Origin of the sequence: Micromonospora lacuserhaii (assembly GCF_036902735.1) — a bacterium.
Lineage (GTDB): Bacteria > Actinomycetota > Actinomycetes > Mycobacteriales > Micromonosporaceae > Micromonospora.
The window spans coordinates 1-55,718 of the sequence record NZ_JBAKHO010000005.1; the positions used below are offsets into that span (position 1 = coordinate 1).

At 73.1% G+C, this 55,718-nt stretch carries 57 protein-coding genes, 2 tRNA genes and 1 pseudogene (1 of these 60 running past the window's edge); 36 read left to right on the forward strand and 24 right to left on the reverse strand.

The window, feature by feature from the left end:
- The first annotated feature begins 162 nt into the window (after nt 1-162).
- From V6U81_RS04725 to V6U81_RS04740, 4 genes are all read left to right on the forward strand, one after another.
- Nucleotides 163-1,335: a hypothetical protein gene (locus tag V6U81_RS04725; protein ID WP_334484820.1), complete on the forward strand. Its 1,173-nt coding sequence runs from the start codon at nt 163-165 to the stop codon at nt 1,333-1,335.
- A gap of 45 nt (nt 1,336-1,380) precedes the next feature.
- Nucleotides 1,381-2,241: a PHP domain-containing protein gene (locus V6U81_RS04730; RefSeq protein WP_334484822.1), complete on the forward strand. Its 861-nt coding sequence runs from the start codon at nt 1,381-1,383 to the stop codon at nt 2,239-2,241.
- A 40-nt stretch (nt 2,242-2,281) separates the two neighbouring features.
- Nucleotides 2,282-2,896, forward strand: coding sequence for a MarC family protein (locus V6U81_RS04735; RefSeq protein WP_334484824.1), 615 nt, complete (start codon nt 2,282-2,284; stop codon nt 2,894-2,896).
- Between the two features lie 122 nt (nt 2,897-3,018).
- Nucleotides 3,019-3,852 carry a RecB family exonuclease gene (locus tag V6U81_RS04740; protein WP_334485179.1) on the forward strand — a complete coding sequence of 278 codons (834 nt, stop codon included), beginning with the start codon at nt 3,019-3,021 and terminating at the stop codon, nt 3,850-3,852.
- A gap of 15 nt (nt 3,853-3,867) precedes the next feature.
- Here the strand turns inward: V6U81_RS04740 and V6U81_RS04745 are convergent, their stop codons facing one another.
- Together V6U81_RS04745 and V6U81_RS04750 are read right to left on the reverse strand one after the other, a co-directional pair.
- Nucleotides 3,868-4,725, reverse strand: coding sequence for an oxygenase MpaB family protein (locus V6U81_RS04745; RefSeq protein ID WP_334484826.1), 858 nt, complete (start codon nt 4,723-4,725; stop codon nt 3,868-3,870).
- Between the two features lie 72 nt (nt 4,726-4,797).
- Nucleotides 4,798-5,226: a Fur family transcriptional regulator gene (locus tag V6U81_RS04750; protein WP_334484828.1), complete on the reverse strand. Its 429-nt coding sequence runs from the start codon at nt 5,224-5,226 to the stop codon at nt 4,798-4,800.
- Nucleotides 5,227-5,415: 189 nt separating this feature from the next.
- Here V6U81_RS04750 and V6U81_RS04755 point away from each other — a divergent pair, with 189 nt between their 5' ends.
- The gene (locus tag V6U81_RS04755) at nt 5,416-5,898 is read left to right on the forward strand and encodes a DUF2231 domain-containing protein (protein WP_334485180.1); all 483 of its coding nucleotides are present in this window, start codon (nt 5,416-5,418) and stop codon (nt 5,896-5,898) included.
- Between the two features lie 25 nt (nt 5,899-5,923).
- Here the strand turns inward: V6U81_RS04755 and V6U81_RS04760 are convergent, their stop codons facing one another.
- A complete protein-coding gene (locus tag V6U81_RS04760; protein WP_334484830.1) occupies nt 5,924-6,427 on the reverse strand; it encodes a hypothetical protein in 504 nt (167 codons plus the stop codon).
- A gap of 129 nt (nt 6,428-6,556) precedes the next feature.
- Here V6U81_RS04760 and V6U81_RS04765 point away from each other — a divergent pair, with 129 nt between their 5' ends.
- The gene (locus tag V6U81_RS04765; RefSeq protein ID WP_334484832.1) at nt 6,557-6,739 is read left to right on the forward strand and encodes a hypothetical protein; all 183 of its coding nucleotides are present in this window, start codon (nt 6,557-6,559) and stop codon (nt 6,737-6,739) included.
- Nucleotides 6,740-6,773: 34 nt separating this feature from the next.
- Here the strand turns inward: V6U81_RS04765 and V6U81_RS04770 are convergent, their stop codons facing one another.
- The 3 genes from V6U81_RS04770 to V6U81_RS04780 form a co-directional block, all read right to left on the reverse strand.
- The gene (locus tag V6U81_RS04770; protein ID WP_334484834.1) at nt 6,774-7,355 is read right to left on the reverse strand and encodes a flagellar biosynthesis protein FlgA; all 582 of its coding nucleotides are present in this window, start codon (nt 7,353-7,355) and stop codon (nt 6,774-6,776) included.
- Nucleotides 7,356-7,604: 249 nt separating this feature from the next.
- Complete coding sequence (locus V6U81_RS04775; protein ID WP_334484836.1) at nt 7,605-8,015, reverse strand: FmdB family zinc ribbon protein; 411 nt, start codon at nt 8,013-8,015, stop codon at nt 7,605-7,607.
- A gap of 7 nt (nt 8,016-8,022) precedes the next feature.
- Complete coding sequence (locus V6U81_RS04780; protein ID WP_334484838.1) at nt 8,023-8,688, reverse strand: 5-formyltetrahydrofolate cyclo-ligase; 666 nt, start codon at nt 8,686-8,688, stop codon at nt 8,023-8,025.
- Between the two features lie 84 nt (nt 8,689-8,772).
- On the opposite strand from V6U81_RS04780, the gene V6U81_RS04785 reads away from it, so the two are divergent.
- The 6 genes from V6U81_RS04785 (at nt 8,773) to V6U81_RS04810 (ending at nt 15,099) form a co-directional block, all read left to right on the forward strand.
- On the forward strand, nt 8,773-10,956 hold the full coding sequence (locus V6U81_RS04785) for a GGDEF domain-containing protein (protein WP_334484840.1): 2,184 nt from the start codon (nt 8,773-8,775) through the stop codon (nt 10,954-10,956).
- Between the two features lie 9 nt (nt 10,957-10,965).
- Nucleotides 10,966-11,919 carry a UTP--glucose-1-phosphate uridylyltransferase gene (locus tag V6U81_RS04790; protein ID WP_334484842.1) on the forward strand — a complete coding sequence of 318 codons (954 nt, stop codon included), beginning with the start codon at nt 10,966-10,968 and terminating at the stop codon, nt 11,917-11,919.
- Nucleotides 11,916-13,211, forward strand: coding sequence for a molybdopterin molybdotransferase MoeA (locus tag V6U81_RS04795; RefSeq protein ID WP_334484844.1), 1,296 nt, complete (start codon nt 11,916-11,918; stop codon nt 13,209-13,211). Before V6U81_RS04790 ends, V6U81_RS04795 begins: the two co-directional genes overlap by 4 nt.
- Nucleotides 13,208-13,852, forward strand: coding sequence for a GNAT family N-acetyltransferase (locus V6U81_RS04800; protein WP_334484846.1), 645 nt, complete (start codon nt 13,208-13,210; stop codon nt 13,850-13,852). The genes V6U81_RS04795 and V6U81_RS04800 overlap by 4 nt, the downstream gene beginning before the upstream one ends.
- 177 nt (nt 13,853-14,029) lie before the next feature.
- A complete protein-coding gene (sepX, locus tag V6U81_RS04805) occupies nt 14,030-14,827 on the forward strand; it encodes a divisome protein SepX/GlpR (RefSeq protein ID WP_334484848.1) in 798 nt (265 codons plus the stop codon).
- Nucleotides 14,828-15,025: 198 nt separating this feature from the next.
- Nucleotides 15,026-15,099: transfer RNA gene (locus tag V6U81_RS04810), tRNA-Ala, on the forward strand.
- 73 nt (nt 15,100-15,172) lie between these two features.
- Here V6U81_RS04810 and V6U81_RS04815 read toward each other — a convergent pair.
- Together V6U81_RS04815 and V6U81_RS04820 are read right to left on the reverse strand one after the other, a co-directional pair.
- A pseudogene (locus V6U81_RS04815) lies at nt 15,173-16,382 on the reverse strand (tyrosine-type recombinase/integrase).
- The gene (locus V6U81_RS04820) at nt 16,382-16,771 is read right to left on the reverse strand and encodes a hypothetical protein (RefSeq protein WP_334485207.1); all 390 of its coding nucleotides are present in this window, start codon (nt 16,769-16,771) and stop codon (nt 16,382-16,384) included. The pseudogene V6U81_RS04815 and the gene V6U81_RS04820 overlap by 1 nt, the downstream one beginning before the upstream one ends.
- 162 nt (nt 16,772-16,933) lie before the next feature.
- On the opposite strand from V6U81_RS04820, the gene V6U81_RS04825 reads away from it, so the two are divergent.
- From V6U81_RS04825 to V6U81_RS04840, 4 genes are all read left to right on the forward strand, one after another.
- A complete protein-coding gene (locus V6U81_RS04825; protein ID WP_334484850.1) occupies nt 16,934-18,043 on the forward strand; it encodes an FUSC family protein in 1,110 nt (369 codons plus the stop codon).
- Nucleotides 18,044-18,502: 459 nt separating this feature from the next.
- Nucleotides 18,503-19,207 (forward strand): VOC family protein, encoded by a 705-nt coding sequence (locus V6U81_RS04830; RefSeq protein WP_420883971.1) that lies wholly within the window; start codon nt 18,503-18,505, stop codon nt 19,205-19,207.
- A gap of 160 nt (nt 19,208-19,367) precedes the next feature.
- The gene (locus V6U81_RS04835; RefSeq protein ID WP_334484854.1) at nt 19,368-19,811 is read left to right on the forward strand and encodes a hypothetical protein; all 444 of its coding nucleotides are present in this window, start codon (nt 19,368-19,370) and stop codon (nt 19,809-19,811) included.
- A 213-nt stretch (nt 19,812-20,024) separates the two neighbouring features.
- Nucleotides 20,025-20,801, forward strand: coding sequence for a helix-turn-helix transcriptional regulator (locus tag V6U81_RS04840; RefSeq protein ID WP_334484856.1), 777 nt, complete (start codon nt 20,025-20,027; stop codon nt 20,799-20,801).
- Between the two features lie 27 nt (nt 20,802-20,828).
- Here V6U81_RS04840 and V6U81_RS04845 read toward each other — a convergent pair whose 3' ends face one another.
- The 4 genes from V6U81_RS04845 to V6U81_RS04860 form a co-directional block, all read right to left on the reverse strand.
- Nucleotides 20,829-21,239, reverse strand: coding sequence for a VOC family protein (locus V6U81_RS04845; RefSeq protein WP_334484858.1), 411 nt, complete (start codon nt 21,237-21,239; stop codon nt 20,829-20,831).
- Between the two features lie 13 nt (nt 21,240-21,252).
- Nucleotides 21,253-22,026, reverse strand: a complete 774-nt coding sequence (locus V6U81_RS04850; protein WP_334484860.1) for an arsenate reductase/protein-tyrosine-phosphatase family protein — start codon at nt 22,024-22,026, stop codon at nt 21,253-21,255.
- 116 nt (nt 22,027-22,142) lie between these two features.
- The gene (locus tag V6U81_RS04855; RefSeq protein ID WP_334484862.1) at nt 22,143-23,081 is read right to left on the reverse strand and encodes a hypothetical protein; all 939 of its coding nucleotides are present in this window, start codon (nt 23,079-23,081) and stop codon (nt 22,143-22,145) included.
- A 276-nt stretch (nt 23,082-23,357) separates the two neighbouring features.
- Nucleotides 23,358-23,969 (reverse strand): dihydrofolate reductase family protein, encoded by a 612-nt coding sequence (locus V6U81_RS04860; protein WP_334484864.1) that lies wholly within the window; start codon nt 23,967-23,969, stop codon nt 23,358-23,360.
- Nucleotides 23,970-24,184: 215 nt separating this feature from the next.
- Here V6U81_RS04860 and V6U81_RS04865 point away from each other — a divergent pair, with 215 nt between their 5' ends.
- Nucleotides 24,185-24,985 (forward strand): inositol monophosphatase family protein, encoded by an 801-nt coding sequence (locus tag V6U81_RS04865; RefSeq protein ID WP_334484866.1) that lies wholly within the window; start codon nt 24,185-24,187, stop codon nt 24,983-24,985.
- A gap of 1 nt (nt 24,986) precedes the next feature.
- Here the strand turns inward: V6U81_RS04865 and V6U81_RS04870 are convergent, their stop codons facing one another.
- Nucleotides 24,987-25,916, reverse strand: a complete 930-nt coding sequence (locus tag V6U81_RS04870; RefSeq protein WP_334484868.1) for a serine hydrolase domain-containing protein — start codon at nt 25,914-25,916, stop codon at nt 24,987-24,989.
- Between the two features lie 167 nt (nt 25,917-26,083).
- Between V6U81_RS04870 and V6U81_RS04875 the strand changes: the two genes are divergently transcribed.
- A complete protein-coding gene (locus V6U81_RS04875) occupies nt 26,084-26,749 on the forward strand; it encodes a hypothetical protein (protein WP_334484870.1) in 666 nt (221 codons plus the stop codon).
- Nucleotides 26,750-26,804: 55 nt separating this feature from the next.
- On the opposite strand, the gene V6U81_RS04880 is transcribed toward V6U81_RS04875, so the two are convergent.
- From V6U81_RS04880 to V6U81_RS04900, 5 genes are all read right to left on the reverse strand, one after another.
- The gene (locus V6U81_RS04880; protein WP_334484872.1) at nt 26,805-27,776 is read right to left on the reverse strand and encodes a DUF4352 domain-containing protein; all 972 of its coding nucleotides are present in this window, start codon (nt 27,774-27,776) and stop codon (nt 26,805-26,807) included.
- Nucleotides 27,777-27,838: 62 nt separating this feature from the next.
- On the reverse strand, nt 27,839-28,495 hold the full coding sequence (locus tag V6U81_RS04885) for a 4'-phosphopantetheinyl transferase family protein (protein WP_334484874.1): 657 nt from the start codon (nt 28,493-28,495) through the stop codon (nt 27,839-27,841).
- A 618-nt stretch (nt 28,496-29,113) separates the two neighbouring features.
- A complete protein-coding gene (locus tag V6U81_RS04890; protein WP_334484876.1) occupies nt 29,114-29,896 on the reverse strand; it encodes a peptidase in 783 nt (260 codons plus the stop codon).
- On the reverse strand, nt 29,896-31,173 hold the full coding sequence (locus tag V6U81_RS04895) for a VWA domain-containing protein (protein ID WP_334484878.1): 1,278 nt from the start codon (nt 31,171-31,173) through the stop codon (nt 29,896-29,898). The genes V6U81_RS04890 and V6U81_RS04895 overlap by 1 nt, the downstream gene beginning before the upstream one ends.
- Before the next feature lie 620 nt (nt 31,174-31,793).
- A complete protein-coding gene (locus V6U81_RS04900; protein ID WP_420883972.1) occupies nt 31,794-33,470 on the reverse strand; it encodes a dolichyl-phosphate-mannose--protein mannosyltransferase in 1,677 nt (558 codons plus the stop codon).
- A gap of 93 nt (nt 33,471-33,563) precedes the next feature.
- Here V6U81_RS04900 and rsmI point away from each other — a divergent pair, with 93 nt between their 5' ends.
- Complete coding sequence (gene rsmI, locus V6U81_RS04905; RefSeq protein ID WP_420883976.1) at nt 33,564-34,403, forward strand: 16S rRNA (cytidine(1402)-2'-O)-methyltransferase; 840 nt, start codon at nt 33,564-33,566, stop codon at nt 34,401-34,403.
- A gap of 9 nt (nt 34,404-34,412) precedes the next feature.
- On the opposite strand, the gene V6U81_RS04910 is transcribed toward rsmI, so the two are convergent.
- Nucleotides 34,413-34,553, reverse strand: a complete 141-nt coding sequence (locus V6U81_RS04910) for a hypothetical protein (RefSeq protein WP_334484884.1) — start codon at nt 34,551-34,553, stop codon at nt 34,413-34,415.
- Nucleotides 34,554-34,733: 180 nt separating this feature from the next.
- Between V6U81_RS04910 and metG the strand changes: the two genes are divergently transcribed.
- The gene (gene metG / locus V6U81_RS04915; protein WP_334484886.1) at nt 34,734-36,536 is read left to right on the forward strand and encodes a methionine--tRNA ligase; all 1,803 of its coding nucleotides are present in this window, start codon (nt 34,734-34,736) and stop codon (nt 36,534-36,536) included.
- 84 nt (nt 36,537-36,620) lie between these two features.
- Here metG and V6U81_RS04920 read toward each other — a convergent pair whose 3' ends face one another.
- Together V6U81_RS04920 and V6U81_RS04925 are read right to left on the reverse strand one after the other, a co-directional pair.
- Complete coding sequence (locus V6U81_RS04920) at nt 36,621-37,472, reverse strand: alpha/beta fold hydrolase (RefSeq protein WP_334484888.1); 852 nt, start codon at nt 37,470-37,472, stop codon at nt 36,621-36,623.
- A 72-nt stretch (nt 37,473-37,544) separates the two neighbouring features.
- On the reverse strand, nt 37,545-38,786 hold the full coding sequence (locus tag V6U81_RS04925; RefSeq protein ID WP_334484890.1) for a hypothetical protein: 1,242 nt from the start codon (nt 38,784-38,786) through the stop codon (nt 37,545-37,547).
- 82 nt (nt 38,787-38,868) lie between these two features.
- Here V6U81_RS04925 and V6U81_RS04930 point away from each other — a divergent pair, with 82 nt between their 5' ends.
- The 7 genes from V6U81_RS04930 (at nt 38,869) to V6U81_RS04960 (ending at nt 44,881) form a co-directional block, all read left to right on the forward strand.
- Nucleotides 38,869-39,768, forward strand: coding sequence for a TatD family hydrolase (locus V6U81_RS04930; RefSeq protein WP_334484892.1), 900 nt, complete (start codon nt 38,869-38,871; stop codon nt 39,766-39,768).
- 32 nt (nt 39,769-39,800) lie between these two features.
- Complete coding sequence (gene rsmA, locus V6U81_RS04935) at nt 39,801-40,670, forward strand: 16S rRNA (adenine(1518)-N(6)/adenine(1519)-N(6))-dimethyltransferase RsmA (RefSeq protein WP_334484894.1); 870 nt, start codon at nt 39,801-39,803, stop codon at nt 40,668-40,670.
- A 9-nt stretch (nt 40,671-40,679) separates the two neighbouring features.
- Nucleotides 40,680-40,820 carry a hypothetical protein gene (locus V6U81_RS04940; protein WP_334484896.1) on the forward strand — a complete coding sequence of 47 codons (141 nt, stop codon included), beginning with the start codon at nt 40,680-40,682 and terminating at the stop codon, nt 40,818-40,820.
- A complete protein-coding gene (locus V6U81_RS04945) occupies nt 40,817-41,773 on the forward strand; it encodes a 4-(cytidine 5'-diphospho)-2-C-methyl-D-erythritol kinase (protein WP_334484898.1) in 957 nt (318 codons plus the stop codon). The genes V6U81_RS04940 and V6U81_RS04945 overlap by 4 nt, the downstream gene beginning before the upstream one ends.
- Nucleotides 41,774-41,882: 109 nt before the next feature.
- Nucleotides 41,883-43,688, forward strand: a complete 1,806-nt coding sequence (locus tag V6U81_RS04950) for an ABC-F family ATP-binding cassette domain-containing protein (protein WP_334484900.1) — start codon at nt 41,883-41,885, stop codon at nt 43,686-43,688.
- A 112-nt stretch (nt 43,689-43,800) separates the two neighbouring features.
- On the forward strand, nt 43,801-44,256 hold the full coding sequence (locus V6U81_RS04955) for a DUF4383 domain-containing protein (RefSeq protein ID WP_334484902.1): 456 nt from the start codon (nt 43,801-43,803) through the stop codon (nt 44,254-44,256).
- Between the two features lie 148 nt (nt 44,257-44,404).
- Complete coding sequence (locus tag V6U81_RS04960) at nt 44,405-44,881, forward strand: DUF4383 domain-containing protein (RefSeq protein ID WP_334484904.1); 477 nt, start codon at nt 44,405-44,407, stop codon at nt 44,879-44,881.
- 17 nt (nt 44,882-44,898) lie between these two features.
- On the opposite strand, the gene V6U81_RS04965 is transcribed toward V6U81_RS04960, so the two are convergent.
- Nucleotides 44,899-45,591: a TetR family transcriptional regulator gene (locus V6U81_RS04965; RefSeq protein ID WP_334484906.1), complete on the reverse strand. Its 693-nt coding sequence runs from the start codon at nt 45,589-45,591 to the stop codon at nt 44,899-44,901.
- A gap of 165 nt (nt 45,592-45,756) precedes the next feature.
- Here V6U81_RS04965 and V6U81_RS04970 point away from each other — a divergent pair, with 165 nt between their 5' ends.
- The 9 genes from V6U81_RS04970 to cysN all read left to right on the forward strand — a co-directional run bounded on the left by V6U81_RS04970 (nt 45,757) and on the right by cysN (nt 54,317).
- Nucleotides 45,757-46,488, forward strand: coding sequence for a helix-turn-helix domain-containing protein (locus V6U81_RS04970; protein ID WP_334484908.1), 732 nt, complete (start codon nt 45,757-45,759; stop codon nt 46,486-46,488).
- Between the two features lie 154 nt (nt 46,489-46,642).
- Nucleotides 46,643-46,713: transfer RNA gene (locus V6U81_RS04975), tRNA-Gln, on the forward strand.
- Nucleotides 46,714-46,786: 73 nt separating this feature from the next.
- Complete coding sequence (glmU, locus tag V6U81_RS04980; protein WP_334484910.1) at nt 46,787-48,322, forward strand: bifunctional UDP-N-acetylglucosamine diphosphorylase/glucosamine-1-phosphate N-acetyltransferase GlmU; 1,536 nt, start codon at nt 46,787-46,789, stop codon at nt 48,320-48,322.
- Nucleotides 48,323-48,374: 52 nt separating this feature from the next.
- A complete protein-coding gene (locus tag V6U81_RS04985) occupies nt 48,375-49,355 on the forward strand; it encodes a ribose-phosphate diphosphokinase (RefSeq protein WP_334484912.1) in 981 nt (326 codons plus the stop codon).
- 288 nt (nt 49,356-49,643) lie between these two features.
- Nucleotides 49,644-50,348, forward strand: coding sequence for a 50S ribosomal protein L25/general stress protein Ctc (locus V6U81_RS04990; RefSeq protein WP_334484914.1), 705 nt, complete (start codon nt 49,644-49,646; stop codon nt 50,346-50,348).
- Nucleotides 50,349-50,434: 86 nt separating this feature from the next.
- Complete coding sequence (pth, locus tag V6U81_RS04995) at nt 50,435-51,025, forward strand: aminoacyl-tRNA hydrolase (RefSeq protein ID WP_334484916.1); 591 nt, start codon at nt 50,435-50,437, stop codon at nt 51,023-51,025.
- A 151-nt stretch (nt 51,026-51,176) separates the two neighbouring features.
- Nucleotides 51,177-51,995, forward strand: a complete 819-nt coding sequence (locus V6U81_RS05000; RefSeq protein ID WP_334485182.1) for a 3'(2'),5'-bisphosphate nucleotidase CysQ — start codon at nt 51,177-51,179, stop codon at nt 51,993-51,995.
- Between the two features lie 79 nt (nt 51,996-52,074).
- Entirely contained in the window at nt 52,075-52,989 is a 915-nt protein-coding gene (gene cysD, locus V6U81_RS05005) for a sulfate adenylyltransferase subunit CysD (protein ID WP_334484918.1), read from the forward strand.
- Nucleotides 52,989-54,317: a sulfate adenylyltransferase subunit CysN gene (cysN, locus tag V6U81_RS05010; RefSeq protein ID WP_334484920.1), complete on the forward strand. Its 1,329-nt coding sequence runs from the start codon at nt 52,989-52,991 to the stop codon at nt 54,315-54,317. Before cysD ends, cysN begins: the two co-directional genes overlap by 1 nt.
- A gap of 175 nt (nt 54,318-54,492) precedes the next feature.
- Here cysN and galK read toward each other — a convergent pair whose 3' ends face one another.
- Both galK and galE read right to left on the reverse strand, forming a co-directional pair.
- Nucleotides 54,493-55,650, reverse strand: a complete 1,158-nt coding sequence (galK, locus tag V6U81_RS05015) for a galactokinase (protein ID WP_334484922.1) — start codon at nt 55,648-55,650, stop codon at nt 54,493-54,495.
- Nucleotides 55,647-55,718, reverse strand: the final stretch of a protein-coding gene (gene galE / locus V6U81_RS05020) for a UDP-glucose 4-epimerase GalE (protein ID WP_334485184.1). Its footprint extends 858 nt past the window's final position; 72 of the gene's 930 nt are visible here — the last part of the coding sequence; the start codon falls outside the window, past its right edge; it ends in the stop codon at nt 55,647-55,649. The genes galK and galE overlap by 4 nt, the downstream gene beginning before the upstream one ends.

The window sequence follows — 55,718 nt, forward strand, 5'->3', positions numbered from 1 at the left end:
CTACGAACCGACTTCCCCGGCCGCGCCCGCCCGCCGCCCCGCCGCGCCCGCGACCCGCCCCCGACCGGCCGTCCCGGCCCCGACCACGGCCGTCCCGGCGGAGACCCGATGAACTCCACCACGCCGGACAACCGGACCGAGGGTCCCGAGCGTTCACTTGCTGTGACGCAGGACGACCTGGAGCGGGCGCTGCGGGAGACGCTCTCCCGCCGGGTCGCCGTACCCCCGCCCCCGGCGTTCGACCCGGCCGGCCAGGCCATCCGGCGGGCCCGGCGGGCGCGGCGCCGCACCACGGTCGCCGGCCTGGCCCTGGCCGGGGTCGCCACGGCGGTGATCACCGCCGGCACCGCCCAACTCGGCGGCCAGGCCGGCCGCCCCGACACCCCGACCGTGGTGCTGGGCGACCCGCGCGACACCGACACCTCCGGGTGGCCGATCGCCCCCGTCCCGCCGGCCCGGCCGGCCGGCGGCACGGTGGACCTGATCAACGGCACGGCCCTGGTCAGCGAGGGGAAGAGCTACGAGCTGGGCGTCGGCCCGGCGGAACGGGCGCAGCGGCTGCCCGACCACGACGGCTGGCTGGTGGTGAGCGCGACGACCACGGCGGGCCGTACCCTCTGGTTCGTGCCGACCGGCGGCGCGCCACGGGCGCTCCTGGCCGGTGCGGAGGAGATCGCCGTCGCCCCGGACGGCCGGCAGGTGGCCTGGCGCGACGGTGGCCGGCTCCTCGCCGCCGGCATCGTCGCCGGCCAGCTCATCGCCACGGTCCAGGCGAACGACCCGGCCGGCGTGGTGCCGACCCGGTTCGTCGGCGACCGGGTGCTGGTCCGTCCCGCCGCCGGGGGCTACGCGCTGTGGCGGCCGGGCCAGAGCAACACCCCGGGTACCAACCATCCCGACGTCCTCGACGTCTACGGGGAGCGCCCCGACGGTCGGCTCGTCGGCCTGATCCGCTCCGCCGGCCGGTCCTGCCCGGCGCTGCTCTCCGCCGACCTCACCCCGGTCGCTGTCCGCTGTGGCCCGGCGCTGGCCGGCGACGGGCGGGGCGGCGTCTCCGCCGACGGGCGCTGGCTGCTCGCCAACGGCCGGATCGCGTCGGTGGACGGCGCCCTCCTGGTCGACCTGGCCGGGGTGACACCGGTCGCCTGGCCGGCGGGGCCGGTGATCAGCGGTGCGGTGGCGTGGACCGGCGCGGAGAGCGCCGCGTACGTCGACCGCTCGGGCGCGCTGGCCCAGCTCCGCCCCGATCTGGTGCTGGCCGGGGAGCGCGCCAGCACGACGCTGGTCGGTGGCGGGTCGGACGCCCGCCCGGTGCTCGTCACCGGCGACTCCTGACCGGACGCTCCGGCGCGCCACCGGCCGGCCCGGTAGCGTCGGGCGATGACCACGCGGATCGACCTGCACGCCCACTCCACGGCCAGCGACGGCACGCTCAGCCCGGCCGACCTGGCGCGCGCCGCCGCCGAGGCCGGGCTGGACGTCGTGGCGATCACCGACCACGACACCACCGCCGGCTGGGACGCCGCCGTGGCGGCGCTGCCACCCGGCCTGTCGCTGGTCCGGGGCGCCGAACTCTCCTGCCGTTGGCACGGGGTGGAGCCGGCGGTGCCGCTGCACCTGCTCGCGTACCTCTTCGACCCGGCGCACCCGGACCTCGTCGCCGAGCTGGAGCGGGTACGGGCCGCCCGGGAGGTGCGCGGGGAGCGGATCGTCCGGCTGCTGCAGGCCGACGGGATCGACATCAGCTGGACGGAGATCATCACCGCCGCCGGCGGTGGGACGGTCGGCCGCCCGCACATCGCCGCGGCGCTGATCCGGGCCGGCCTGGTGGGCAGCACCACCGAGGCGTTCGCGCCGGACTGGCTGGGCGAGCGGTACCGGCTGCCCAAGGAGGACATCGACGTCTTCCGGGCCGTCGCGCTGGTCCGCGCGGCCGGCGGCGTACCGGTCTTCGCCCATCCACGGGCGACCCGGCGGGGACGGATCGTGCCGGACGAGCTGATCGTCGAGCTCGCCGCCGCCGGGCTGGCCGGGCTGGAGGCCGACCACGAGGACCACTCGCCGGCCGAAGCGGCCCACGTCCGCGCGCTCGCCGCCGAGCTGGGCCTGCTGGTCACCGGGTCGTCGGACTTCCACGGCACCCACAAGACCGTCCGGCTGGGCGCCCACACCACCGCGCCCGAGGCGTACGAGCGGATTGTCGCGGCGGCCTCCGGGGTGACCGAGGTCGCTTCCGGCTGATCCGCGTTTCCGCTTTCAGCGGCGCGACTACGGTTAGCCGGTGGATCTCAAGCTCTTTGGTGAGGTCTTCGTGACCCTGCTGGTGATCGTCGACCCGCCGGGCATGATGCCCATCTTCCTCGCCCTGACCGGACCCCTGGCCGCCCGGGATCGCAACCGGGCCGCCTGGCAGGCGGTCGCGTTGGCGCTCGGGGTGATCGTGATCTTCGCGGTGGCCGGCCAGACGCTCCTCGACTACCTGCACGTGGACCTGCCCGCGCTCCAGGCCGCCGGCGGCCTGCTGCTGGTGCTGGTCGCGCTGGAACTGCTGACCGGCAAGGCCGACGACCCGAGCCAGCAGGTCACCTCCAACATCGCCCTGGTGCCGCTGGGCACCCCGCTGCTGGCCGGTCCCGGCGCCATCGTGGCCACCATGCTCTTCGTCCAGCAGGCGGACGGGTTCAACGACTTCACGGCCATCGCCGCGGCGATCGTGGCGGTGATGGTGGCCGTCTGGATCGTGCTGCGCTTCTCCGGCGGCATCGTGAAGATCCTCCGCCCGGGCGGGATCGAGGTGCTCACCCGGATCGCCGGCCTGCTGCTGGCCGCGATCGCGGTCCAGCTCATCGCCGACGCGGTGGCCGCCTTCGTCACCCAGTACGTGAACATGGCCTGACGCCCGCCGGTGCGCGGGTGGCGGGGATGTCGGACCGGGATGGCAGGATCGGGTCCGTGCGACGACCCGCGGGTGCGCCCCGACCCCGTTCCGGCCAACCCGAGCAGCTCGGCTTCGACGGGATGCCGGAGCGGCTCTTCGTCTGCACCCCGAGCAAGCTCGGCGCCTACGAGGACTGCCCGCGCCGCTACCGCTACTCCTACGTCGACCGTCCCGCCCCGCTTAAGGGGCCGCCGTGGGCGCACAACTCGCTCGGCGCCAGCGTGCACACCGCGCTGAAGAACTGGTATGCGCTCCCCGCCGACCGGCGTCGACCGGAAGCGCTCGCCGGGCTGCTCAAGGGCACCTGGGTGCGCGAGGGCTACCGCGACGACGAGCAGGAGCGTGCGGCGTACCGGCGGGCGCTGGGCTGGCTGGAGGCCTACGTCGCGACACTGGACCCGGACGCCGACCCGCTGGGCGTGGAGCGGGTGGTCGCGGTCAAGACGGCGGTGCTGGCCTTCAACGGCCGCACCGACCGGATCGACTCCCGCCCCGGTCCGGCCGGCCCCGAGCTGGTCATCGTCGACTACAAGACCGGCCGCACCGGGCTGGACAGCGACGACGCGCGCGGCTCGCAGGCGCTGGCGCTCTACGCGTACGCCGCGGAGCGGACGTTCCGCCGGCCGTGCCGCCGGGTGGAGCTGCACCACCTGCCCACCGGGACGATCGCCGCGCACGACCACACCGAGCAGTCGCTGGCCCGTCAGCTCTCCCGGGCCGAGGAGACCGCCCGGGACATCATGGCCGCCGAGCGGGCCGTCGCCGACGGCGCCGACCCGGACGAGACGTTCCCCGCGGTGGCGGGGACCCGCTGCGGCTGGTGCGACTACCGGCGCAGCTGCCCGACCGGCGCGCAGATCCAGGGGCGGGACCCGTGGGCGGCGATGGAGCGGCCGGCCACGCCGGCGGAGTGAGCCGGGCGCCGCGGCTCAGGCAGCGGTGGAGGTGAGCCGGGCGGCGCGTTCCTTCGCGGCCTGCTGCAACGGCCCCTCCCGCCACTGGCGGGGCAGCGCGGCCAGGGCCAGCCGCAGCGCGCGGACGCTGAGGTCCGCCGAGAGCGCGGTGGTCGGCAGGCCCAGGCCGCCGTAGAGCCGCAGGGCCCAGGGCGGCAGGAGCCCGAGCGCGGTGCCGGCGATGCCGAGATACGCCCAGCGGGGCGGCCCGAGGGACAGGCCCAGCCGGGCCGGCCGGCTGAGCTTCCACGGGATCGGCGGGGCGGTCAGGAACAGCGCGGTCTCGGCCGCCTCCTTCGTCATCCGCAGCTCCGGGCGGACTGCCCGGTAGTAGTCGGCGACCTCGGCGGCGCTGCCCGGCACCTCGGCCGGGTCGAGACCGACCAGGGCGGCGGCCCGCCGCTGCTCGGCGTAGTAGCCGTCGACCTCGGCGTCGGTCAGCGACAACCCGGCCCGGCGGGCGGTGCTGACGAACGACTCCACCTCGGTGACGTGCACCCAGCGCAGCAGCTCCGGTTCGTCGATGCGGAACTGCTCGCCGGTGGACGGGTCGGTGGCGCGCATCCGGGAGTGCAGGCCGCGCAGCCGGCGGCCCGCCGCCTCGGCCTCCGCGGTGGTGCCGTAGACGACCGTGCCGACGTAGGTGGCGGTGCGGACCAGCCGACCCCAGGCGTCGGACTTGTAGTTGCTGTTCTGTGCCACGCCGGCCATCGCCCGGGGGTGCAGCGCCTGGAGGTAGAGGGAGCGCAGGCCGGCGACGATCAGGACCGGCTCGTCGTGCACCTTCCAGGTGACCGAGCCGGGACCGAAGAGGCCGAGATCGTCGGAGTCCACCGACCAAGAGTGCCACGCCGGCCGGGGGACCGGCCCACGGACGACGGCTCGGACCTCGGCGGTGCGGCGGGCTCAGACCTCGGCGGTGCGGCGGGCCTGGCAGGTGGGGCAGAGGCCCCAGAAGGTCACTTCCGCCTCGTCGACCTCGAAGCCGTGGGCGATGTTCGGGTCCAGGCAGGGGGCGCCGCCGACCGCGCAGTCGATGTCGGCGATCTCGCCGCAGCCCCGGCACACCACGTGGTGGTGGTTGTCGCCGGCGCGTGCCTCGTACCTCGCGGGACTGCCGGCCGGCTCGATCCGGCGGGCCAGGTCGGCCCGGGAGAGCGCGCCGAGGACGTCGTACACGGCCTGGGTGGAGACCGAGTCGAGGCGTTCCCGGACCCGCCGGGTGATCTCGTCGACCTCCAGGTGGCCCCCGCCGGCCAGGACGTCCAGCACGGCGAGGCGCGGCCGGGTCACCCGAAGGCCCCGCGACCGGAGCAGTTCCTCGCCACTGGACATGAGGCAATGACAGCACGGGGTCGGCGGCCCGACAACCGGCCCCGACGGCAGGTGGCCCCGGACACAGCTCCGACGACCTCGGTGAACCGTGCCCCTCGGCACCGCGTGTACCCGATCGACGGCGTGCTGCGACAACTGGATCGTCGTACGCTGCTTGCCGCGGAACCGCATCCACTGTCGGAGGTGTCGGTGTTCAAGGAAATCAACGGCCTGCCGGGCCACGTCCTGGTGGTCCACGCCGTCGTGGTGTTCGTTCCGCTGCTGGCGCTGCTGGCCGCCGCGTACGGGCTGATGCCGCGCTGGCGGCCCCGGCTCGACTGGGCGGTGGCGGTCCTCGCGGTGGTGACCCCGATCCTGGCCTGGGTGGCCACCGAGTCCGGCGAGGCGTTCCAGGAGGCCCTGGAGGCCAAGGGCTACCCGCCCGAGCTGCTCGCCAAGATCCACGAGCATTCCGAGTACGGCGAGAACCTGCTCTGGTTCACCGTCGGGCTCGCGGTGGCGGCGCTCGTGCTGCTGGCGCTGACCAGCGGTCGGTTCCGCACCCCGCAGCTGCCCGCCTGGGTCACCTGGGCGCTCACCGCGCTGGTCGTGGTGCTGGCGGTCCTCGCGCTGGTCTACGCGTACCTCACCGGCGACAGCGGCGCCGAGTCGGTCTGGGGCAACACCCTCTGAGTCCGGCCTCTCGTATCCGCCCCGCTCAGAAGATCGCCCGGGAGCAGAGCAGGCAGAGCAGGACCAGCAGCACCACCCCGGCGACGGCGCCGACGCTCCAGGTGAGCCGTTGGGCCCGTTGCTCCGCGACGTCCATCGCCTCCATGTCCTGGGGCGGTAGGGCGCGGGGCGCGGTCGGGTGCAGGTGCACCGGGGGTCGCCAGCCGGGTGGCGGCGGGGTGGTCGGCGGCGGTCCGGCGTAGCCGCCGCCCGCCGGTGGCGCTGCGCTCGGCGCCGTCGGGGCGGGTGGGGGAGCCGGTGCCACCCCGCTCGGCGCCGCCCACGGCGACGGCGACGTCGGCGCGGCCGGCGGTCCGCCTCCGGCCGGGTCGCCGGTCGTCGGTACGCCGGGCCGGCTGTGGCCGGTCGTCGGTACGTCGGGCCGAACGTCGCCGGTCGTCGGTGCGGTGCTCGGGGCGCTCGGTGGCACGGTCTCGGGCGGCCGCCGCCAGTAGTCGTCCTCCGGGGGGTTACCGCTGGGCGTCGTCACGCCGTCCGACGCTACCAACGCCCGGGGCGCCGGACCGGTCGACGCGGCGGCCCCGGGGTGGGAGTGGTACGGCCGCAGGCCGGAGCGGTGCCGGCGTGACGACCGCCGGTTGGGATAGTCTTGCCGATCGTGAGCACCGAGAACCCGGGCCCGCAGGGCGTACGCGGCGACGACGACCGCGCCGTCGACCTCAGCGAAGACTTCGTGGTACTGCCCGAGCAGACGGTCGACGACACCGATCACGGCTGGGGCGAGCGCGCCGGCGGCAACGACGACTGGCTGCTCGCCGAGCGTCCCCCGCACTGGGGCTGACCACACCCCCGGCGCCGGTCCGCGCCAGCGTGGCTCAGCCGCGGACCACGACGGCGAAGCGGCTCCCCTCCGGCTGGCCGATCGTGCGACGTGCCTGGTCGGGCTGGAGGGCCAGATAGAGGGCCGACGTCCCGTCGGTGGCGTCCCCACTCACCACGTCGAGCACCAGCGCCCCGGGTGCCAGCAGGATGGCATCGGTGGTCGCCTGCCCGCCCGGTACGACCAGCAGGTCGACCCGGGCGCCCGGCCGGAGTACCGCGAGCGCCGCCGGCTCGGCCAACCGCACCGGTACGCCCACCGCCCCGCCCGGCAGCGCCAGCGCCCCCGGCCGGCCGGCACCCGCCGGCACGCTCCCGCGCGCGCCGGCAGCCTGGCCGGACGACACGTCCGGCCCCGCCGGCCCACCGCCAGCCGACGGGCCGCGCGCACCCGCCGGTCGGTCCTGCGCGGCTCCGGGGGTTGGGCCGGCGCAACCGGTCGGATGGTCCAGGACGATCACCGCGAGCCCGAGCAGTGCCGCCACCAGCCCCGCCCGTAGCAGCGTCCCGCCGCCCGGCCGGCGCGGCCACCGCACCGGCCGCAGGGCGCGACCGCCGTCCGGGTCACCTGCCGCCATGACACCACCTCCGCCGTGCGGTCCGTCGTCCGAGGCGCGGTCCGCGCCGGGCGCCGTTGGACGGGCACCCGGTTCAGCAGGCTAGGTGGGCGGCGGAACGGTGCGGAGGACGTCGTACCCAGCCTGTGGATAACCTTCGGGCCTGTGGACAACGCCCGTCGGCCGCGCCGATCGGCTATGTCCGACGGCGGCCGGGTGCGCCGAACGCCCCTGCGGCCCGGGGGCGGCAGGGGCGTCGGAAGTGCGGGATCAGGAGGCCGAGGAGCTGCCCGACGAGCTGGCGGCCGGGGCCTTGGCCGAGCCGCCGCCGTTGGTCGACGTGCCGGACGAACCGGACGACGTGCTCGACGACGAGTCGCCGCCGGAGGACGAGCCCTCCGACTTGGCGGCCGGCTTGGCGGCTGCCGCGCCCTTGCTCTCGCTACCCGAGGAGCGGGAGTCGGTCCGGTAGAAGCCGGAGCCCTTGAACACGACACCAACCGAGTTGAAGACCTTGCGCAGCCGCCCCTCGCACGCGGGGCACTCGGTCAGCGGCTCGTCAGAGAAGGACTGCACCGCCTCGAGCTGGTGGCCGCACGCGGTGCAGGCGTACTGGTAGGTGGGCACGTTCTCCTCCGGATCTGGCACGGCCTGTTGGCACTCGACGTATTCGAGTGCCAATGGTGCGTCATCGCACCCGGGTTCGTCCAGCGGACGTGGGGGGATCGACAGCCGGCGCGTCCCCGAGGGTACGCAGGCCGCTCGCGGGGGCGAACACCGCGCGTACCGGACGATCGTGCGGCTCGGCGGGCAGCGTCCCGACCAGCTCGCCGTCGTGCAGCAGCGCCACGGTCAGGGTCGCCGCGGGCACCCGGGCCAGCGCGCGGTCGTACGAGCCGCCGCCCCGGCCCAGCCGTGCCCCGCGCCGGTCCACCGCCAGCGCCGGCACCACCACCAGGTCCGCCCCGGCCACCGCTGCCGGCCCGAGCCGAGGCCCGTCCGGCTCGCGCAGCCCCCGGCCGGCGGCCACCAGTGAGCCGGGACCGGCGTACCGGGCCCAGTCCAGGTCCAGGTCGTCGGCGAGGACCGGCAGGAGCAGCTCCGCCCCGGCGGGCAGCGCGGCGAGGAGCACGTCGGGCAGCTCCGGGCCGCCCGGTTCGGACCCGACCGGCACGTACGCCGTCATCCGGCGTGGGCGCAGCCGGCGTACCAGCTCGGCCAGCCCGGCCTGGACGGACGCCGCGGCGGCGGCCCGCTGCGGGCCGGTCAGTGCCCGGCGGCGGGCGAGCAGCGCGACCCGCGCCTCGCGCTTCGCCTCATGGGTCACTTCCGCGTCATCAGAAAAATCCGGCACGCAACACTCCTGACGCAACGCTTCTATACCGGTCGCTCTGTGTCAGCATCGCAGCAAAGGGCCTGGAAGCTCTGGGGGGCAGCGTTGACGCTACGCGGGCGGTTGACGGCAGCCTTCCTCGCGGTGGTGCTCGGCCCGGTGCTGCTCGGCGCGGTCTTCGCCGGGACCACCCTGGCGGCGGTCGATCGCAGCCGCTCCACCGAGCGCCTCGGGCTCGCCGCCTCCGCCGTGCGCACCTCCGTCGACGCGCTCTGCCAGCAGCTGCGAGCCGCCGCCGACGCCGTCGCGCTGCGCACCGACGCCGCCGCCCGGATCGTGGCGGCCGGCCAGGTGGTCGGCCGCGGCCTCGCCGCCGCCGTGCTGGTCACCGACGTGAACGGCACCCCGACGTACGTCACCCCGGGGGCACCCCCGACGCCCTGGCTGGACTGCGCGGACAGCGGCGTGGCCGAGGGACCGGTGCGGGCGATCAGCGCCCGGGTCGAGCTGCGCGACCCGGCCGGCGCGGCGCTCGGCACGGTGGCCGCCGCGCAGGTCGTCGACCCGGCCTTCGTGGCCCGGCTGGCCGCCGCCACCGGCGTCGCGGTCACCCTGCTCGACGCCGGTGCCCCGCCGGGCCGGGTCACCCACACCACCGAGTCCCACCAGGTACGCGAGGCGGTGCTCGCCGCCGCCGGCACGGCCGACGGAGACCGGGTCACCGAGACCCGCGACGGCCGGTACGTCCGGCGGCTCGACCCGACGTCCGGGCAGCCGCTGCCGCTGGTCCTCTCCGTCTCCGGCGAGCGGCCACCCGGCCTGCCCGCCGTGCTGCTCGGCGCGGTGCTGCTGGCCGCCGTGCTGGCCGTGCTGACCGCCTGGCGGTTGGCCCGGGTCACCACCCGACCGCTGGTCGAGCTGGCCGCCGCCGTGGACCGGGTGGCCCGGGGCGACCTGACCGCCCGGGTACCGGTGCGCAGCCGCGACGAGATCGGCCGGCTGGCCGCCGCGTTCAACGGGATGACCCGGGAGACCGCGAGCTACGTGGCGGCGCTGACCAGCAGCCGGGACCAGCTGCGCGGGCACCTGGCGGTGCTCGGTGACACCCTGGCCAGCACCCACGACCTGCAACGCATCCTGCGGGTGATCCTGCACAGCGCCATCGGGGCGACCGGGGCCCGGGCCGGCGCGGTGCTGCTGCTCGACCCGGCCGGGGTACTGGTGGAGCAGTGCGCCGAGGGGCTGGACGGGCGCTACCCCGCCGGGGCGGACGCGCTGCGGGTGCCGGTCGGCGTCGGGGTGGTCGGAGCGGTGGCGGCCACCGGGGAGGTCCGGAGCGGACGGGCCGAACCGACCGACCCGACCGACGGGGAGCCGCGCTGCGAGTCGTACATCGCGGTGCCCTTCACCGCGCCCGGCGGCCCGGCCGGCGGCGAACCGACCGGCCGGGATCCGACGGTCGGGGTGCTGGCCCTCTACGACCGGCTCGGCGCCGAGGAGTTCGACGACGACGACCTGGTCACCCTGCGCACCTTCGCCGGGCACGCGGCGGTGGCGGTGGAGAACGTCCGGGTGCACGAGGAGGCCCAGCGGCTGTCGCTGACCGACCCGCTGACCGGGCTGTGGAACTACCGCTACCTGCGCGAGTCGCTGCGCCGCGAGGTGGAGCGGGCGAACCGGTTCGGCCGGATGCTCAGCATCCTCGCCCTCGACCTGGACCGCTTCAAGACCGTCAACGACACGTACGGGCACGCGGCCGGTGACGCGGTGCTCGCCGAGTTCGCCCGCCGGGTACGCGGGGAGATCCGCGAGGTGGACCTCGCCTTCCGGCAGGGCGGCGAGGAGTTCGTGGTGCTGCTGCCGGAGACCGACGCGCGGGGCGCGGCGATCGTCGCCGAGCGGCTCGGGGCGGCCGTCCGGGACACCCCGATCACGGTGGACGGGCACGGCGTGCGGGTGCCGGTCCCGGTGACCGTCTCGATCGGCATCGCCGTCTATCCCGATCACGCCAACACCGGGCAGGAGGTGCTGGACGCCGCCGACGATGCGCTCTACGGCGCGAAGGCCGCCGGCCGGGACGGCTACCGGGTGACCGGCGCGCGGGCCACGCCGGTGGAGGAGGAGATCACGGTGCCGGCGGGGGCGGCCAGCCCGGACGACGGGCTCCCGCGCGCGGGCCCGGCGGCCGAGCGGACCGCGAGCCGGCACGCCACCGGCACCGCCGGTGTGACGCAGCCGGGCGGCGCGTCTTCCGGTCCTCACCCGCCGCGGCAGAGCCGTGGCCGATAGTCTCGCGGCATGTCGGAGCACTCAGCGAACCCCTCAACGGCCGCCGCGACCGGCCGTACCCGCGCGGTCAAGGCAGTCATCCCGGCCGCCGGGCTGGCCACCCGGTTCCTGCCGGCCACCAAGGCGGTGCCCAAGGAGCTGCTGCCGGTGGTCGACCGGCCGGTGCTGCAGTACATCGTCGAGGAGGCGGTCCAGGCCGGCCTCGGCGACGTCCTGCTGATCACCGGGCGCGGCAAGACGGCCATGGTGGACCACTTCGACCGCCGGCCCGACCTGGAGGAGCGGCTCGCGAAGAAGCCGGACCTGCTGGCCGCCGTCAAGCGCACCGAGGACCTGGCCGAGATCTACACCTGCCGGCAGCCCGAGCAGCTCGGCCTCGGCCACGCCGTCGGGTACGCCGAGTCGCACGTCGGCGACCAGCCGTTCGCGGTGCTGCTCGGCGACGAGTTCGTCAAGCCGTCCGAGCCGCTGCTGCCGGCCATGCTGGAGCTGCAGGCCCGCACCGGCGGCGTGGTGCTGGCGTTCTTCGAGGTCGACCCGGCCGAGACCAGCCGGTACGGCATCGCCTCGGTCGAGCCGGCCGAGTCGGAGCTGGCCGACATCGGCGAAATCGTCAAGGTGACCGGCATGGTGGAGAAGCCGAAGCCGGAGGACGCCCCCAGCAACCTGGCCGTCCTCGGCCGGTACGTGCTGCCGGGGCGGATCTTCGACGCGATCCGGCGGACGGAGCCGGGCAGCGGCGGCGAGATCCAGCTGACCGACGCGATGGAGCTGCTGCGCACCGAGGGGGTGCCGGTGCACGCGATCGTCTACCGGGGCACCCGCTACGACACCGGCATGCCGCTGGGCTACCTCCAGACGGTGGTGCAGATCGCCGCCGAGCGGGAGGACCTGGGCGGCGAGTTCCGCAAGTGGCTGACCGAGTTCGTCAACTCCGACGCGGCGGGCGGCTCCGGTACATGACCGCTACGGCCGACGCCGAGGCGGCCGCGAACGAGTTGACGCCGCTCGCCGACTACCTGGGCAGCGTGCTGCGCAGGTTACGCGCGCTGCCTCCGCTCGACCTCGACCTCACCCAGGCGTACGGCAACGTCCTCGCCGAGGACGTCGTCGCGCCGCACTCGTTCCCCGCCTTCGACCAGGCAGCGGTGGACGGGTACGCCGCGCGCTGGGAGGACCTCGTCGGCTACGGCCCGGTCCCCTCCTCGGGGGGGCCGGGCCGGACCGTGCGGTTGAACGTGGTCGGCGACCTCGGCGCGGCCAGCTGGCGACCGGTCCGGCTCACCCCGGGCTCGTGCTTCTCGGTGGCCGCCGGGGCGCCGCTGCCGGTGGCCGCGGACGTCGTGGTCCCGGTGGAGTGGACCGACCAGGGCATGGCCGCCGTGGAGATCTTCCGCACCCCCAAGCGGGGGTACGGGGTCCGCCGGGCCGGCGAGGAGCTGCCGGCCGGGACCCTGCTGGCCCGGGCCGGCACGTACGTCTCGCCGGCGCTGGTGGCCGTCTTCGCCGCCACCGGCCTCGGCCATGTGGTGGTCCGCCCCAGCCCCCGGGTCGTCATCGTGGCGACCGGCGACGAACTCGTCGACGTGGGCCGGGGCAGCCAGCCGGGCCAGGTGGTGGACGCGAACTCGCACGCGCTGACCGCCGCGGCGGCCGAGGTGGGCGCGCTGGCCTACCGGGTGGGCATCTGCGACGACGACCCGGAGGCGCTGCGCGGCCTGCTGGAGGACCAGACGCTGCGCGCCGACCTGATCGTGACGACCGGCGGCACCGGCACCGGGCCGGGGGACATGGTGCGCCGGATCCTGTCCCGGCGGGAGGGGGGCCGGGCCGGCCCGGTCACCTTCACCGACGTGGCGCTCTATCCCGGCACCTCGCTCGGGTTCGGTACGGTCGGCGCCGAGGAGGTGCCGGTGGTGTGTCTTCCCGGTGAGCCCGGCGCGGCGCTGATCGGCTTCGAGGTGCTGGCCCGGCCGGCGATCCAACTGCTCGCCGGTGCGGAGCCGGTGTTCCGGCCCAGTGTCCGGGCGCACCTGCTGGAGACCATCTCGTCGCCGGCCGGGCTGCGCGAGTTCCGGCCCGCGCACGTGGCGGAGCGGCGCGGCGGCGGCTACACCGTCCAGCCGCTGCCGGGCGGGCCGTTCACCCTCTCCGGGCTGGCCGAGGCGAACGGGCTGATGGTCCTCGGTGAGCGGGTCACCGCCGCAGCGGCCGGGTCCACGGTGGACGTCCTCCTGCTGGACCGGCGCCGGTGAGTCTGTTCGGCCGCAATCCAGGGTGGCCGGTGACGTTGGCCGACGGGCCGGTGGTGCTGCGGCCGTACCGGCGCTCCGACGCCGCGGCCTGGTCGGAGATCCGGCGCGCCAACCAGGCCTGGCTGGCGCCCTGGGAGTCGCACCTGCCGGGCAGTTGGGACGAGACGAACTCGCCGGCCGCGTTCCGCTACGTGCAGCGGGACCAGCGCCGCTCGGCGCGTACCGGTGAGGGGATGCCGTTCGCGGTGTGCCTGCGCGAGGACGGCCGGGAGCGGCTGGTCGGGCACATCAACGTGGGCAGCATCGTCCGGCGGGCGTTCTGCTCCGGGTACGTCGGGTACTGGGTGGACTCCCGCGTCGCCGGCCGTGGGGTGATCCCCACCGCCATGGCGCTCGCCGTGGACCATGCGTTCGGCCCGGGTGGACTGCACCGGGTGGAGGTCAACATCCGGCCGGAGAACCGTCCCTCCCGGAGGGTCGTGGAGAAGCTGGGCTTCCGCGAGGAGGCGTACCACGTGCGCTACATGCACATCGACGGTGCCTGGCGCGACCACATCGGATACGCGATGACCAGCGAGGAAGTGGCCGCCGAAGGTGGCCTGCTGGCCCGCTGGCACCGGGTGCGCCGTACCGGCGGGTGAGCCGTCCCACGGGCGGGATCGGCGCGGCGCGTCATCATCCTGGTCGGTGGCCCGTAACCTCAAGTGACTGCAAGCTGTGGCAAGCGCTGCCTGCCCGTACGATCTGCGCCGTCGAGGACCATCCGGTGAAGATCCTGCGGCCGATCGGCGGTTGCCCCGAATTCGGTGACGGGAGGGGTGAGGGTGCCGACCTCGGTGCTCCTCGCCGTCCTCGCCGCCGCCGGCCTGCTCGCCCTCGCCCCGGCGCTGGTCCGCCGGTACGACGCCACCGAGCGGCTGGTGGCGGAGCGGGCGCAGTCGACGGCGCGGGTGCTCCAGCGCCGCCGGCGGGCTCGTACTGTCCCCGGTCGGCGGCCGGTCAACCCGTCCCGCGCCCTCGTCGTCACCCTCAGCGAAAATGCGGCGACGGGTGGCCTGAGCGCTCCGGTCTCCGCGCCGCCCGCGCCGGTGCGCCGCTCCGGTCGGCTGCGCGCCGTGCCGCCGGCCCCGGGCAGGGCGCGCCGCCGGCCGCCGCCCCGCCGGCACCACACCCCGGCGGTCTACCGACGGCGTCGGGTGCTCGCCGCGCTGCTGCTGCTCAACTTCGTCGAGCTGGTCGGCGTGGTGGTGGTCAGCCCGGGTTTCTGGATCGGCTTCTCGGTCACCGCCACCCTGCTCGTGGCATACGTCGTACACCTGCGGGGGATGGCCGTGAAGGACCGCCGGCGGCGGCGGATCCAGGCCCGGGAGGCGGCCTGGCTGGCCGCCCGGCAGGCCGAGGTGCGGCGGGAGCAGGCCCGTCGGGCGGCGGCCCGCCGGGAGGCGCAGCGTCGCCTGGCGGCCCAGCGCGAGGCGGTACGCCGCTCCGCGATGGGCCTGGACCGCCCGGCCGACCTGCCCGCGGCGGCCAGCGGCGGCGGCTCGGTCTCCTACCGCCGCACAGGCGGCCTCCGCGGACGCCCGTACCAGTCCGGCCGCGGCCCCCACACCGCCTGACCGCTCAGGCCCCGTCGATCTTGCAGTTGCGGCCCCCGATGTGGGGCTTTCGTCCCGTTCATCCGGGCCGCACCTGCAAGATCGGCGGGGAAGGGGTGGGCCGGTGGGGCGGTTCGCTCGGGTGCGGGGCGTCTGTTAGCCTTGTCGTCGGCCCGCCCGGTGAAAGCCGGGTGGGACCGAAGCCGGTCCGCCGGCGGAGGGGTTGTGGCGCAGTCCGGTAGCGCACCTCGTTCGCATCGAGGGGGTCAGGGGTTCGAATCCCCTCAACTCCACCCAGTTCAAAGGCCGTTTCCCCGCGTGGGGGACGGCCTTTTTCGATCTTGTACAGCAGTGAAGTACAGCAGCTCACAGGAACTGCTCGCCGAGCCGGGTGAGTGCCGTCTCGGTCGCCTCGGAGGCGACCTGGGCGTAGATGTTCATGGTCACGGCGATCTGGCTGTGCCGCAGGATCCGCATCATGACCCGGGGGTGGACGCCGAGAGCCACCAGCAGGGAGGCCTAGGTGCGCCGGGTGCACCGAGATCTCCCGGACGCCGGCCTTGCGGCAGTGGGTCTTGAACTCCCGATGGAAGTTCCTCGGCTCGATCGGCGTCCCGAGGCGGGTGGTGAAAACCAGGCCGTTGTCCTGCCAGGCCTGGCCGGCGTGCTCCTGGTGCCGCTTCTGGTCTTCCCGGCGGGAGCGCAGGGCCGTGGCGCAGATGACCGGCAGGGGCAGGATCGCCTCGGACGACTCGGTCTTGGTCTCCCGGTGCAGGAGCTGCCGGCGGATGCGCTGGAGCTGGTAGGCCACCGACAGCTCGTTGGCGGTCAGGTCGACGTCCTCCCACCGCAGGCCCAGCACTTCACCCCGGCGCAGCCCGAGGACCAGGATCAGGACGTACGCGGCGTAAAGCGGGTCCCCGTCGGCACGGGCCGACTCCAGGAACTGGCGGGCCTCGTCGACGGACCACGGTTTGTCCTTACGCGGGCGAGGTTGGCCACCCGCAGCAAGGCCGCCGGGTTGCGGGTCAGCAGCTCGTCCCGGACGGCGTTGTTCAAGGCGGCGCGCAGGGTCGTCCAGGCATCGCGGGCGGTCCGTTCGGAGACGGTCCGTTGGCAGCCGCGGCCGGCGCGCAGCGCTTTCGCTTGCCCTCAGGGCGGGCGGCGTCCTTGCCCTGCAGGCAGCACTGGCAGGCGGACCGGAGCTGGTTGAGCCAGCTCTGGACGTCCGGAACCGTCAGCTTGTCGAGGCGGCGGGAGCCCAACTCCGGCGCGATGTAGAGACGGACGAACATGTCGTAGTTGGCCGCCGTGGCGGGAGCGAGGTGCGGCTCAACAACGTCACGGAGCCACGAGTCGAGGTAGCTGGTGAGGGGGGCAGGCGGGTGACGACCGGACCGGCCTTTGCCTGATGGTGGAGCTTGATCCACTTGTCGTGGACGGCCTCGCGGGTCTTGCCGTAGACGTACTTGCGGGTGCGATTGCCATCGGGCTTGGTGACCCAGACGTAGGCGGCGAAGCCGTTGCGGTAGGGGAAGATGGAGCCTTCGCCGTTGGCTCGGGCACGTCCGGGCATCAGGCGGCCTTCTGGCGTTCGACCTGTTCGCGGATGTAGTCGTCGACCCATTCGGGGAGGATGCGGCGGTACTTGCCGTCCTTGATGGAGCGCAGCTCGCCGGTGGCGATCTTCATCTTGACCTTGGAGATGCCGAAGCCGGGCAGCGCGAGAACCTGTGTCAAGGTCCGCTTGACTGCAAGGGCCCCCGTACCAGATCCATTCCGTTGATACCAGCACCAGAGGGGCTGGGATACAGAAGAATGGAGCCCGTGGCCTCGGACCAGGAAGCACTCCAGCGCCTGCGGGACGCGCTCGTGCGAGTTCATGAACGTGCCGTGGTACACGACGATGACGGCCTGCACATTGCGGCCCACGACATCAGCCAGGCGGTCTGTGAGCTGGGACATCCGTGCCCCGAGGGGCCGGAATTTCGCACCTGCCCCATATGCAAGTCGCTACCAGGCCAGCGCTGCATCAGCGTGCCCGGCCACACCTTGCAGGACCACTACCACCCGGAGCGGTGTCCGCAGACGTGACCCCGTGCCTCCATTGCTCCTCGGAGGTGAGACGTGCGTAGCCGGGATCGGGGTGTGCGGCCAGCGCTGGTGGGGCGAGAAAGCCGGGAGGCTTTCGAGCGGCTTCGCACCTATTTCATCATCGCGGTCCAGGCGGGTGCGGCGGCCGGTCTGTCCTGGTTCATCGCGGACGACGTGCTGCACAATCCGCAGCCGTTGTTTGCACCCGCCGCCTCAATCGGCACGATCGCGGCAGCCCTTGGCAATCGGATCAGGCGAGCGGCGGAACTCATCGCCGGGGTGATCGTGGGGGTGTTGACCGGACAGCTGATCATCGAGGTGATCGGGACGGGACCGATACAAACCGGCCTGATCGTGGCACTCGCGATCTCGTCGTCAGCCGTGATTCGCGGCGGCGGTGCCGTCATGGTGCACGCAGGAAGCACCGCCGTGCTGCTGGGAACGCTGTCTGCGGAAAACCTCGCTGCGGCGCGGACCGTCAACGGGGTGATCGGAGGGTTGACGGCCATCGCCGTGGCGCTGCTGATCCTGCCGGCCAACCCCATGCGCGTCGTACACCGCTCTGCGGGTCCGACGCTGGATATCTTCGCACGTGATCTCACGGCTGTCGCTCAGGCGCTGGAGCAGCGTGACGTTCAACAGGCCGAGGGCGCCTTGCAGCGCTTGATTGCGGCAGAGGAGCAAAGAAACAAGTCGGTCGAGATGGTGGCTGCGGCGGCGGAGATCGCGGTTCTCTCACCCTGGCGGTGGCGACGATTGGGCATCCTGCGCCGGTACCAGCAAGCCTCCAAGCACCTCCAACTCGCCTACTCCAACAGCCGCGAGATGGCGCATTGGGTCGCATCGACGGTACGGCAGCGTGAGCCGATCCCGGCCAGCCTTCCAGTGTCCATCGAGCGCCTCGGCCAGGCCGTGAGGCTGCTGCATCGCGATTTCCTCGCCAGCCGAGAGCCCGACCTTGCGCGCGCGCGGGCGCAACAGGCCATCGACGGGATCAACCAGGCCTGCGCCGAAGAGATCGGGTTCTGCGGGATGGTCCTCGTTTCGCGGCTGCGCCTTGCCATCAGCGAAGTGCTTCAAGCATCCGGAGTGCCAAAGGCAGAGGCGAATCAGCAGGCGGGGTTGGCGGCCGACGCGAGCTGATTAAACAACCTGTGTTGTTGCCGTCTTGACACCACTTCCGCGAACGCAACCCACCGGACCCCGACTACAACCAGGAGGTCTGGGACGAGCAGGTCCGCCAACACAAGCAGGGCCACCTCATGAATGAACGCCCGAAGGTCCGCATCCAGCGCCTCGTCTAATGCCAGCAGTACAGCATTGAAGTACAGCAACCGTGCCAGCCGCATCGGCCCCGAGAACGGCGCCAGCAGAGCCTGTGACCTCGGAAGCAGCCCGACCAGACCACGACGCAGCCAGTTCGCATCGAGGGGGTCAGGGGTTCGAATCCCCTCAACTCCACCCAGTTCATGGCCGTTTCCCGTGGTGGGAGACGGCCTTTTTCGATCTTGGCGGCAGCCCCTTCGCGGTTCGGTCTCCTTGTCGTACCCGCCGGCCCGGTTCTCGCTTGTTGTCCTGCTGGCCCGTGCCTACTGTGCAGTGATGCTTTCGCGAATGCTGACGGTGACGTTCGATGCGCGCGACGCGGCTCGCCTGGCAGAGTTCTGGGCCGGCTTGCTCGGCCGGGAGGTCGTCGAGGACGCCGGTGGTGCGCTCCTGCCCGGCGACGACACACAGCTCAGCCTCCGGTTCGTTCCGAGCCGCGCGGAGAAGGTGGGGCCGAACCGCATGCACCTTCACCTGACCAGCGCCAGCCCCGCCGATCAGCAGCACACGGTGGCGACGGCGCTGGGGCTCGGCGCCGGCCACCTCGACGTCGGGCAGCGCCCCGAGGAGGGGCACGTCGTCCTGGCCGACCCCGAGGGCAACGAGTTCTGCGTGATCGAGCCGGGCAACGCCTTCCTCGCCGGGTGCGGCTTGCTCGGGGAACTCGCCTGCGACGGCACCCGGGAGGTCGGCCTCTTCTGGAGCGAGGCGCTGGGTTGGCCGCTGGTGTGGGACCAGGACCAGGAGACCGCGGTCCAGTCACCACACGGCGGCACGAAGGTCGCCTGGGGAGGCCCGCCCGTGGCCCCGAAAGAGGTGCGGAACCGGCAGCGCTTCGACCTCGCTCCGGCCGGTGGTGACCAGCACGCGGAGGTCGACCGGCTGGTCTCCCTCGGGGCCACTCGGCTCGAGGTCGGTGCGGACGGCGGCGTCGTGCTGGCCGATCCCGACGGCAACGAGTTCTGCGTGAGAGGGAACTGACCACAGCGCCACGGCGACGCAGCCAGTTCGCATCGAGGGCTGTCAAGGCGGTTGCGGGAACCCGCAACCGCCCTTGTCCGCCCTGCGGTGACAGTGGTCCGATCCGTCGCCACCAGGCGAACCGGCACTCCCGCCGGACGGAACGAAAGGCCCCACTCACGTGCGTCGACTTTCCCAGCTACTCGCACTGGCGTTGCTCGCCTGCGTCGCCACCGTCGTGACCGGGGCGCAGAGCGCCCAGGCTGCGAGCTGCAGCGGTTACCTGATCAACCGGACCGTCGCGAAGACCTCCTCCGGGGTGACGGTCGGCGAGCTGGTCGTCTACTACAACTCCAGCACCGGCTACAACTGCGCGCGGTTCAACCACCTGGGCCCGACCTACGGGGTGGCCAGCCAGACCTACGTGCTCCTCAAGCGGTGTACCAACGGCACCAGCGCCGACCTGTGCTGGGCCGAGACGGAGGACCGTTCCCTGGGCGACTACGCCTACTACGCGGGCCCGGTGCAGGTCTACGCCCCCAACAACTGTGTCGGCGCGCAGGGGTACGTCACCTACCAGGGCAAGTACGTCTGGGCCTACTCGCCGACCAAGATCGGCTGCTAGCGGGGCCCGGCACCGGATCCGGGTGCGGAAGGCCGTCTCCCGGTCCCGGGAGGCGGCCTTTCTGATTCGGGTACGGAGCCGGGAGCGCCATCCTGTTGCGGCTTCCGCAGGTCGCCTGGCCGCCGCACGAACCGTCGGCCGACGCGACCGTGGCCAGTGCCGGGCTGTGTCACCCTGTATCCGACATCGGGCACGAGCCTGAAGGGTGCAGCCGTGGGCGACACAAAACCGGAAACGGCGGCCGGTCCGGGCGATCCCGGCGTGGACAGGCTGGCCAGCATGTCCCGGGCCCTGGAAGCCGCGGTGAGCCGGCGCATCCTCGCGGTTCGGAGCGGCGAGGCGCACGATTCCCAGGTGCGCCTCTTCGCGGAGGGGCTGCCCGCGATCCTGGACGGCCTGGCGATGCTGGAGGCCGCGACCCGGTACGTGGTGAACAACCTCCAGCGCAGCTGCGCGTTCGACCCGTCCCGCCGGGAACGTCTGCTCAACCGCCGTACCCGGGCCAGGAAGCTCCAGGGGCACATGATTCTCCACCCCACCGAGCACCTGCCGCTCAGCGCCGCCTGCCATCCCGACACCTGGGTGGCGCAGGTGCAGGGCCTTGGCCTGGCCATCGACGAGCGGCTCGCGCTGTTCCCCGGCCCGTACACCGGGGACGGGCGTCCGACCGCCTGGTTGTGCTCCGACCCGGACCTGGTGGCCGCTTTCTGCGAGCTCTGGCACGAGACGAAACGGTCCGCCGTGCCGGTCCGCGACGTGCCGGGCCTCGTCCGCCTCACCGAGCGCCAGCTGGACGTCGTCGCGCTGCTGTCCAAAGGGGCGAAGGACGCGACGATCTCCCGGCTGCTCGGTGTCTCCCCCAGGACGGTCACCAGCGACGTCGGCAAGATCATGGACGCGTTCGGCGTCGCCACCAGGTGGGAGGCGGGAATGGTCATCGGCCGAGCCTGCCCACCGAGCCTCAGCGATCGGCCCGTCGTCCGCTCCTGACCGTAGGTCGCGCGCGCCGGTTGGCGGTCAGGATGTGGCCGGTGTGGGTGGATCCGGTCGGTGGGCGGGCTGGAACAGTTCTATGAGGTTGCCGGCCGGGTCGGTGAGCAGAATCTGGCGCCCGCCGGGGCCGGTGACCACGCCGCCGCGGAAGGGCACTCCCGCGCTGCGGAGTCGGTCGATCTCGGCATCCAGGTCGCCGACGATCAGATGGATGCGGTTGCGTCCGGCGGTGGTCGCGTCGTCGGGGGTGGCCCGGGCGCCCGAGCTGGCCGGCCCGGACAGCAGCAGCCGCAGCGGGCCGCGCACCACGTCGGCGAAGGCGGGCGCGGCGCTGGTCTTCAGCGTGAAGCCAAGATGGGTGGTGTAGAAGTCGACGGCCTGCTGGACGTCATCGACGAGGTAGCGGACGCTGGCGTAGCGGTCGGGTGCGGTCACGGCTGAACCTCCTTCATGGACGGCCGGCGGCGAGTACGGGCAGCAGATGCCTGATGCGGCTGTCGATGTCGGCCGCGGTGTGCTGGAAGGCGGGGTAGCTGGCCCGGTCGGTGTCGCCGGCCGTGGTGGGGTCGGGGATGCTCCAGTGCATCCGCCGAGGATGGTCCGGAAAGTCAGGGCAGGCCTCGCGGGCCTTGTCGCACAGGCTGATCACGTAGTCGAGCCGACGGCCGGTCAGCGTGTCCACGTGTCGGGGGCGCTGGCCGGTGATGTCGATGCCGAACTCGTCGCGCAGCACCCGTACGGCGTTGGGGTGGAGGCGGGGCTTGGGTCGGCTGCCGGCGCTGGTTACCTCGACCTGGCCGCCGGTGCGGTGGTGCAGCAGGGCCTCGGCGATTGGTGAGCGGGCGCTGTTGCCGGTGCAGACGAACAGCACGCCGACGCGGGGCGAGCGCCGCAGGTCGACCGGGGGTGTGCGCGGTGCGGGCTCCCGGTGCAGCGCCGGGTGCAACGCGGCGCCGGTGCCGGCCAGCGCATCCGAGCAGCGATCCAGATCCAGGTGGTAGTAGCTGTCGCGGCCGTCGTAGGTGCTGCGGGTGGCGGTGACCAGCCCGCCGTCGCGCAGCAGTCGCAGATGGTAGGAGACCAGGTTCTGCGGCTCAGCCGTCAGCGTGACCAGCTCTCGGACCCGGTAGTCGCTGTCCGCGAGCTCGGTCAGCAGCCGCCACCGCAGCGGATGGGCGGCCAGGCGCACGAACGCCGGGTAAGCCTGACTCGACAACGCCACGACCCGGAGAATACATCAAATGCATTTGATGGAGTAGGCAGTTCGGCCGGGACGACCTCGCGCCAAGGGGCCGTCCCCCGGTCGAGGACGGCCCCTTGGCGATGGTGCTGCTGACGTCAGGACTCGCAGCCGACGCCGTCGTGGTCCGAGTCAAAGCCGTGCGGGTCCGGCGCCACGACCTTGAAGTTCCGGTACGAGATCTGGCCGCAGTCCAGGTCCGGCGGCGGCGGCGGGATGCACACCGTGGGGTAGGCCGGGTCGCAGGACGGCGGCGGCGGAGTCGGAGTGGCCTCGATCCGGATGTACCAGGTGCCGTTCGACGGCCGCCAGACCGTGCGGTCGGCCCGGTCGTCGCCGCCGTAGTTGCCCGGCTGCGGCACGTCGCCGTTGACGCCCCAGGTGATGGCGGCGGTGCCCAGCACGTACCAGGTGCCGTTCCCGGGCCGGAACACGGAGAACTCCGCGCGGCTGTCGCCGGTGTAGTTGGCCGCCACGGGGATGTCGCCGGACTGGCCGTAGCGGACCCCGCTCAGGCCGCGGACGTACCAGGTGCCGTTCGAGGGGCGGAAGACCGCCACGTCGGCGTGGCCGTCGCCGGCGAAGTGGGCGCCCACCGGCTTGTCCCCGGACTGGCCGTAGCGGATGGCGCTCATGCCGAGGATGTACCAGGTGCCGGTGGACGGCCGGAACACCGCGAGTTCCGCCCGGCCGTCGCCGGTGTAGTTCGCCGGCACGGGAACGTCTCCCGACTGGCCGTAGCGGATGGCGCTCCTGCCGAGGATGTACCAGGTGCCGGTCGACGGCCGGAACACGGCGGGCTCGGCGCGGCCGTCGCCGTTGTAGTCGGCGGGCACGGGAATGTCACCGACCTGACCGAAGCGGACAGCGGAGGCGCCGCGGATGTACCAGGTGCCGTTCGACGGCCGCCACACGGCGAGGTCGGTGCGGCTGTCGCCGTAGTAGTTCCGGGCCACCGGCACGTCGCCCTGCTGGCCGTACTGCATCGCGGAGGTGGTCGCCGCGTTCGCCGGAGCGGCGAGCCCGACAGTTGCCACGGACACCGACAGCGCCGCCATTGCGACAGGGACTCGAAATCTCATGCAGCTCCCTCAAAAGATTGTCAGAAGACAACCGTAAGTGGGGGCGAGGAAAGGTAAATCCTCCGAAGGCAGCGGCAGGCCGCCCGAAAGCCGGTTCCGGGGCACCGAACAGATGATCATGCGGGACCCCAGGCAGAGGCCGCTCGACCCGCTGCGAGAACTACAGGTGAAAGGCCGATCCCGGATCGGGAACGGCCTTTTTACCGTCCTGCGAGGACCACCGGCCGACGGTCAGTCCAATGCGAACGACCCGAGCGGGATCTCACCCGCCGGCACGTACCTGCCGATCATCACCCCGGTGGTCGAGACCGTGCTGTCGGTGAGCGTCAGCCCGGCGGGGACCGTGCCGTCGGCGAAGAGGCGCTTGCCCGCCCCGATGACGACGGGGAAGATCCACAGGCGGAACTCGTCGACCAGTTGGTGGCGAAGCAGCGTCTGGACCAGGTTGCCGCTGCCGTGCACCTGCAACTCGGGCCCGTCGCCCTGCTTCAGCGCCGCGACCCCGTCGGCGACGTCGCCCTCGATCAGGACGGAGTTGCGCCACTCCAGGGCGGGGCGACCCCGTGAGGCGACGTACTTGGTGGCGTCGTTCAACGGCTTGCCGCCGGCCTCCTCCGGCGCCTTCGGCCAGTGGGCGGCGAAGATGTCGTAGGTCCTGCGGCCGAGCACGAGGTCGAACGGCCGGCCCATCGACTCGGTCATCACCTCGCCCATCCGCTCGTCCCAGTAGTTGACCGACCAGCCGCCGTGCGCGAAGCCGTTGTCGTCGTCCTCCCCGGGGCCGCCGGGGGCCTGCATGACGCCGTCGAGGGTCAGGAAGGTCTGCACGACCAGTTTTCTCATCTCTCGTGCCCTTTCCTCAGGTCCCGAAGGTGGTGGAGCCCGGCCGTGTCGGGAGGGCCGGTTTGCTGGCGCGACATGCGGAAACACGGATCGTCACGCAGAACCCACGCTAGAGGAGACCTGCGACGAACTCATGCGGGACACGTCGGCCGGTCCCACGCCGACGTCCGGGTCGGAGGGTCGGACGTGGACCGGGCGCCACTACCCTGACCCGCATGTCGACCACGGACGAGGAACTGGCGATCACGGCAGCCCGGGCCGGAGCCGCCGTCGTGCGGGACCGCTACGGTGCCACCCTGACCCGGGTGGAGAAGTCCGGCGGCGACTTCGCCACCGCCGCCGACATCGAGGCGGAGCAGGTGATCCTCGACGTCCTTCGCGCCGCCCGGCCGGACGACGCCGTGACCGGTGAGGAGACCGGGCGTACGGGCGGCGGCGGGCAGCGGATGTGGCTGGTCGATCCGCTCTGCGGCACGCTCAACTACGCCGTACGCACCATGCTGGTCGCGGTGAACGTCGCCCTGCGCACCCCGGCGGGCATCACCGTCGCGGCCTCGGCCGACCCGTTCACCGACGAGGTCTTCTGGACCGACGGCGTCGGCGCGTACGTGCGGCACGACGGCGTCGACGAGCGGCTCACGCCGTCGGCCGGCTCGCACCTGGTGGACGTCAACCTCGATCCGCCGTTCCCGAACGCGCCGGGCTTCCGCGCCGTACGGCTGCTCGGCGACGCCGGGTTCGTCGCGCGGTTCCGTCCCCGGGTGGTCTCCACGACCCTGGCGGTGGCCTGGGTGGCGGCCGGCCGGCGGGCCGCCTACGTCACCGACGGCGACCTGCGGGACAGCGTGCACTTCGCCAGCGGGATCGCGCTGTGCCAGGCGGCCGGGTGCCTGGTGACCGACCTGCGGGGGCAGCCGGTGCACGCAGGCGCCGGCGGCCTCGTGGTGGCGGCGGACCGGCCGACCCACGACGCCCTGCTCGCCCTCGTCGCGGGCCAGCTTGCGGACGGCCGATGACCTACCCGTGGTCGCGCGCCGAGGCCAGCAGGGTGTGGATGACGGCCGGGTCGCTCGTCTCGACATTGCTGAGCATCACGATCCGGCGGTCCGCACCGGGCAGGCAGCCGACGAACGAGACGAAACCCGCGTTGCCGCCGTCGTGGTGGAACAGCGGCTCGCCGGCCAGCGTGCCGACGAACCAGCCGTAGCCGTAGCCCCGCGCCATCGGCCGGCCGCCGGTCGGCACCCGCTCGGTCACCATCAGGGTCCGGTACGGCTCGGCGAGCAGCCGCCCCGCCCGCAGGACGTCGAGCCAGGTCACCATGTCGGCGGTGGTGGACCAGACGTCACCGGCGCCCATGCCCACCACGTCCAGGTCCCATGACGGCACCGGGGCGCCGTCCGGCCCGTGACCGGGGGCGATGTCGTCGCGGTCACCCGGGGAACCGGCGAACGTGTCGCCCATGCCCGACGGCGCGAAGATCTGCTCGGCGAGCACGTCGCGGTACGGCCGGTCCGCCACCCGCTCCACCACCTGGGCCAGCAGCACGTAGCCCGGGCTGCTGTAGTACCAGCGCTCGCCGGGGGCGGACAGCGGTGGCACCTGTTGAAAGGTCCGCACTAGGTCGTCCGGCTCCACCCGAAGGGCCAGATCGATCATCGGATGGTCGTGCCAGTGCCCCAGCCCGGAGGTGTGGGTGAGCAGCTGATGCAGCGTGATGTCGCGCCAGTGCGGTGGCGCGGCGCCGAACCACCGCCCGATCCGGTCGTCGAGCGCCAGGGCGCCGCGTTGGGCGAGCAGCAGCACGGCTGTCGCGGTGAACTGTTTGCTCACGGACGCGAGCTGGAACCGGGTGCCCGGTGTGCAGTTCGGGGCGGTGGTCTGGGCGACCACGGTGTCCCCGTGGCGGATCAGGACCGAACCGGGCACCTCGGAGAGCGTCGGCATGGGGCCCAGCCTAGGGCGGTGCGCCGACGTGTGTCACCGGCGTCGATCTCCGGCCGGGCCGGCGCCAGCTGCGGCGCGACAGCATCCCCGGTGCCCCCCACGGCGGCGACGGGTACGGCAGACTCCCCCTTCGCCATTTGTTCCCGCTCCGCCCCTGGAGGCATCCGATGACAGCCGACCTGCCTGCCCCGGCCGTGACCGCCGGGGGAGGCGTACCGCAGGTGTGCGCCCGGCACGGGGAGCCGGCCATCCGGCACCAGAAGGTGCTGTTCCGCTCCCGTACCCCCGGCTGGGTCTACATCCTGCTGCCGTTCGGGGTGCTGGTGTTCGCGATCGTCGCCGCGGTGCTGCAGAAGCGCGTGAAGGCGGCGGCCTGGCCGTTCTGCGCGGAGTGCGCCCGGCTGCGCACGCGCCGCCTGCTCATCGGCCTCGGCGTGGTGGCGCTGGCCATCCTGGGGGTGGTCGTCGTCGCCGTGGCGGTGCCGCAGGGCAGCGACGCCGCGGGCATGATCGTCGTGCTCTTCGTCTTCGCCCTGCTGGTGGGCCTGGGCTTCGTCGCCGCCTCCGGGTGGGGCGGGATCGCCTCCGGGCACGTCTCCGCCGACGGCGCCCTGCTGCAGGTCCGCAAGCCGCACCCGCGCTTCGCCGAGCAGGCCGAGGCGATCCGCATCGCCGTCGAACAGCACTGGGCGGCGCAGCGCTGGCAGCAGGCCCAGGCCCTGGGCAACCCCGCGACGGCGCAGTGGCAGCAGCCGGTTCCGCCGCAGACGCAGTGGCAGCAGCCGCCGGAGCCCGCCGGGGCGCCGCCGCAGCCCCCGTACCAGCAGCCGTAGCCCGGAACGGGCCGGCTCCCCGTCGGGGGAGCCGGCCCGTGAGGTTCGCGCCGGGTCAGGGCTTCCAGGAGCCGGCGGACTCGAAGTTGTGCTGGTACTCCACCACGCCGTTCCGGTCGGCCACGTCGAAGACCACCGCGCCGGAGCGCTTGCTGCCGGCGGGGATGCCGTTGCCCGAGGAGAGCGGGTCACCGCCGCAGCCGGAGAGCAGCCCGCCCAGCCCGCTGACCGTGGTGCCGTCCTCGGCGATCCAGCGGAAGTAGAACGGGTTGATCGACGCCTTGCCCTTGGTCACCGTGGCGGTCACGTCGGCGATCAGGTAGAGGCCCTTGTCGGGGGCCGGGGCGAACGAGCGGCAACCCTTCGTGGAGGTGGTGAAGCGGCGGACGGTGATCTCGATGGTGCCCTCGTCGTCCTCGAGCACCAGGGTGGCACCCGGCTCCATGTTGAACGTCTCGCCGTCGGTGGCGGCGGCGGTCGGCTTCCCGCCGGGCAGCGCCGGCGCCACCGTGGTGCCCGGCGTGGGCAGCGAGCGCTCGATCTCCTCGGCCTTGTCGGCGGCCTTCTTGCCGCCCACGACCGCGGCCGCGACCACGCCGCCGCAGCAGAGCAGCACCAGTGCCGCCACCACGATGCCGACGATGACCCAGACCTTCTTCTTCGACTTCGGCGCGGCCGCCGGGTAGCCGGGCGGCAGCGGCGCACCCGGAGCGCCCGGTGCGGGCGGCCAGGGACCGCTGGGCGGGGCCGGGTAGCCGCCGCCGGAGACCGGCGGGTACGGCGTACCGGAGACCGGCGGGTACGGCGTACCGGAGACCGGCGGCTGCGGCGCGCCGGAGACCGGCGGCTGCGGGGCGTACGGGTTCTGCGGGGCGTAGGGGCTCTGCGGCGCGCCCGACACCGGTGGCAGCGGCGCGGTCGGGTCGGCCGGGTACCGCGGCACGGGGGCCGTGGGGAACGGCTGGGTCGGCTCCGCGGGCTGCTGGTTCGGATCCTGCGGCCCGTAAGGGGGCTGGGGCTGGCTCACCGTACTCCTCGGCACGTCGACAGATCGGTAACGCCTGGACGCTAGTGGGTGGCCGCAACCGCTCAGCGGTGCGGTAGCACCGCCGCGGTGCGGACCAGGTCACCGGCGACCGCGAACCGACCGGTGAGCAGCGCCGGCGGTTCGGCGACCGTCGCCGCCGCCACCCGTTGCGGGTTGATCCGGGCGGTGAACGTCCCGGCGTCGGGGTCCAGCGTCACCGTGGCGTCCTGGAAGTCCAACCAGGAGCCCACCACCGGGTGCCAGACCTTGTAGACGGTCTCCTTGGCGCTGAACACCACCACCGGCCAGCCTGTTCCGGCCGGCAGCCGGGACAGCTGCTCCTCCTCCTCGGCGCGCAGGATCAGCCGGCGTACCCCCGGGCTGAGCTCCCGGTGCCGCTCGGCGTCCATGCCCACCGACCGGACGTCGGCCAGCCGGGCGGCCGCGGCGGCGCAGTAGCCGCGGGTGTGGGTGATCGTGCCGACCACCCCGGTCGGCCAGACCGGGGAGCGGTCGGGGGCCGCGACGACGGGCGCGGTGGGCACGCCCAGCGCGGCCAGCGCCCGCCGGGCGCAGACCCGGCCGGCGGTGAAGTCGCGCCGTCGGGTCTCCACCGCGCGCTCGCCGAGCCCCGCCAGCTCGGCGGGGAGCAGCTCGCCCACCCAGTCCGCCGCGTCGGCCTCCACCACCACGACCGTCGGTGGCAGCAGGTCACGCATCACCCACCCCCTTTGGATACGAGATCAGCCGCGCCCGAGCCGGTCGGCCGACCACGGTGTCCACGTCGGCGTCGGCGGGCCGGCCCCGACAGCGGGCGGGCCGCCCGCCGGGCCAGGATCCGGTCGACGGCGAAGTCGGTCACGGCCATGGCTGGTGAACGTACCGCAACGACGTAACGGCGGAGGGTGGCCTGGCGCTGTAAAGGCGTTGCTGGGGAGCCGATTCGGGCTGTGCGTCGCGAGGCCGACGGGTCGCCGTTTCCGGCGGACCGTCGCGGAAGCTGAGAGGAAGTGACGATGTCCGGTGGTATGGAACCCCCGCGGTCCCCGCTCGACGAGCATGTCCCGATGACTCCCGGGTGGACCTGCGGCTCCTGTGGGGAGGAGTGGCCGTGCGCCGAAAAGCGGGCGCGGCTGCTGACGGAGTTCCAGGCCGACCGCGCTTCCCTCAACGTCTACCTGGGATCCTGTCTGGCCGCGGCGAGCGCGGACCTGCCCGCGACGCCGGGCGCGTCCCTGCGGGCCAGGTTCATCGGGTGGGTACCGAGGGGGCCGTTGCATTCGTGAGATGACCGGTGGCCCACGCCCCCGGTGGGCGGGGTGGGCCACCGGTCGCGATCAGGGCCGTCGGGGGCGGCGGGTCAGCGCGAAGCCGACCACGCCGGCGACCGCGGCGAGAACCCCGCCGACCGTGCTCCACACCCAGCGCGAGCCGAGCGCGGGCAACCGGTCGGCGAACCCCGCGTCGTCCTCCTCGTCGGCCTTGGCTGCCGCCGGCTCGTCGGTCAGCACCGCACCGGCCTTCGGGTTCGGCACCAGCGGCGCCTTCAGCTCGCCGTCGTCGCGTGACCCGTCGCCGTCGGCGGTGACCAGCAGTTCCACGTCGACCGGGAGCCCGAGGTCGGGCTCGGGCAGGTCGACCACGGAGAGCCGGACGTAGTACGTGCCGGGTAGCGGGTCGGCCGACCAGGGCTCGGCCCAGGAACGGACCTGGCGCAGCGTGCAGCCCAGCGTCACGGCACGGGCCGAGGCGTCCACGGTGGGCGCCTGCGCGCCGGCCGTGCACGCCTGCCGGCGGCGCAGCCCGTCGAAGACCTCGACCGTCCAGGTGGAGGCGCCGGTGTGCGGCTTCGGGAACGACACGGTCGCGGTGACCTCGTGCCGCTGGCCGGCCGAGGCGGGGAACGACCAGTAGAGGAAGTCGCCGGTCGAGGCGTTCACCCGGACCGGCTGGCCGGCGGCGATCCCGGTGGCGGTGAGGAAGGACGTGCCGGCCCGGGTGACCGGGGTGGCCCCGGGGGACGGGGTGGGCGCCTCGGCCGAGGCCGGGGCGGGGGCGGCCAGCAGGGTCAGTCCGGCGGCGGCCAGCGCCGCGCCGGTCCGGATGGTCGGGGTACGCATCAGTGCTGCCTCCAGGTGGCGACCCACCAGCGGGTGAGCAGGCCGACGAGCAGGCCGGTGAGCAGGCCGGCCAGGGTGAGCAGGGCGAGCAGGACCCAGCCCCGCCCGAGGTCCGGCGCGGCCGGGGCGGGGGAGGAGGCGACCACGTCGACGGTCAGTTCGACCGGCATGCCGGGGGTGGCCCGGGTGCCCGGCCGGGGCGCGAAGGAGTTGCTGACCACCAGGCAGACCGTGGTGGCGGGGACGGGCGCGTCGGTGGCCCCGGGGCTAGGCGCGGTGCCGTCCTCGGTGGCCGACCAGCGCAGCCCGGCCGACACCACGTCGGTACGCCCGCTTCCGGCGTCGGAACCGCGGACCAGTTCGCGTCCGTCGGTGGCGGTGGCCCGGAGTAGGACCCCGTGGTCGAGGTTCACCGGTCGGTCCAGCGCCACGCTCGCCGAGGCGCGCAGCTCCTGCCCGGGGCGGACCGGCACCCGGTACCAGCGGTGCTGGGAGAACGCCTCCCGGTCGCTGTAGACGCCGGGCGCGAGCAGCGGCGCGTTCGCGCACTGCGTCGTGCCGTCGACCACCGTGGGCGCCGCGGTGTAGGTCTCCTGCGCCCGGTCGACCAGCTGCTTGATCCGGCCGGTCAGCTCGTCGGCGCTCTGTGCGGCGGTGTAGGTGCCGCCGGTCGCGCCGGCGATGCAGAGCAGTTGCCGGCGGACCTTGTCGTCGGGCGCCAGGCCGAGGGTGTCGACGACCAGCTTCGTACCCTGGGCGGCCAGCTCCCGGGCCACCTCGCACGGGTCCGGGGGTGCGCAGGTGTCCTCGCCGTCGGTGATCAGCACGATCCGCCGGACGGTTGCGCCGGTGCCCAGGTCCTGGGCGGCAGCGCGCAGGGCGAGCCCGACCGGGGTGAAGCCGGTCGGCCGCAGGGTCGCCACGGCCGCCTTGGCCCGGGTCCGGTCCACCGGGCCGACCGGCACGATCTGTTGGGTGTCCTGGCAGCCCTGCTTCTTGTCCTTGCCCCGGTAGGTGGCGCCGAGCACCCGGATGCCGAGCTGGGTCTCCTCGGGCAGTGCGTCGACCACCTCGGCGAAGGCCTGCTGGGCGACGGAGATCCGGCTTCGGCCGTCGATGTCCCGGGCCCGCATCGAGCCGCTGACGTCGAGCACCAGCTCGACCTTCGGCGGTTCGGCGGGTGTCTCCTCGTCCGCCACGGCCGGTCCCGGACCGGTCAGTACGGTCGCCGCCAACAGCCCGATCAGGACGGCTGTCGATCGTCTCTTGTTGATCACCGGGCGGAGTGTAGTCAGATCCACTTTGGATGATCATTTGGGGCGGCCGGGCGGATGGGCGGTTTCCGGCCGATCCGGTGCCGTCCTTCGGTCTTTCGGTCACTTCCGGCGGCGGTGCCCGGATTCCCTGCGCTCGTCAACCCGCCGTCGACGCGGCTGTCCCCGTCTCGCGCCCGGTTCGGTCGGGCTCGCCGACCCTCGTGATCGGGCATGAAACGGTACGGACCACCCGACGGCCGTCCGCGTACCGTCCGTGCATGGTAACCGTCCGTTAGGTGCCAGATGTAAACCTTTTGCACCCCTACGCATCCGTCGGAAATCTGACTGAAGTCGACCCGTTGTGCCGGTGCCGCAACGTGGTTAAGCTCTTCTTGCGCGCCCCAATCGCCCGCTTCCCCCGTGGCAGGCGATCGGGGCGCGTTCTAATTTTCCGCCCGGGTTCCGCCGCTGCCATGTGCCGGCCGAATCGCTCGGGACGACGCCACTTCCCGCTCGCCCCCGTCGGCCCCTTCGCGTCCGGGCCGCCATTCCCGATCCGAGCCGGCTCTCCAGTCCCGGCCGCCATTCCCGGTCCGGGGCGGCTTTCCCGGTCCGGGCGGCGACCCAGCCCTCGGCCGCGGTCAGATCCAGCGGCCGTCCAGCCACATCCGGGCCGACCAGTCGTCGTACGGCAGGGTGTTGCCCACGAAGATCGGATAGAAGTACGCGAAGCAGACCGCCACCAGCAGCACGTACGCGCCCACGATCACGCCGCCGATCAGCCGGCGGTCGGCGCCCTGCTCCGCCGCGTCCTCGGGATCGGCCGGCGTCAGGCCGGCCGGCCCGGATGGCGTGACGATCGCGCCGAGCACGTAGACCACGGCCAGCACCAGGAACGGCAGCGCCGGGGCGGCGTAGAAGGAGAACATCGTCCGGCCGTCGAGGGCGAACCAGAACCAGGGGAGCAGACCGGCGGCGACGCTGAGCAGGATCGCCCCGGCCCGCCAGTCGCGCCGGGCCAGGCCCAGCCAGGCCACCGCACCGAGGGCCGGCAGGAACGACCACCAGAGCAACGGCGTGCCGAGCAGCAGGATCTCCGCGGCGCAGCTGGCCGCCCCGCAGGCCCCGTCGCCGGACCAGTAGAAGGCCACCGGCCGGCCGAGCAGCAGCCACTGCCACGGCCAGGACTGGTACTTGTGCGGCGTCTCCAGGCCGGTGTGGAAGTCGAACGCCGCCTTGTGGTACTGCCACAGGTTGTTCAGCGCCCCGACGAACGGGGTGTCGCTCAGCCCGGGGGTGTTCGGGTAGCGCGCCGCCAGCCGGTAGTAGCCGTCGTCGGTGAGCAGCCAGCCCGACCAGGTGAGCACGTACGTCCCGACCACCAGCAGCCCGGCCAGCACCAGCCAGGGCAGCTCGTCCAGGAGCGCGTCCCGCCACGGGCGGCGTACCCCGGCGGAGCGGCGGACGCCGACCTCCCAGAGCAGCGCCAGCAGCCCGAACGCCGGGATGAAGTAGAGCGCGCTCCACTTCACCCCGCAGGCGCAGCCGAGCAGCACCCCGGCGACCAGCCGCCACCACGGCCAGGTCCGCCAGCCGCCGGCCGGCCGCGCGGCCCGCCCCGGCGCGGTCGGGTCGAGCCCGGCCGCCAGGGCCCGGCTCCAGCGCCGCCGCCGGGCGTCCCGGTCGAGCACCAGCGCGCCGAAGGCGGCCAACACGAAGAGCAGCAGGAAGATGTCGAGCAGCGCGGTACGGGAGAGCACGAGGTGGAAGCCGTCCAGCGCGAGCAGCAGGCCGGCGGCGCAGCCCAGCGTGGTGGAGTGGAACATCCGCCGGGCGATCCGGGTCAGCATCAGCACCGACAGGATGCCGGCGAGCGCGGCGGCGATCCGCCAGCCGAACTCCGGGGCGGTGGTGAACAGGTGCCCCGGGACGGAGATGTTGAGCTCCTGGTCGGAGTACCCGAAGGCCCACTCACCGAGCCCGATCAGCCACTTGCCCAGCGGTGGGTGCACCACGTACGACGGGCCGTTGTCCTTGTAGTTCCACTCGACGCCCTTGTCGATCAGCCCGTAGCCGTCGCGGGCGTAGTAGATCTCGTCGAAGATCTTGCCCTTGGGGCCGCTCAGGCCGAGCAGGCGCAGGATCGCGGCGATCGTCACCACCACGGCGGTGGCGACCCACGAGTTCACGTCCAGCCGGGCCTCGACCGTGGCGAGCCGACGGCGGACGACCGCCGGGATCGCGGCGGCGCCGGCCGGTGGGGCGCCCTGCTCGGGGCGGTCCGCGCTCGCGCTCTGTGCTGTCGACGCACTCGTCACCCGGCGATCGTAGGCTGCGGAGGTGCCCGGTGGCGTCCGTCGTCCCCGAGATTGGGCACCGCCGTCGATGAAGGAGCACATCCCGTGGGTGAAATGTCCGACCTCGGGCGGCTGATCCTGCTCGGCGCGCCGCTGGGCAACCCCGCCGACGCCTCGGCCCGGTTCCGGGAGGTGCTCGCCGCCGCCGACGTGGTCGCCGCGGAGGACACCCGCCGGCTCACCCGACTGGCCCGCGACCTCGACGTGACCGTCGGCGGGCGGATCGTCTCCTACTTCGAGGGCAACGAGGAGCGGCGCACCCCTGAGCTGGTCGAGGTGCTCACCAGTGGATACACGGTCGCTCTGGTCACCGACGGCGGCATGCCCAGCGTCTCCGACCCCGGCTATCGGCTGGTCCGGGCCGCCCTGGACGCCGGGGTGCCGGTCACCGCCGCCCCCGGGCCGAGCGCGGTCACCACCGCCCTGGCGCTCTCCGGCCTGCCCTGCGACCGGTTCTGCTTCGAGGGCTTCCTGCCCCGCTCGCCCGGCACCCGCCGGTCCCGGCTGCGGGCGCTGGCCACCGAGGAGCGGACGCTGGTCATCTTCGAGGCCCCGCACCGGATCTCCGGCGCGCTGGCCGACCTGGCCGCCACGTTCGGCGCCGACCGCCCCGCCGCGCTCTGCCGGGAGCTGACCAAGACGTACGAGGAGATCGTCCGCCGGCCGCTCGGCGAGCTGGCCGAGTGGGCCGCCGAGCACGAGCCGCGCGGCGAGATCACCCTGGTGGTGGCCGGCGCGCCGGAGACCCCGGTCGAGCGGCCCGACGACGACACGCTGCGCGCCGCGGTGGCCGAGCGCGAGGCCGCCGGGATGTCCCGCCGGGACGCGATCAGCGAGGTGGCCACCGGGTACGGGCTGCGCCGCAAGGACGTCTACACGATCGTGCACAGCTGACGGTCGGTCTCACCCGGCGGCGAGCAGGAACCCCACGGTGATCAGCAGTGGCCCGGCGTACGCGCCGGCCACCGCCCAGCGGCGCTGACCGCGCTCGGCCAGCCGGGTCGCCCCGGTCCACCGGGCGATCCCGGCCCCGCACCCGGCCACCACCAGCAGGCCGAGCAGCCAGCGCAGGTGCCGCCCGACGCCGGTGTCGACGTACGCGGTTCGGGCAGCTCAGGCCGCGTGTCGGTAACAAATCGGGCAGACCGGCACGGAGGGGTCCGCCGGGCCGAGGAGGCCTATTGGTTCGCGGGCACCCCGGGCCGGTCACTAGGCTTGCTGGTCATGAGTCACGTTCTCGCCGCGGTCGCCTGGCCCTACGCCAACGGTCCGCGCCACATCGGCCACGTATCCGGATTCGGCGTTCCCTCCGACGTCTTCTCCCGGTACATGCGGATGGCCGGTCACGACGTGCTCATGGTCTCCGGCACCGACGAGCACGGCACGCCGATCCAGGTGCAGGCCGACGCCGAGGGGGTCACCCCCCGCGAGCTGGCCGACCGGTACAACCGGGTGATCGCCGAGGACCTGCGCGCGCTCGGGCTGTCGTACGACCTGTTCACCCGGACCACCACCCGCAACCACTACGCGGTGGTGCAGGAGCTGTTCGAGGGGATGCACCGCAACGGCTACATCGTCCCCAAGGTGACCACCGGGGCGATCTCCCCGTCCACCGGCCGGACCCTGCCCGACCGCTACATCGAGGGCACCTGCCCGATCTGCGGCTACGACAGCGCCCGCGGCGACCAGTGCGACAACTGCGGCAACCAGCTCGACCCGATCGACCTGATCAACCCGAAGTCCAAGATCAACGGCGAGACGCCGGAGTTCGTCGAGACCGAGCACTTCTTCCTCGACCTGCCGGCCCTGGCCGAGGTGCTGCGCCAGTGGCTGGACACCCGCGAGGGCTGGCGCCCCAACGTGCTGCGGTTCTCGCGCAACCTGCTCGACGACCTCCAGCCCCGGGCCATCACCCGGGACCTGGAGTGGGGCGTACCGATCCCGCTGGACGGCTGGCGGGACCGGTCCGACAAGCGGATCTACGTCTGGTTCGACGCGGTGATCGGCTACCTGTCGGCCTCCATCGAGTGGGCCCGCCGCTCCGGCGACCCGGAGGCGTGGCGCAGGTGGTGGTCCGCCGACGCCGAGGGGAAGGACGCCCGCGGCTACTACTTCATGGGCAAGGACAACATCGTCTTCCACTCGGTGATCTGGCCGGCGCTGCTCGCCGGCTACTCCGGCGAGGGCGGGAACAACGGCGAGCCGGGCCAGCTCGGCCGGCTCAACCTCCCCACCGAGGTCGTCTCCAGCGAATACCTCACCATCGAGGGGCGGAAGTTCTCCTCGTCCCGCAAGGTCGTCATCTACGTCCGGGACTTCCTCGAGCGGTACGACGCCGACGCGCTGCGCTACTTCATCGCCGCCGCCGGCCCGGAGAGCAACGACACCGACTTCACCTGGTCGGAGTTCCTCCGCCGCAACAACGACGAGTTGGTCGCCGGCTGGGGCAACCTGGTCAACCGGTCCGTCTCCATGGCGGCGAAGAACTTCGGGGCGATCCCGCCCGTCGACCCGGCCGGGCTGACCGAGGCCGACGAGGCGCTGCTCGCGGTCGCGAAGACCGGCTTCACCACCGTTGGCGACCTGATCGCCCGGCACCGGCAGAAGCAGGCCATCGGCGAGGCGATGAGGGTCGTCGCCGAGGCCAACAAGTACCTCTCCGAGCAGGCCCCGTGGAAGCTCAAGGACGAGGCCGACAAGCCGCGGATGGGCACCATCCTGCACGTCGCGCTCCAGGTGGTCAGCGACGCGAACACGCTGCTCACCCCGTTCCTGCCGCACTCCGCCCAGAAGATCCACGAGCTGCTCGGCGGCACCGGCGTACACGCGCCCATGCCGGTCCTGGAGGAGGTCGAGGACCTCGACGGCGGCCCGGGGTACCCGGTGCTGACCGGGGACTACACGGTCGGGGCGCGCTGGGAGTCCGTACCGCTGGGGGCCGGCACGCCGCTCGCCGCGCCGAAGCCGGTCTTCCGCAAGCTCGACCCGGTCATCGTCGAGGAGGAGCTGGCCCGGCTGGCCGGCTGACCCACCCGTACGACGACGCGGCCCCCGGGAAATCCCCGGGGGCCGCGTCACGTCCTCCACTGTGGGCCCGGTGGTCGCCGGCGGTCAGGCGCGGGCCATGGCGGGCTGGCCGAAGAAGTTCATCATCGCCTTGGTCAACTCGTCGGCGTGCGTCCACGGCGTGCCGTGCGGAGCGCCCTTCAACGTGATCAGCTCGCTGTTCGGCAGCATCGGCTGGAGCCGCTGCCCGGTCGCCGGGTACGGCAGCACGTTGTCCTTGTCGCCCTGCACGATCAGCACCGGTACGTCGATCTTGGGCAGGTCGGCGCGGAAGTCGGTCTGCCAGGCATCCACGCTGTCGTGGGTGCCCTTCGCCGACGCGATCGCACCGATGTTCCAGTGCGCCCGGTACGCCTCCTCGCTGACCCACTTGCCCTTGTTCTCCGAGTAGTTGAAGAACGCGTCGCAGAAGGTGGTCAGATAGGCGAACCGGTCCGCCAGGATCGCCTGCTGGAAGCCGTCGAAGAGCTTCTTGTCCACGCCCTCCGGGTTGTCCGCCGTCTTCAACAGGAACGGCGCCAGCGGAGCGGCCAGCACCGCCCTGTTCACCCGGTTCGAGCCGTAGGTGCCCAGGTAGCGGGTCACCTCACCGGTGCCCATCGAGTGGCCCACGAGCATCGCGTCCCGCAGGTTCAGCTCAGTCATGATCATGTCGAGATCGGCGGCGAAGGTGTCGTAGTTGTACCCCGACGTCGGCTGGCTGGACGCCCCGAAGCCCCGCCGGTCGTACGTGATCACCCGGTAGCCGGCGTTGAGCAGCTGGATGCTCACCTTCTCCCAGGTGGCGCCGTTGAACGGGAACCCGTGGATCAGCACCACCGGCTGGCCGGAGCCGTGATCCTCGTAGTACAGGTCGATGGGCGCCGAGTTCTCGGTGCCGACAGTGATGAAAGGCATGCGGGTCTCCTGATCCATGGACGTCGGACGCCCCGCGCATTCCCGCCCGGTCCACCGTTATGCACCCCCTGGTCACAGGGCGTACGGCAGGTCCACCACCCGATCGTCGGTGATCTCGGCGCCCGGCGCCCACGTCTCGTAGACGCCCCGTTCGTGGCACTGCGCCCCGGTGTCCAGCACCGAGTCCGGATCCGGCCGGCACAGCCGCAACCGCAGCCAGCCCGCCTCCTCCCGCATCACCAGACACGGCACGCCCCGCCACTGCGCGTACCGCAGCCGGCGGGCCACCGAGTCCACCGGATAGCGGGCGGCTCGGGTCATCGCCAGCACCCGGAACCCGCCGGGCAGGTCGGCCACCGCCTCGTACTCGCCACCGCCGTGACCGCCGACCAGCTGCGTCGAGCGGGGCGCGTCGCCGGTCGGGACGTACTCCTGGTCGGGGGAGAGGCCCGGCACCGCGGCCAGCAGGTGCCGCCACTGCGGGCCCACCATCCGCAACCAGCCCCGCTGCTCCGCCTGATAGGTGTAGAGCACCACCTCCCGGCCCTCGGCGGTGTAAGCCAGCAGGGTGGCGTTCGCCGGCAACGGCAGGTCCGCGAAGTCGCGGGTGACGAACTCCGGGATCAGTTGCGCGCTGCTCGGCACGAACCCGGTGCCCAGCACCGGCGGCCCGAGCCGGTCCCGCGGCGGCAGCGCCAGCAGGCCCAGGTGCGCGTCGCCGGCCGGCACGTCGTAGTCGCCCGGGTCGGCGGCCCGCCAGCGCAGCACGTACGCGATGTCGGTGCCGTCCCGGCCGCTCGTGCCGTCGCCGCGCAGCACCGCGAGCGCCGCGGGCGTCCGCAGGTGGGCCACGTCGTGCTCCCGGTAGCAGAAGCCGTGCGGCAGCCAGCCCCGCACGTACCCGCCCAACTGTCGGGCGGAGAGCACCTTGACCATGCGGGTGCCCCGGCGGACCACCGCCGAGCCGCGCACCGCGGCCAGGGTCGGATCGCCGGCCGCGCCGGGCTGCTGACTGAGCTGGTGCACGTACGCCCAGCCCCGCTCCCGGTGCAGCGGCACCATCAGCGGCGCGTCCGGTTCCTCGCCGGACTCCGCCGTGCCGTGCACCGCCGTCACCTCGCTGGCGTGCACGAACCTGCGCCACGGCAGCGCCGAGCCCGGCCGGGGGGCCCACTCGAAACCGGCCACCTCGTCGGCGCTGAACAGTTCGTAGGCCGATCCCCGGGCGAGTTCCTCCGCCGGGTACACCGCGCCGTCGTACGTCACGTGCGGGCCGGTCCGTTCGGCGCCGCTGGCCTGAGGGGTGACGCTCACTCCCGCGACGTTAAGCGCCGCGCATGCCGAACCGGTGAACAGTCGGTGGCGACCGGGAAACGTGACCTGGTGGCGGTGTGTGATGCTGGCCGCGATGAGTGAGCCGACCGAAACCCGCAAGCAGCGCGCCGCCCGTCGCGCCGGGGAGTTCCCGCCCGCGCCCGAGCCGCTGCCCCGCCCCGTGCTGGACAGCCACACCCACCTCGACATCACGGTCAGCGAGGCCGGGGCGCCCGGCGGTGGCCCCGCCGACGACCCGGTCGCCGCGGCCATCGAGGTGGCCGCCGGGGTCGGCGTGGACCGGCTGGTCCAGGTGGGCGTGGACGTGGACTCCTCCCGCTGGAGCGCCGAGGTCGCCGAGAAGTACCCGGCGGTGCTGGCCACCGTCGCGCTGCACCCCAACGACGCGCCCCGGCTGGCCGACCTCGACGAGGCGCTGCGGCAGATCGAGGCGCTCGCCGGCCGGGACCGAGTCCGCGGGATCGGCGAGACCGGGATGGACTTCTTCCGGACCGGCGACGAGGGGCGCGCCGCACAGGAGGAGAGCTTCCGGGCACACATCGCCATCGCCAAGCGGTACGGCAAGGCGCTGGTCATCCACGACCGCGACGCGCACGCCGACGTGCTGCGGATCCTCGACGACGAGGGCGCACCCGACACGGTGGTGCTGCACTGCTTCTCCGGCGACGCGGACTTCGCCGCCGAGTGCGTCCGCCGGGGATACCTGCTCAGCTTCGCCGGCACGGTCACCTTCGGCAGCGCCACCGCGCTGCGCGAGGCCGCCGCGCTCACCCCGCTCGACCAGATCCTGGTCGAGACCGACGCGCCGTACCTGACCCCGATGCCGCACCGGGGGCGGCCGAACGCGTCGTACCTGATCCCGCTGACGGTCCGGTCGCTCGCCGAGACCACCGGCGCCGACCTCGACGCGCTCTGCGCCGCCATCTCCGCCACCGGCGACCGGGTCTTCGGCCCGTGGTGAGCGGGCCGGAGCCCGCCGCTACGCTACGGGGCGTGACCGGTCTCCTCGGCCCGGCGGAGATCCGGGAACTCGCCGCCCGGCTGGGCGTCGCCCCGACCAAGAAGCTCGGCCAGAACTTCGTGCACGACCCCAACACGGTCCGGCGGATCGTCACCGCTGCCGGGCTCGCCCCGGACGACGTGGCGCTGGAGGTGGGGCCGGGGCTCGGCTCGCTCACCCTGGCCCTGCTGCCGGTCGCCGCGCACGTGCACGCCGTGGAGATCGACCCCACGCTCGCCGGGGCGCTGCCGGAGACCGCCGCCCGGCACGCCGGCCCGGACGCCGCCCGGCTCACCGTGCACCGGGCCGACGCGTTGCGGATCACCGCCGCGGAGCTGGCCGAACCGGCGCCCACCGCGCTGGTGGCGAACCTGCCGTACAACGTCGCGGTGCCGGTGGTGCTGCACCTGCTCGCCGAGCTGCCCACCCTGCGGCACGGCCTGGTGATGGTGCAGAAGGAGGTCGCCGACCGGCTGGTCGCCGGCCCCGGCTCCAAGGTGTACGGCATCCCGTCGGTCAAGCTGGCCTGGTACTCCCGGGCGAGGGCCGCCGGCAAGGTGCCGCCGAACGTGTTCTGGCCGGTACCGAACGTCGACTCCGGCCTGGTCGCCTTCACCCGCCGGGAACCGCCCCGCGACGACGTCGCCCGCCAGCGGGTCTTCGCCGTGGTCGACGCGGCGTTCGCGCAGCGCCGCAAGACGTTGCGCGCGGCGCTGGCCGGCTGGGCCGGTGGGGCCGACCGGGCCGCCGCCGCGCTCATCGCCGCCGGAGTCGACCCGGGCGCACGCGGGGAGTCACTCACCGTGGAGCAGTTCGCCGCCATCGCCGCGTCGGCCCCGGCCGCCGCACCCGCCGCCGGTTAGGCTGACGCCGTGCCCGCCCCCCGGGCGCCGCACGTGTACGCGTACGACCCGGTTGACGGCCGGCACGGACCGGTCGCCGACTCCGCCGAGGAGCTGATCGTGACCAAGCTGTTCGACATCCGCCTGCGCCCGCAGGACGTCCCCCGGTGACCGAGGCCTGGCGACCGGACGACGAGGACGAGCAGCAGCGGCGCGGGGCCAGCGGACCGGTCAAGGTCCGGGTGCCCGCCAAGATCAACCTGCACCTCGGGGTGGGGCCGCTGCGCCACGACGGCTACCACGAGCTGAACACCGTCTACCACGCGATCTCCATCCACGACGAGCTCACCGCCCGCCGCGGCGACACGCTCACCCTCACCATGGAGGGCGAGGGCACCGGCGAGCTGGCCCTGGACGACTCCAACCTGGTGATCCGGGCCGCCCACGCCCTCGCCGGGTACGCCGGTGTCCCGCCGCACGCCCGGCTGCACCTGCGCAAGCAGATCCCGCTCGCCGGCGGGCTGGCCGGCGGGAGCGCCGACGCGGCCGCCGCCCTGGTCGCCTGCGACACCCTCTGGGGCACCGGGCTGTCCCGCGACGAGTTGGCGTCCATCGCCGCCGACCTCGGCTCCGACGTGCCGTTCCTGATCTACGGCGGCACCGCGCTCGGCACCGGCCGGGGCGAGGCGGTCAGCCCGGTGCTGGTCCGCCCCACCTCCTGGCACTGGGTGGTCGCGGTCGCCGACGGTGGCATCTCCACCCCGGCCGCCTACCGGGAGCTGGACCGGCTCCGCGACGCCGGCGCCGCCCGGGAGCCGCTGGGCAGCACCGACGCCCTGCTCGGCGCGCTGCGCCAGCGCGACCCCCGGGTGCTCGCCGCCACCCTCGGCAACGACCTCTCCGACGCCGCCCTGTCGCTGCGCCCCGCGCTGGCCGACACCCTCAAGGCGGGGGAGGCGGCCGGCGCGCTCGCCGGAATCGTCTCCGGCTCCGGGCCGACCTGCGTCTTCCTCGCCGCCGACGCCGCCGACGCGGAGCGGATTGCCGCCGAGCTGGAGGCCGCCCAGGTGTGCCGGGAGGCTCGGGTCGCGCACGGCCCGGTCGCCGGCGCCCGGGTCGCCTGACCCGTACGCCCCACCCGGGCGGCCCGGGCGGTCCGCGTACCCTTGGGGCAGGCGTCCCCAGGTGCCCGCCGGCACCGGGACGCCTTTGATCATCATGGGAGGTGAGGTCGTGGCCAACATCGTCAACCTGGACCGGGTGTCCAAGGGGTACGGCGCCGCCGGGCCGCTGCTCACCGACGTCTCGCTCGGCCTCGACGACGCCGACCGGATCGGCGTGGTCGGCCTCAACGGCGCCGGCAAGTCGACCCTGCTGCGGCTACTCACCAAGCAGGAGGACCCGGACGACGGCCGGGTCACCCACCGCCGGGACCTGCGGGTGCTCTGGCTGCCGCAGAACCTCACGCTGGCCCCCGAGGCGACCGTCCGGGACGTGGTGCTCGGCACCGCCTGGCTCGGCGAGAGCATGGGCGCCGAGCACGAGTGGGCCGGCGACGCCGGCGTCCGGGGCATCCTCGACGGCCTCGGCATGCCGCACCTCGGCCTCGACCAACCGGTCGGCCCGATGTCCGGCGGTGAACGCCGCCGGGTCGCGCTGGCCGCGCTGCTGGTCCGCGAGTCGGACCTGCTGATCCTCGACGAGCCCACCAACCACCTCGACGTGGGCGGCGTCGACTGGCTGGCGAAGTACCTGGTCGGCCGCAAGGGCGCCCTGGTCGTGGTCACCCACGACCGGTGGTTCCTCGACGCGGTCTGCACCTACACCTGGGAGGTCGCCGACCAGGCCGTCCGGGCGTACGAGGGCGGCTTCGCCGCCTGGACCCTGGCCCGGGTGGAGCGCGAGCGGGTGGCCGCGGCCACCGAGGCCCGCCGGCAGAACCTGCTCCGCAAGGAGATCGCCTGGCTGCGCCGGGGCCCGCCGGCCCGGACCTCCAAGCCGCGGTTCCGGATCGACGCGGCCAACGCGCTGATCGCCGACGTCCCGCCGCCGCGCGACACCATGTCGCTGCAACGGCTCGCCACCGCCCGGCTCGGCAAGCAGGTGTACGACCTGGAACAGGTCACCCTGCACGCCGGCCCGAAGGAGATCCTGCACGGCGTCACCTGGCAGGTCGGCCCCGGGGACCGGATCGCCATCCTCGGCCGCAACGGGGCCGGCAAGACCACCCTGCTGCGGATGCTCGCCGGGGTGACCGGCCCCGACGGCGGCAGGTTCGCCACCGGATCGACGGTCAAGCCGGCGTTCCTCTCCCAGGAACTCGCCGAACTCCCCGGCCAGCTGCGGGTCCTGGAAGCCGTCGAGGAGGTCGCCCGCCGGGTCCAGCTCGGCGACCGGGAGATCTCCGCCGCACAGCTCGCCGAGGTCTTCGGCTTCGACGACCGGCGGCTCTGGACGCCGGTCGGCGACCTCTCCGGCGGTGAGCGACGCCGGCTCCAGATGCTCCGGCTGCTCGCCACCGAGCCGAACGTGCTCCTCTTCGACGAGCCCACCAACGACCTCGACACCGACACCCTCGCCGCGCTGGAGGACCTGCTCGACTCCTGGCCCGGCACGATCATCGTGGCCAGCCACGACCGGTACCTGATCGAACGGGTCACCGACTCGGTGTACGGGATGTTCGGCGACGGTCGGCTGGTGCACCTGCCCGGCGGCGTCGACGAGTACCTGTCCCGGGCCGGCGGGGCCGAACCGGCCCGCATCGAGGCCGTCACCGCCGCCACCACGCCGGGTGCGCCCGCCGCCACCGGTATGTCGGCCGCCGAGGCCCGGCAGGCCCGCAAGGAGCTGACCCGGCTGGAACGGCAGATCGGCAAGCTGGAGCAGAAGGAGACGGCGCTGCTCGACCAGCTCGCCACGCACGCCACCGACTACGCGCGGGTCGCCGAACTCGACGCGCAGCTCAAGGAGCTCCGGGCCGAGCGGGAACGGACCGAGGAGACCTGGCTGGCCCTGGCCGACGAGATCCCGCCGGTCTGACCGCCCGCCGGCGCCGCGCCGCGCCTGGACGCCCCCCGTGTGCGGCGTCACATCCGGGCATGCGGGACAATCGCCGGCGACCCCTCATCCGAACGGCGTTGGAGACACAGTCATGGCCCACACCCCCGTCAACCACCCCGCGCGGCCGGTCTACCGGGCGATCGGCGGGCTCATCGGTCTGTACCTGGTGGTCTTCGGTGTGCTCGGCATCATCGCGAGCGCCGGCAACGACATCTTCGCCCGGGATGACACCAAGGTCCTCGGCCAGGGGACGAACCTCGGGTTCTCGCTGCTCTCCGTGCTGCTCGGCGGGGCCATCGTGGCCGGCACCGTGATCGGCCGCAACCTCGACGTGGCGATCAACCAGTGGCTGGCGTACACCCTGATGGTGATCACCCTGGCCGGGCTGGCGTTCATCCGGACCGACGCCAACATCGCCAACTTCAGCATCATGACGATCATCGTGCTGATGACCCTCAGCCTCGTCCTGCTGGTGGCCGGCATGTACGGCAAGGTCGGCACCGACGAGGAGCAGGAAGCCTGGCAGAAGGCTCGCCTCGTCCTCTGATCCCCCTTCGCGCTTGAGGTCCCGTTCCGTCCGCGGCTCGCTGCCCGGCGGGGCGGGATCCTGCGTTGGTGGTCCCGCGGTTTGGCGGACAGTCGGCCTCCGTACGGGCGACAATTCTGGTGAATTGTCGTAGTCGGACGGAGGAGTCATGGCGCACATTCCGGTGAACCACCCGGCGCGCCCGCTCTACCGGGTCTTCGCCGGGCTCGTCGGGCTCTACATCCTGGTCTTCGGGGTCTGGGGCGTCGTCGAGACGTGGGGCGACGGGCTCTTCGACCGGGGCAGCCACTGGGCCCTCGGACTCCGTACCAACCTGGCCTTCTCGCTGGTGTCCGTGGTCTTCGGCATCGTGCTGATCATCGGCGCCTCACGCCGCGGGAACCTCGGCCACTACATGAACCTGACCGCCGGGGTGGTCTTCATGGTCACCAGCATCGCCATGATGTCCGTGCTCCAGACCACCGCGAACTTCCTGAACTTCTCGATGTCCACGGTGATCGTGTCCATGCTCTTCGGGCTGCTGCTGCTCGCCACCGGGCTCTACGACAAGATCGGGCCCGACGAGCACGCGGAGGCGGAGCGGATGAACCGCCGGCACCCGATCTCGGGGGCCAATGCCCGCTGACCCCACCGGAGCGGCGGTCAGCTCCGCTTGCGGGCCGTGATCAGGCCCGGCTTCGCCTCCAGGTGCGACAGCCCGTTCCAGGCCAGGTTGACCAGGTGCGCGGCGACCGTCTCCTTGCGCGGCTTGCGCACCTCCAGCCACCAGCGGCCGGTCAACGCCACCATCCCCACCAGCGCCTGCGAGTAGAGCTCGGCCAGCTTCGGGTCGTACCCCCGGCTGGAGAACTCGGCGCCCAGGATGTGCTCCACCTGGTGCCCGACGTCGTTCATCACACTGCTGAAGTTGCCCGTCGCGGACATCAGCGGCGACTCCCGCACCAGCACCCGGAACCCGCTGGTCTCCTCCTCGATGTACGTCAGCAGCGCCATCGCCGCCTGCTCCAGCAGCTCCCGGGGATGACCGGCGGTCAGCGCGGTGCTGAGCCGGTCCAGCAGGGCCCGCACCTCGCGGTCCACCACCACCGCGTAGAGGCCCTCCTTGCCGCCGAAGTGCTCGTAGACCACCGGCTTGGAGACCTTCGCCCGGGACGCCACCTCCTCGATGGAGGTCGCGTCGAAGCCCTTCTCGGCGAAGATCTGCCGACCGATCGAGATGAGCTGCTCACGCCGCTGGGACGCCGACATCCGTACCCGTGAGGTCGGCTTCGCGGCCGCCGCCGGCACCGCCCGCCGCCGGCTGCCGGTGTTCTCCCCGCCCGGGGCCTCGGTCATGTCGTCACCTCACCGGCGCTTGGTGACGCCCGTCGTGGAATGTTCCGGCCGGCGCGCCCCTGCGTGCCGGTTGCCGGCCATCCTGCCAGGCCCGCTCCGAAACCATTGCCGGGTTTCCGCGCCGGGCGCCGCATCCTGTCGTACCTACGTTCTAATTTGCGGGTCATGGAGGACGAGGTGCGGCGGCTGCGCGTGGAGGAGGGGCTCTCCGTCGCGCAGATCCGGGCCCGGACCGGGCTGGGGCGCAACCGGGTGCAGGAGCTGCTGCGTGGGGTGCCGCCGCCGGCGTGGACCCGGCGTCCACGGGCCAGGGACGATCTGCGGGCGGAGGCGGTCGCGCTGCGCGGCGAGGGCTTGTCGGTGGGTGAGATCGCCGGGCGGCTCGGCGTGGCGAAGTCGACCGCCTACCTGTGGGTGCGGCATCTGCCGCTCGACCGGGACGGTGCGGCCGAGCGGGAGCGGCGCCGCGCCCATTCCAAGGTGATGACCGACGCGCAGTGGGGGGCGCATCGGCAGGCACGGGACGCCGCGCGGGCAGAGTTGGCCGAGTTCAGCTCGGTGTGGGTGTCCCGACTGGACGGTCGGGAGCTGCTCCTGGTCGGTGCCGCCCTCTACTGGGCCGAGGGGGTGAAGGCGAAGCCCTGGCGGCCCCACGACTGCCGGGTCCGGTTCACCAACAGCGATCCGGCGCTCATCGACCTCTTCGTGCGCTTCGTCGAGGAGTTGGGCGTGCCGCGCGGGAGCCTGCGGTTCCGGGTCAGCATCCACGAGACCGCGGACGCGGACGCGGCGGTCCGCTGGTGGGCGCGGCAGGTCGGCGTGGGCGTGGAGGCGTTCCAGCGCACCTCCCCTCAAGCGGCATCGGCCCGCCACGGTCCGGCACAACACCGGCGATGACTACCACGGGTGCCTCGTCGTCGTGGTGCCCGACTCCCGCCGGATGTACTGGACGATCGAAGGGATCATGAAGGGAATGAGCGGTGGCGCCGGCGAAGCGGGACGCTAAGGTGTAGGGGTTCAGGCAGGATATTGTTTTGACCGTTTTAGACCGTCCCGGGTCGTCTAATGGCAGGACGTCAGGTTTTGGTCCTGATTGTAGGGGTTCGAATCCTCTCCCGGGAGCTTCTGCTGATCGGCGGTTGATGTCTGGTTAGCATGGCCGCGAGACTGTCGCCTTCCCGACGGGAGCCACGTCGTGCCCCAGCCCCACCTCCGTACCGTCGTCGTGCTCGCTGCCGGTGAGGGCAAGCGGATGAAGTCGACGCTGCCCAAGGTGCTCCACCCGCTGCTCGGTCGTACCCTGCTCGGCCACGTGCTGGCCGCGGCCGCGCCGCTGGCCGCCGACCGCACCGTCGTGGTGGTCGGGCACGGCGCGGAGCAGGTCCGCGCGCACCTCACCGAGATCGCCCCGGACGCCACCCCGGTCCTGCAGGCCCAGCAGCTCGGCACCGGGCACGCCGTGCGGATCGCCCTGGAGGCGGCGCCGGAGGTCACCGGCACCGTCGTGGTGATCAACGGGGACGTGCCGCTGCTGCGGGCCGAGACGGTGGCCGCGCTGGTCGAGGCGCACGAGGGCGAGGGCGCGGCAGCGACCGTGCTGGCCGCCGAGGTGCCCGACCCGACCGGCCTGGGCCGGATCGTGCGGGACGCCGTGGGACGGCTGGAGCAGATCGTCGAGGAGCGGGACGCCACCCCGGCGCAGCGCGCGCTCCGCGAGATCAACGCCGGCATCTACGCCTTCGACGTGGCCCGGTTGCGGGACGCTCTGGGCAAGCTCTCCACCGACAACGACCAGGGCGAGGAGTACCTCACCGACGTCTTCGGCCTGCTCGTCTCGGCCGGCGAGCCGGTGGGCGTGCACGTGGCCGCCGACCACGTCGAGACGCTCGGCTGCAACGACCGGGTGGAGCTGGCCGGGCTGCGCGGGCTGCTGCGCGACCGGGTCAACGAGGCCTGGATGCGTACCGGGGTGAGCATCCTCGACCCGGCGACGACCTGGATCGACGTGACGGCGACCGTCGAGCGGGACGCGGTGATCGACCAGAACACCCAGCTGCGCGGCACCACCTCGGTGGGCGCGGAGGCGGTGGTCGGTCCGGACGTCACGTTGATCGACACCGTGGTCGGGCCGGCGGCGACCGTGCTGCGCAGTCACGCGGTGAGCGCCGAGGTGGGCGCCGGCGCCAGCGTCGGCCCGTACGCGTACCTGCGGCCGGCCGCGCGGCTGGCCGAGAAGTCGAAGGTCGGCACGTTCGTCGAGGTGAAGAACTCCGAGCTGGGCGCGGGCGCGAAGGTGCCGCACCTGTCGTATGTGGGTGACGCGACGATCGGGGCGAAGGCGAACATCGGCGCGGCAACGATCTTCGTGAACTACGACGGGGTGAACAAGCACCGCACTACGGTGGGCGAGGGTGCCTTCGTCGGCTGCGACACCAGCCTGATCGCCCCGGTCGAGGTGGGTGCCGGGGCGTACGTGGCGGCGGGCAGCGCGATCGCCCAGGACGTTCCCCCGGGCGCGCTGGGGGTGACCCGGGCGCCGCAGCGCAACATCGACGGCTGGGTGGCCCGCAAGCGTCCGGGCACCGTCTCCGCGGCGGCGGCCGAGCGGGCGGGGCGGGCCGGTGAGGGTGCGTCGGGGAACCCCGTCCCGGCAAGCGAAGGTGAGCCACTGCACGGGGGTGGCCAGACAGTGGGAGGCGCGTCGGGGGCGGGGGATACTGCAACCGAATAGTCCCCGGCCCCACACCGCCGGGAACCACCGAGCAACGGGAGCGCACGGGCCCATGGGCAGCATCGTCGCCGAAAACCGCAAGAGCCTGATGCTCTTCTCCGGACGTGGATTTCCGGAGCTGGCCAAGGAGATCGGTGAGGTGCTCGGCGTCGCGCCGACCCCCTCCGACGCGTACGAGTTCGCCAACGGCGAGATCTTCGTACGGTTCAAGGACTCGGTACGCGGTTCGGACGCCTTCGTGGTGCAGTCCGTCACGCACGGGGTCAACACCTGGGTCATGGAGACCCTGATCATGATCGACGCGTTGAAGCGCGGTTCGGCCAAGCGGATCACCGTGGTCCTGCCGTTCTACCCGTACGCCCGGCAGGACAAGAAGCACCGCGGCCGGGAGCCGATCTCGGCCCGGCTGGTGGCCGACCTGCTGAAGACGGCCGGGGCGAACCGGATCCTCACCGTGGATCTGCACACCGCGCAGATCCAGGGCTTCTTCGACGGCCCGGTGGACCACCTCTTCGCGATGGACGTGCTCGCCGAGTACGTGGAGCACAAGTACGCGGGCCGGCCGATGACCGTGGTCGCGCCGGACTCGGGCCGGGTGCGGGTGGCGGAGCGGTGGACCGACCGGCTGGGCGGCTGCCCGCTGGCGTTCATCCACAAGACCCGGGATCCGCTGAAGCCGAACCAGGTGGTGGCGAACCGCGTGGTCGGTGAGGTCGAGGGCCGGGTCTGCCTGATCGTCGACGACATGATCGACACCGGTGGCACGATCACCAAGGCCGCCGACATCCTCAAGGAGTCGGGCGCGGCGGAGATCGTGGTGGCCTCCACCCACGCGCTGCTCTCCGACCCGGCGACGGAGCGGCTGAAGAACAGCCCGATCAGCGAGGTCGTGGTCACCAACACGCTGCCGCTTCCCCCCGAGAAGCAGCTCGACAAGCTGACCGTGCTGTCGATCGCGCCGCTGCTGGCCCGGGCCATCCGGGAGGTCTTCGACGACGGCTCGGTGACCACCCTGTTCGGCGGCCTGAGCTGAGCAGCTGAGCGCCGCGACGGCGGCTTCCCCACACCGTTCCCGTCGGCCTGCACGGCGGCGGGAACGGTGATATGGGTACTGCCGGAAAGCAGGGAATCGGCTCGGGTAGACTGGTGCGGTTGCCACGGCGAGGGTGCCCGGCGGGCCGCTGAAAAGCACCGTACGGAGGCACCGTCATCGACGCGGTGCTCCGGGCAGTCGTGCAGGACGCATGAGCCCCAGCGAGCCCCTCGCCGCAGCACCGCCAGTCGACAAGTCGCCGCCGCGAAAAGCATCAGGAGTTTCCCCGTGTCCGAGGTAAAGATCAGCGCCGAGCCCCGTACCGAGTTCGGCAAGGGTGGTGCCCGTCGTACCCGCCGGGCCGGCAAGGTGCCCGCCGTGCTGTACGGCCACGGCGAGAAGCCCCAGCACATCGCGCTGCCGTCCCTGGAGTTCGCCGCCGCGATCCGTAAGGGCGGCGCCAACCAGCTCTTCGCGATCGAGGTCAGCGACGGCACCCAGGTGCTGGCCCTGCCGAAGGCGATCCAGCGTGACCCGATCAAGGACACCTTCGAGCACGTCGACCTGCTCCTGGTCCGCCGGGGCGAGAAGGTCACCGTCGACGTCCCGGTCCAGCTGACCGGTGAGGCCGCGAAGGACACCCTGATCGTGCACGACCACGACACCCTCTCGGTGACCGCCGACGCCACCAACGTGCCGGACCACCTGGAGGCCTCGATCGAGGGCATGGAGGCCGGCACCCAGGTGACCGCCGCCGACGTGGAGCTGCCGTCCGGCGTCGAGCTGGTGGCCGACCCGGAGATGGCCGTCGCCTCGGTGACCGCCGCCCCGACCGCCGAGCAGCTCGAGGCGACCCTGCCCGAGGTCGAGACCGCCGACGAGGAGGTCGAGGCCGGGGTCGGCGAGGAGACCGCCGAGTCCTCCGAGGGCGCCGAGGCCGGCGAGCCAGCCGCGGCCGGTGGCGAAGAGACCGCCGAGGCGACCGAGGCCTGATCGGTTCGCATCGTTGCGACAGGCGTCCCCGCACCGTCGGGGGCGCCTGTCGGCGTATCGGGACACCGACGCGGGAGGGACGGGACGTGACGGACGAGACGGGGCCGTGGCTGGTGGTCGGTCTGGGCAACCCGGGCCGGGAGTACGCCGGGAACCGGCACAACGTCGGCTTCATGGTCGCCGACCTGCTGGCCACCCGGGTGGGTGCGAAGTTCGGCCGGCACAAGCGGGCCGTGGCGGAGGTCGCCGAGGGCCGGCTGGGCTTCGGCGGGCCGAAGCTGGTGCTGGTGAAGCCGCTGACGTACATGAACCTCTCCGGTGGTCCGGTGGCCGGTCTGGCCCAGTTCCACAAGGTGCCGGCGGACCGGGTGATCGCGGTGCACGACGAGCTGGACATCCCGTACGGGCAGCTGCGCGTCAAGATCGGCGGCGGTGAGGGCGGGCACAACGGGCTGCGCTCGATGTCCAAGTCGCTGGGGACCAAGGAGTACGTCCGGGTCCGGTTCGGCATCGGCCGGCCGCCGGGGCGGCAGGACCCGGCGGACTACGTGCTGTCGGATTTCGGCGCCGCCGAGCGCAAGGAGCTGGAGTTCCTGGTCGACCGGGCGGCGGACGTGGTGGAGTCGGTGGTCAGCAAGGGTGTGGAGCCGACGCAGAACGCGTACCACGGGGCCTGACCGCGGGTGGCCGGCGTCCCGACGGCCGACGGCCGGGCGGGGCGTACCGGAAAGGGGCCGGTGCAGCCGGTAGTCTGCGCCTTCTGGCGTGGCGTGACCGGCGACGTGGTCGCGGCGAGGCGACGGGAGCGAGTACGTGGGCAGTCCTCCGATGATCGACGGCGCGTTCGCCCGATGGCTGGCGGCGCGGGCCGGTCAGGCGCTGCTGGAGCTGCGGGCCGAGATGGGCTTCGCCGACCCGGGGGCGCTGAAGTCGGCGGGGGACAAGGTCTCCCACGACCTGATCCGCACCGAACTGGCCCGCTGGCGGCCGGGCGACGCCGTCCTCTCCGAGGAGGACGAGGGGTCGCGGCTGGCCTGGGCGGCGGAGGTGAACCCCGGTGCGGTGTCCCGGCTGACCGCGGACCGGGTGTGGATCGTCGACCCGCTGGACGGCACCCGTGAGTTCTCCGAGGAGGGCCGCCCGGACTGGGCGGTGCACGTGGCGCTCTGGGCGCGCAACGCGCCGACCCCGCACGGCCTGACCGCGGGGGCGGTGGGGCTGCCGGCGCAGCACCGGGTGCTGGGCACCGACTACCCGCCGGCGTATCCGCCCATGACGCTGGAGGCGGCGACCGCGGGTGGCGCCCGGGTGATCCGGTTGGCGGCGAGCCGCAGCCGACCGCCGGCCTTCCTGACCGACCTGGCCGAGGACGTCGGTGCGCACCTGGTGCCGATGGGTTCGGCGGGCGCGAAGATCGCCGCGGTGGTGACCGGTGAGGTGGACGCGTACATCCACGCCGGCGGCCAGTACGAGTGGGACTCGGCGGCGCCGGTGGCTGTGGCGACGGCCACCGGCCTGCACGCTTCCCGGATCGACGGTTCTGCGCTGAAATACAACGAGGCGGATCCGCGCCTGCCGGACCTGTTGGTCTGCCGCAAGGATCTCGCCAGTCGGTTGCTTGCAGCGCTGCAGAAGCATTCCGGGTAGCCTGAGCGCCTGTTTTTGATTTGTCCGACCGGAAAGGTCTGGAATCCATGAGCGGACCCACCCCGATCGAGCCGGTGTCATGACCGCGCCCGCCCGCTTCTACCAGGTCTCCCACCTCGACGCGCTCGAGGCGGAGAGCATCTTCGTGATGCGCGAGGTGGTCGCCGAGATGGAGCGCCCGGTGCTGCTCTTCTCCGGCGGCAAGGACTCGATCGTCATGCTCCGGCTGGCGCAGAAGGCGTTCGCCCCGGCGAACATCCCCTTCCCGGTCATGCACGTGGACACCGGCCACAACTTCCCCGAGGTGCTGGAATACCGCGACCAGCGGGTCGCCGAGCTGGGCCTGCACCTGATCGTGGCGAGTGTGCCCGAGGCGCTGGCCAGCGGCCTGGTCCGGGAGTCCGGCGACGGGATGCGCAACCGGATCCAGACCCCGGTGCTGCTCGACGCGGTCGAGAAGCACCGCTTCGACGCGCTCTTCGGCGGGGCTCGCCGGGACGAGGAGAAGGCCCGCGCCAAGGAGCGGATGTTCAGCTTCCGCGACGAGTTCGGCCAGTGGGACCCGAAGAACCAGCGGCCCGAGCTCTGGGCGCTGTACAACGGCCGGCACCACCCGGGCGAGTCGATCCGCGTCTTCCCGCTCTCCAACTGGACCGAGCTGGACGTCTGGCACTACATCGCCCGGGAGCGGATCCCGCTGCCGTCGATCTACTACGCGCACGAGCGCGAGGTGGTCGAGCGGGACGGCATGCTCTACGCGGTCAACGAGTTCTTCCACCCGCGGGCGTGGGAGGAGCGGTTCAAGACCCAGGTGCGCTACCGCACCGTGGGCGACGCCTCCTGCACGGCGGCCGTCCGGTCGGACGCCGACACCGTGGAGAAGGTGATCGACGAGGTGGCCGCCACCCGGATCACCGAGCGCGGCGCGACCCGCGGTGACGACCGGGTCAGCGAGGCCGCCATGGAGGACCGCAAGCGGGAGGGCTACTTCTGATGACCACCGAAACCAGCGCCGGAGGCGCGGCGGACAGCCGCGCCGCCACCGGGGCCGGGCCGGAGGCCCGGCCGATGGACCTGCTGCGGTTCGCCACCGCCGGCAGCGTGGACGACGGCAAGTCGACCCTGATCGGCCGGCTGCTGTACGACACCAAGTCGCTCTTCACCGACCAGCTCGCCGCGGTGGAGGCGGTCAGCGCGGCGCGGGGCGACGAGTACACCAACCTCGCGCTGCTCACCGACGGCCTGCGCGCCGAGCGGGAGCAGGGCATCACCATCGACGTGGCGTACCGCTACTTCGCCACCCCGCGGCGGAAGTTCATCATCGCCGACACCCCGGGGCACATCCAGTACACCCGGAACATGGTGACCGGCGCCTCCACCGCCGACCTGGCGCTGATCCTGGTGGACGCCCGCAAGGGCCTGGTGGAGCAGTCCCGGCGGCACGCCTTCCTCTGCTCGCTGCTGCGGGTGCCGCACCTGGTCCTCTGCGTCAACAAGATGGACCTGGTCGACTACTCGCAGGAGGTCTTCGAGCGGATCGCCGACGAGTTCACCGCGTTCGCCGCGAAGCTCGACGCGCCGGACCTGACCGTGGTGCCGATCTCCGCGCTGCGCGGCGACAACATCGTCACCCGGTCGGAGCACATGCCCTGGTACGACGGGCCGTCGCTGCTGCACCACCTGGAGCGGGTGCACATCGCCAGCGACCGCAACCTGGTCGACGTCCGCTTCCCCGTGCAGTACGTGATCCGCCCGCAGTCGACCACGGTCACCGACTACCGCGGCTACGCCGGTCAGGTCGCCTCCGGGGTTCTCAAGCCGGGCGACGAGGTGATGGTGCTGCCGTCCGGCTTCACCAGCCGGATCTCCTCGGTGGAGACGGCGGACGGCCCGGTCGACGAGGCGTTCCCGCCGATGTCGGTCACGGTCCGGTTGACCGACGAGATCGACATCTCCCGCGGCGACCTGATCTGCCGGCCGAACAACGCGCCGGCGGTGTCCCAGGACATCGAGGCGATGGTCTGCTGGATGGACGAGACTCGCCCGCTCCAGGTCGGCGGCAAGTACGCGATCAAGCACACCACCCGGTCGGCCCGGACGATCGTGCGCGGCCTGCACTACCGGCTGGACATCAACACGCTGCACCGGGACGAAACGGCCGGCGAGCTGAAGCTCAACGAGATCGGCCGGGTCCGGCTGCGCACCACGGTGCCGCTGCTGGCCGACGAGTACCGCCGCAACCGCACCACCGGCGGTTTCGTCATCATCGACGAGACCACCAACCGCACGGTCGGCGCCGGCATGATCGTCGACACCGCCTGACCTTCCCGTCGCGCGGCCGCGCCGCCGTGCCGTCGTGCCGTCGCGCCGGCCATGATCGCGCTCGATCCATGAAGTAGTGGCCTCACCGCGACGGCGAGGCCACTACTTCCATGTTCCTGCACGACCTTGCGGGCCCACCTGCCCGCCCGCGGGCGGGGCGAGGCGCCGGGGTGGGTCAGTCGAGGCGGGTGGCGCCGGGGGCGGGGAGGACCGGGACGGTGCCGGGGGCGGCGAAACCGCGCTCGGCGTACGCCGCCGTGACCGCGGTTGCCACCTTGTCGGCGTGGTCGGCCTCGACCAGGGCGAGGACGCAGCCACCGAAGCCGCCGCCGGTCATCCGGGCGCCCAGCGCGCCGGCCGCGAGCGCCGACTCGACCGCGAGGTCGATCTCCGGCACGGTGATCTCGAAGTCGTCGCGCATCGAGACGTGCGAGGCGGTGAGCAGCGGGCCGATCTCGCGTACCCGGCCGGCGCGCAGCAGCGCGACGGTGTCGAGCACCCGCTGGTCCTCGGTGACCACGTGCCGGACCCGGCGGCGCATCTCGTCGTCGGGCAGCCGGCCGAGGGCCCCGTCCAGGTCGGCGACCGCGACGTCCCGCAGCGCCGGCACCCCGAGCAGGGCCGCGGCCCGCTCGCAGGACTTCCGGCGGGCGGCGTACTCCCCGTCGGCGTGCCGGTGCGGGGCGCGGCTGTCGACCACCAGTACGGCCAGCCCGGCAGCGTCCAGGTCGAACGGGATGTGCTCGATCGACTCGTCCCGGCAGTCGAGGAAGAGCGCGTGCCCCTCCCGGCAGCGGATCGCCGCCGACTGGTCCATGATCCCGGTCGGCGCGCCGACGTAGACGTTCTCGGCCCGCTGGGCGAGCCGGGGCCACCGGTCCTCGGGCAGCCCCGGTCCACCGAGATCGACCAGGGCGGCGAGCACCGCCGCCTCGATCGCCGCCGAGGAGGAGAGCCCGGAGCCGACCGGCACGTCGGAGGCGATCGCGATCCGGGCCCCGGGTACCGGGTGCCCGGCGTCGCGCAACGCCCAGACCACCCCGGCGACGTACGCCGCCCAGCCGGTGACCTTGCCCGGGGTGGCCAGGTCATCGGCGTCGAACGAGACGGGGTCGGCGGAGAGTTCCGAGCACACCGTCCAGCGTTCGCCCTCCTGCGGGGCGGCGGCGGCCACCGTGCGCAGCGGCAGGGCGAACGGCAGCACGAAGCCGTCGTTGTAGTCGGTGTGCTCGCCGATCAGGTTGACCCGGCCGGGAGCCGCCCAGCGGCCCGCCGGCTCCGCCCCGTACGCGGAGCGGAAGCCGGCGGTGGCGCGGGCCGCGACGTCGGTCACGGCCGCTCCAGGACGTGGGCCCGGTAGAAGGCCCAGGCGTCGCCGACCATGTCGTGCAGGGTGGGCTT

What these genes read in the sequence shown, in the direction of transcription:
- V6U81_RS04970 (WP_334484908.1), top strand. Translation starts at nt 45,757, where the DNA reads ATGGAGGACGAGGTGCGGCGGCTGCGCGTGGAGGAGGGGCTCTCCGTC.
- V6U81_RS04985 (WP_334484912.1), top strand. Translation starts at nt 48,375, where the DNA reads ATGGGCAGCATCGTCGCCGAAAACCGCAAGAGCCTGATGCTCTTCTCC.
- V6U81_RS04830 (WP_420883971.1), top strand. Translation starts at nt 18,503, where the DNA reads ATGCTTTCGCGAATGCTGACGGTGACGTTCGATGCGCGCGACGCGGCT.
- V6U81_RS04770 (WP_334484834.1), bottom strand. Translation starts at nt 7,355, where the DNA reads ATGGCGGCAGGTGACCCGGACGGCGGTCGCGCCCTGCGGCCGGTGCGG.
- V6U81_RS04865 (WP_334484866.1), top strand. Translation starts at nt 24,185, where the DNA reads ATGTCGACCACGGACGAGGAACTGGCGATCACGGCAGCCCGGGCCGGA.
- V6U81_RS04885 (WP_334484874.1), bottom strand. Translation starts at nt 28,495, where the DNA reads ATGCGTGACCTGCTGCCACCGACGGTCGTGGTGGTGGAGGCCGACGCG.
- V6U81_RS04890 (WP_334484876.1), bottom strand. Translation starts at nt 29,896, where the DNA reads ATGCGTACCCCGACCATCCGGACCGGCGCGGCGCTGGCCGCCGCCGGA.
- V6U81_RS04795 (WP_334484844.1), top strand. Translation starts at nt 11,916, where the DNA reads ATGACCGCTACGGCCGACGCCGAGGCGGCCGCGAACGAGTTGACGCCG.
- V6U81_RS04930 (WP_334484892.1), top strand. Translation starts at nt 38,869, where the DNA reads ATGCTGGCCGCGATGAGTGAGCCGACCGAAACCCGCAAGCAGCGCGCC.
- V6U81_RS04955 (WP_334484902.1), top strand. Translation starts at nt 43,801, where the DNA reads ATGGCCCACACCCCCGTCAACCACCCCGCGCGGCCGGTCTACCGGGCG.
- cysD (WP_334484918.1), top strand. Translation starts at nt 52,075, where the DNA reads ATGACCGCGCCCGCCCGCTTCTACCAGGTCTCCCACCTCGACGCGCTC.
- V6U81_RS04750 (WP_334484828.1), bottom strand. Translation starts at nt 5,226, where the DNA reads ATGTCCAGTGGCGAGGAACTGCTCCGGTCGCGGGGCCTTCGGGTGACC.
- V6U81_RS04860 (WP_334484864.1), bottom strand. Translation starts at nt 23,969, where the DNA reads ATGAGAAAACTGGTCGTGCAGACCTTCCTGACCCTCGACGGCGTCATG.
- V6U81_RS04920 (WP_334484888.1), bottom strand. Translation starts at nt 37,472, where the DNA reads ATGCCTTTCATCACTGTCGGCACCGAGAACTCGGCGCCCATCGACCTG.
- V6U81_RS04790 (WP_334484842.1), top strand. Translation starts at nt 10,966, where the DNA reads ATGTCGGAGCACTCAGCGAACCCCTCAACGGCCGCCGCGACCGGCCGT.
- V6U81_RS04740 (WP_334485179.1), top strand. Translation starts at nt 3,019, where the DNA reads ATGCCGGAGCGGCTCTTCGTCTGCACCCCGAGCAAGCTCGGCGCCTAC.
- V6U81_RS04960 (WP_334484904.1), top strand. Translation starts at nt 44,405, where the DNA reads ATGGCGCACATTCCGGTGAACCACCCGGCGCGCCCGCTCTACCGGGTC.
- V6U81_RS04870 (WP_334484868.1), bottom strand. Translation starts at nt 25,916, where the DNA reads ATGCCGACGCTCTCCGAGGTGCCCGGTTCGGTCCTGATCCGCCACGGG.
- cysN (WP_334484920.1), top strand. Translation starts at nt 52,989, where the DNA reads ATGACCACCGAAACCAGCGCCGGAGGCGCGGCGGACAGCCGCGCCGCC.
- V6U81_RS04875 (WP_334484870.1), top strand. Translation starts at nt 26,084, where the DNA reads ATGACAGCCGACCTGCCTGCCCCGGCCGTGACCGCCGGGGGAGGCGTA.
- V6U81_RS05000 (WP_334485182.1), top strand. Translation starts at nt 51,177, where the DNA reads ATGATCGACGGCGCGTTCGCCCGATGGCTGGCGGCGCGGGCCGGTCAG.
- V6U81_RS04730 (WP_334484822.1), top strand. Translation starts at nt 1,381, where the DNA reads ATGACCACGCGGATCGACCTGCACGCCCACTCCACGGCCAGCGACGGC.
- V6U81_RS04965 (WP_334484906.1), bottom strand. Translation starts at nt 45,591, where the DNA reads ATGACCGAGGCCCCGGGCGGGGAGAACACCGGCAGCCGGCGGCGGGCG.
- V6U81_RS04820 (WP_334485207.1), bottom strand. Translation starts at nt 16,771, where the DNA reads ATGTCCCAGCTCACAGACCGCCTGGCTGATGTCGTGGGCCGCAATGTG.
- metG (WP_334484886.1), top strand. Translation starts at nt 34,734, where the DNA reads ATGAGTCACGTTCTCGCCGCGGTCGCCTGGCCCTACGCCAACGGTCCG.
- rsmI (WP_420883976.1), top strand. Translation starts at nt 33,564, where the DNA reads ATGTCCGACCTCGGGCGGCTGATCCTGCTCGGCGCGCCGCTGGGCAAC.